The sequence below is a fragment of the Tautonia marina genome (genome assembly GCF_009177065.1).
GTDB lineage: Bacteria > Planctomycetota > Planctomycetia > Isosphaerales > Isosphaeraceae > Tautonia > Tautonia marina.
In genome coordinates, this window is the sequence record NZ_WEZF01000022.1 from 57,672 (window position 1) to 114,500 (window position 56,829).

The 56,829-nt window shown below is 64.1% G+C and carries 52 protein-coding genes (1 of these 52 cut by a window edge); 23 read left to right on the forward strand and 29 right to left on the reverse strand.

The window, feature by feature from the left end; all coding sequences use genetic code 11:
* The first annotated feature begins 966 nt into the window (after nt 1-966).
* Nucleotides 967-1,239 carry a hypothetical protein gene (locus GA615_RS22295; RefSeq protein ID WP_152053540.1) on the forward strand — a complete coding sequence of 91 codons (273 nt, stop codon included), beginning with the start codon at nt 967-969 and terminating at the stop codon, nt 1,237-1,239.
* Nucleotides 1,240-1,365: 126 nt separating this feature from the next.
* Nucleotides 1,366-2,724, forward strand: coding sequence for a PHP domain-containing protein (locus GA615_RS22300; protein ID WP_152053541.1), 1,359 nt, complete (start codon nt 1,366-1,368; stop codon nt 2,722-2,724).
* Nucleotides 2,725-2,753: 29 nt separating this feature from the next.
* Here GA615_RS22300 and GA615_RS22305 read toward each other — a convergent pair whose 3' ends face one another.
* Both GA615_RS22305 and GA615_RS22310 read right to left on the reverse strand, forming a co-directional pair.
* Nucleotides 2,754-5,132: a penicillin acylase family protein gene (locus GA615_RS22305; RefSeq protein ID WP_161602488.1), complete on the reverse strand. Its 2,379-nt coding sequence runs from the start codon at nt 5,130-5,132 to the stop codon at nt 2,754-2,756.
* A 145-nt stretch (nt 5,133-5,277) separates the two neighbouring features.
* Nucleotides 5,278-6,126 (reverse strand): class I SAM-dependent methyltransferase, encoded by an 849-nt coding sequence (locus GA615_RS22310; protein ID WP_161602489.1) that lies wholly within the window; start codon nt 6,124-6,126, stop codon nt 5,278-5,280.
* Nucleotides 6,127-6,565: 439 nt separating this feature from the next.
* Between GA615_RS22310 and GA615_RS22315 the strand changes: the two genes are divergently transcribed.
* Complete coding sequence (locus tag GA615_RS22315) at nt 6,566-6,940, forward strand: hypothetical protein (protein WP_152053544.1); 375 nt, start codon at nt 6,566-6,568, stop codon at nt 6,938-6,940.
* 116 nt (nt 6,941-7,056) lie between these two features.
* On the opposite strand, the gene GA615_RS22320 is transcribed toward GA615_RS22315, so the two are convergent.
* Entirely contained in the window at nt 7,057-7,773 is a 717-nt protein-coding gene (locus GA615_RS22320; RefSeq protein WP_152053545.1) for a phosphatase PAP2 family protein, read from the reverse strand.
* Nucleotides 7,774-7,969: 196 nt separating this feature from the next.
* Here GA615_RS22320 and GA615_RS22325 point away from each other — a divergent pair, with 196 nt between their 5' ends.
* The 3 genes from GA615_RS22325 to GA615_RS22335 all read left to right on the forward strand — a co-directional run bounded on the left by GA615_RS22325 (nt 7,970) and on the right by GA615_RS22335 (nt 10,317).
* Entirely contained in the window at nt 7,970-8,491 is a 522-nt protein-coding gene (locus tag GA615_RS22325; protein ID WP_152053546.1) for a TspO/MBR family protein, read from the forward strand.
* A gap of 43 nt (nt 8,492-8,534) precedes the next feature.
* Nucleotides 8,535-9,284 (forward strand): carboxypeptidase regulatory-like domain-containing protein, encoded by a 750-nt coding sequence (locus GA615_RS22330; RefSeq protein ID WP_152053547.1) that lies wholly within the window; start codon nt 8,535-8,537, stop codon nt 9,282-9,284.
* A 139-nt stretch (nt 9,285-9,423) separates the two neighbouring features.
* The gene (locus tag GA615_RS22335) at nt 9,424-10,317 is read left to right on the forward strand and encodes a hypothetical protein (RefSeq protein ID WP_152053548.1); all 894 of its coding nucleotides are present in this window, start codon (nt 9,424-9,426) and stop codon (nt 10,315-10,317) included.
* Between the two features lie 29 nt (nt 10,318-10,346).
* Here GA615_RS22335 and GA615_RS22340 read toward each other — a convergent pair whose 3' ends face one another.
* From GA615_RS22340 to GA615_RS22365, 6 genes are all read right to left on the reverse strand, one after another.
* The gene (locus GA615_RS22340; RefSeq protein WP_152053549.1) at nt 10,347-10,802 is read right to left on the reverse strand and encodes a hypothetical protein; all 456 of its coding nucleotides are present in this window, start codon (nt 10,800-10,802) and stop codon (nt 10,347-10,349) included.
* A gap of 7 nt (nt 10,803-10,809) precedes the next feature.
* Complete coding sequence (locus tag GA615_RS22345; RefSeq protein ID WP_152053550.1) at nt 10,810-11,175, reverse strand: cupin domain-containing protein; 366 nt, start codon at nt 11,173-11,175, stop codon at nt 10,810-10,812.
* Nucleotides 11,176-11,221: 46 nt separating this feature from the next.
* Nucleotides 11,222-11,635, reverse strand: coding sequence for a hypothetical protein (locus GA615_RS22350; protein ID WP_152053551.1), 414 nt, complete (start codon nt 11,633-11,635; stop codon nt 11,222-11,224).
* A gap of 128 nt (nt 11,636-11,763) precedes the next feature.
* The gene (locus GA615_RS22355; RefSeq protein ID WP_152053552.1) at nt 11,764-12,630 is read right to left on the reverse strand and encodes a hypothetical protein; all 867 of its coding nucleotides are present in this window, start codon (nt 12,628-12,630) and stop codon (nt 11,764-11,766) included.
* Between the two features lie 131 nt (nt 12,631-12,761).
* A complete protein-coding gene (locus GA615_RS22360; protein ID WP_152053553.1) occupies nt 12,762-12,989 on the reverse strand; it encodes a hypothetical protein in 228 nt (75 codons plus the stop codon).
* A 618-nt stretch (nt 12,990-13,607) separates the two neighbouring features.
* Nucleotides 13,608-14,975, reverse strand: coding sequence for a DUF1501 domain-containing protein (locus tag GA615_RS22365; RefSeq protein ID WP_161602490.1), 1,368 nt, complete (start codon nt 14,973-14,975; stop codon nt 13,608-13,610).
* A 212-nt stretch (nt 14,976-15,187) separates the two neighbouring features.
* Here GA615_RS22365 and GA615_RS22370 point away from each other — a divergent pair, with 212 nt between their 5' ends.
* From GA615_RS22370 to GA615_RS22380, 3 genes are all read left to right on the forward strand, one after another.
* Entirely contained in the window at nt 15,188-15,793 is a 606-nt protein-coding gene (locus tag GA615_RS22370; RefSeq protein WP_152053555.1) for a cysteine hydrolase family protein, read from the forward strand.
* 140 nt (nt 15,794-15,933) lie between these two features.
* Nucleotides 15,934-16,764: an HD domain-containing protein gene (locus tag GA615_RS22375; protein WP_152053556.1), complete on the forward strand. Its 831-nt coding sequence runs from the start codon at nt 15,934-15,936 to the stop codon at nt 16,762-16,764.
* 158 nt (nt 16,765-16,922) lie between these two features.
* Nucleotides 16,923-17,534 (forward strand): HAD family hydrolase, encoded by a 612-nt coding sequence (locus GA615_RS22380; protein WP_152053557.1) that lies wholly within the window; start codon nt 16,923-16,925, stop codon nt 17,532-17,534.
* A gap of 105 nt (nt 17,535-17,639) precedes the next feature.
* Here GA615_RS22380 and GA615_RS22385 read toward each other — a convergent pair whose 3' ends face one another.
* Nucleotides 17,640-19,139 carry an aldehyde dehydrogenase family protein gene (locus GA615_RS22385; RefSeq protein ID WP_152053558.1) on the reverse strand — a complete coding sequence of 500 codons (1,500 nt, stop codon included), beginning with the start codon at nt 19,137-19,139 and terminating at the stop codon, nt 17,640-17,642.
* 102 nt (nt 19,140-19,241) lie between these two features.
* On the opposite strand from GA615_RS22385, the gene GA615_RS22390 reads away from it, so the two are divergent.
* Nucleotides 19,242-19,760 carry a hypothetical protein gene (locus GA615_RS22390; protein ID WP_152053559.1) on the forward strand — a complete coding sequence of 173 codons (519 nt, stop codon included), beginning with the start codon at nt 19,242-19,244 and terminating at the stop codon, nt 19,758-19,760.
* Between the two features lie 15 nt (nt 19,761-19,775).
* Here the strand turns inward: GA615_RS22390 and GA615_RS22395 are convergent, their stop codons facing one another.
* Genes GA615_RS22395 through larC form a run of 4 tightly spaced genes read right to left on the reverse strand, consistent with a single transcriptional unit; the run spans nt 19,776 to nt 23,454 of the window.
* Complete coding sequence (locus GA615_RS22395; RefSeq protein WP_235905616.1) at nt 19,776-21,026, reverse strand: glycosyltransferase; 1,251 nt, start codon at nt 21,024-21,026, stop codon at nt 19,776-19,778.
* Complete coding sequence (locus GA615_RS22400; protein WP_152053560.1) at nt 21,023-21,559, reverse strand: hypothetical protein; 537 nt, start codon at nt 21,557-21,559, stop codon at nt 21,023-21,025. The genes GA615_RS22395 and GA615_RS22400 overlap by 4 nt, the downstream gene beginning before the upstream one ends.
* Nucleotides 21,556-22,134 carry a hypothetical protein gene (locus tag GA615_RS22405; RefSeq protein ID WP_152053561.1) on the reverse strand — a complete coding sequence of 193 codons (579 nt, stop codon included), beginning with the start codon at nt 22,132-22,134 and terminating at the stop codon, nt 21,556-21,558. The genes GA615_RS22400 and GA615_RS22405 overlap by 4 nt, the downstream gene beginning before the upstream one ends.
* A gap of 27 nt (nt 22,135-22,161) precedes the next feature.
* Nucleotides 22,162-23,454 (reverse strand): nickel pincer cofactor biosynthesis protein LarC, encoded by a 1,293-nt coding sequence (gene larC / locus GA615_RS22410; RefSeq protein WP_152053562.1) that lies wholly within the window; start codon nt 23,452-23,454, stop codon nt 22,162-22,164.
* A gap of 623 nt (nt 23,455-24,077) precedes the next feature.
* Between larC and GA615_RS22415 the strand changes: the two genes are divergently transcribed.
* From GA615_RS22415 to GA615_RS22425, 3 genes are all read left to right on the forward strand, one after another.
* Nucleotides 24,078-25,121, forward strand: a complete 1,044-nt coding sequence (locus GA615_RS22415; protein ID WP_235905619.1) for a DUF1559 domain-containing protein — start codon at nt 24,078-24,080, stop codon at nt 25,119-25,121.
* Between the two features lie 369 nt (nt 25,122-25,490).
* Nucleotides 25,491-25,964, forward strand: coding sequence for a carboxypeptidase-like regulatory domain-containing protein (locus GA615_RS22420; protein ID WP_152053563.1), 474 nt, complete (start codon nt 25,491-25,493; stop codon nt 25,962-25,964).
* 207 nt (nt 25,965-26,171) lie between these two features.
* On the forward strand, nt 26,172-26,780 hold the full coding sequence (locus GA615_RS22425) for a carboxypeptidase-like regulatory domain-containing protein (protein ID WP_152053564.1): 609 nt from the start codon (nt 26,172-26,174) through the stop codon (nt 26,778-26,780).
* A 118-nt stretch (nt 26,781-26,898) separates the two neighbouring features.
* On the opposite strand, the gene GA615_RS22430 is transcribed toward GA615_RS22425, so the two are convergent.
* Nucleotides 26,899-27,843, reverse strand: coding sequence for an ADP-ribosylglycohydrolase family protein (locus tag GA615_RS22430; protein WP_161602491.1), 945 nt, complete (start codon nt 27,841-27,843; stop codon nt 26,899-26,901).
* 37 nt (nt 27,844-27,880) lie between these two features.
* Nucleotides 27,881-28,786: a class I SAM-dependent methyltransferase gene (locus GA615_RS28595; RefSeq protein WP_315851685.1), complete on the reverse strand. Its 906-nt coding sequence runs from the start codon at nt 28,784-28,786 to the stop codon at nt 27,881-27,883.
* Between the two features lie 258 nt (nt 28,787-29,044).
* Here GA615_RS28595 and ispG point away from each other — a divergent pair, with 258 nt between their 5' ends.
* Nucleotides 29,045-30,214, forward strand: a complete 1,170-nt coding sequence (gene ispG, locus GA615_RS22440) for a flavodoxin-dependent (E)-4-hydroxy-3-methylbut-2-enyl-diphosphate synthase (RefSeq protein WP_152053567.1) — start codon at nt 29,045-29,047, stop codon at nt 30,212-30,214.
* A gap of 288 nt (nt 30,215-30,502) precedes the next feature.
* A complete protein-coding gene (locus GA615_RS22445; RefSeq protein ID WP_152053568.1) occupies nt 30,503-31,402 on the forward strand; it encodes a hypothetical protein in 900 nt (299 codons plus the stop codon).
* 177 nt (nt 31,403-31,579) lie between these two features.
* Here the strand turns inward: GA615_RS22445 and nhaR are convergent, their stop codons facing one another.
* A complete protein-coding gene (gene nhaR / locus GA615_RS22450) occupies nt 31,580-32,512 on the reverse strand; it encodes a transcriptional activator NhaR (protein WP_152053569.1) in 933 nt (310 codons plus the stop codon).
* Nucleotides 32,513-32,781: 269 nt separating this feature from the next.
* On the opposite strand from nhaR, the gene GA615_RS22455 reads away from it, so the two are divergent.
* From GA615_RS22455 to GA615_RS22465, 3 genes are all read left to right on the forward strand, one after another.
* Nucleotides 32,782-32,994, forward strand: coding sequence for a TFIIB-type zinc ribbon-containing protein (locus GA615_RS22455; RefSeq protein ID WP_152053570.1), 213 nt, complete (start codon nt 32,782-32,784; stop codon nt 32,992-32,994).
* Between the two features lie 61 nt (nt 32,995-33,055).
* A complete protein-coding gene (locus GA615_RS22460) occupies nt 33,056-33,316 on the forward strand; it encodes a TFIIB-type zinc ribbon-containing protein (RefSeq protein ID WP_152053571.1) in 261 nt (86 codons plus the stop codon).
* A 180-nt stretch (nt 33,317-33,496) separates the two neighbouring features.
* Nucleotides 33,497-33,916 (forward strand): NYN domain-containing protein, encoded by a 420-nt coding sequence (locus GA615_RS22465; RefSeq protein ID WP_201750286.1) that lies wholly within the window; start codon nt 33,497-33,499, stop codon nt 33,914-33,916.
* Between the two features lie 233 nt (nt 33,917-34,149).
* On the opposite strand, the gene GA615_RS22470 is transcribed toward GA615_RS22465, so the two are convergent.
* The 9 genes from GA615_RS22470 to nusB form a co-directional block, all read right to left on the reverse strand.
* Nucleotides 34,150-34,995 carry a hypothetical protein gene (locus GA615_RS22470; protein ID WP_152053572.1) on the reverse strand — a complete coding sequence of 282 codons (846 nt, stop codon included), beginning with the start codon at nt 34,993-34,995 and terminating at the stop codon, nt 34,150-34,152.
* Nucleotides 34,996-35,402: 407 nt separating this feature from the next.
* Complete coding sequence (locus tag GA615_RS22475; RefSeq protein WP_152053573.1) at nt 35,403-35,915, reverse strand: REP-associated tyrosine transposase; 513 nt, start codon at nt 35,913-35,915, stop codon at nt 35,403-35,405.
* A gap of 205 nt (nt 35,916-36,120) precedes the next feature.
* The gene (locus tag GA615_RS28275; protein WP_235905620.1) at nt 36,121-38,010 is read right to left on the reverse strand and encodes a 4Fe-4S dicluster domain-containing protein; all 1,890 of its coding nucleotides are present in this window, start codon (nt 38,008-38,010) and stop codon (nt 36,121-36,123) included.
* A gap of 118 nt (nt 38,011-38,128) precedes the next feature.
* On the reverse strand, nt 38,129-39,232 hold the full coding sequence (locus GA615_RS22490) for a DUF362 domain-containing protein (RefSeq protein ID WP_152053592.1): 1,104 nt from the start codon (nt 39,230-39,232) through the stop codon (nt 38,129-38,131).
* Between the two features lie 95 nt (nt 39,233-39,327).
* Entirely contained in the window at nt 39,328-41,043 is a 1,716-nt protein-coding gene (locus GA615_RS22495; protein WP_152053574.1) for a DUF6599 family protein, read from the reverse strand.
* A gap of 133 nt (nt 41,044-41,176) precedes the next feature.
* Nucleotides 41,177-42,082: a signal recognition particle-docking protein FtsY gene (gene ftsY / locus GA615_RS22500; RefSeq protein ID WP_152053593.1), complete on the reverse strand. Its 906-nt coding sequence runs from the start codon at nt 42,080-42,082 to the stop codon at nt 41,177-41,179.
* A gap of 78 nt (nt 42,083-42,160) precedes the next feature.
* Nucleotides 42,161-42,727, reverse strand: coding sequence for an O-acetyl-ADP-ribose deacetylase (locus GA615_RS22505; RefSeq protein WP_152053575.1), 567 nt, complete (start codon nt 42,725-42,727; stop codon nt 42,161-42,163).
* Between the two features lie 43 nt (nt 42,728-42,770).
* Entirely contained in the window at nt 42,771-43,634 is an 864-nt protein-coding gene (locus GA615_RS22510) for a PHP domain-containing protein (RefSeq protein ID WP_152053576.1), read from the reverse strand.
* Entirely contained in the window at nt 43,631-44,137 is a 507-nt protein-coding gene (gene nusB, locus GA615_RS22515) for a transcription antitermination factor NusB (protein ID WP_152053577.1), read from the reverse strand. The genes GA615_RS22510 and nusB overlap by 4 nt, the downstream gene beginning before the upstream one ends.
* Before the next feature lie 343 nt (nt 44,138-44,480).
* Here nusB and GA615_RS22520 point away from each other — a divergent pair, with 343 nt between their 5' ends.
* Complete coding sequence (locus GA615_RS22520) at nt 44,481-45,560, forward strand: peroxiredoxin family protein (RefSeq protein ID WP_152053578.1); 1,080 nt, start codon at nt 44,481-44,483, stop codon at nt 45,558-45,560.
* A 114-nt stretch (nt 45,561-45,674) separates the two neighbouring features.
* Here the strand turns inward: GA615_RS22520 and GA615_RS22525 are convergent, their stop codons facing one another.
* The gene (locus tag GA615_RS22525; protein WP_152053579.1) at nt 45,675-46,439 is read right to left on the reverse strand and encodes a hypothetical protein; all 765 of its coding nucleotides are present in this window, start codon (nt 46,437-46,439) and stop codon (nt 45,675-45,677) included.
* A 495-nt stretch (nt 46,440-46,934) separates the two neighbouring features.
* Here GA615_RS22525 and xylA point away from each other — a divergent pair, with 495 nt between their 5' ends.
* Nucleotides 46,935-48,248, forward strand: a complete 1,314-nt coding sequence (xylA, locus tag GA615_RS22530) for a xylose isomerase (RefSeq protein WP_152053580.1) — start codon at nt 46,935-46,937, stop codon at nt 48,246-48,248.
* 85 nt (nt 48,249-48,333) lie between these two features.
* Here the strand turns inward: xylA and GA615_RS22535 are convergent, their stop codons facing one another.
* Both GA615_RS22535 and GA615_RS22540 read right to left on the reverse strand, forming a co-directional pair.
* Nucleotides 48,334-50,604: a hypothetical protein gene (locus GA615_RS22535; protein ID WP_152053581.1), complete on the reverse strand. Its 2,271-nt coding sequence runs from the start codon at nt 50,602-50,604 to the stop codon at nt 48,334-48,336.
* A gap of 242 nt (nt 50,605-50,846) precedes the next feature.
* Nucleotides 50,847-52,322: a hypothetical protein gene (locus tag GA615_RS22540; protein ID WP_152053582.1), complete on the reverse strand. Its 1,476-nt coding sequence runs from the start codon at nt 52,320-52,322 to the stop codon at nt 50,847-50,849.
* 516 nt (nt 52,323-52,838) lie between these two features.
* On the opposite strand from GA615_RS22540, the gene GA615_RS22545 reads away from it, so the two are divergent.
* The 3 genes from GA615_RS22545 to GA615_RS22555 form a co-directional block, all read left to right on the forward strand.
* Entirely contained in the window at nt 52,839-53,288 is a 450-nt protein-coding gene (locus GA615_RS22545; protein ID WP_201750287.1) for a hypothetical protein, read from the forward strand.
* A gap of 708 nt (nt 53,289-53,996) precedes the next feature.
* Nucleotides 53,997-56,477, forward strand: coding sequence for a DUF1549 and DUF1553 domain-containing protein (locus GA615_RS22550; RefSeq protein ID WP_152053583.1), 2,481 nt, complete (start codon nt 53,997-53,999; stop codon nt 56,475-56,477).
* Nucleotides 56,478-56,548: 71 nt separating this feature from the next.
* A protein-coding gene (locus GA615_RS22555) for a sugar phosphate isomerase/epimerase family protein (RefSeq protein ID WP_152053584.1) crosses the window boundary here: on the forward strand, nt 56,549-56,829 show its beginning. 493 nt of this gene lie beyond the right edge of the window; the window shows 281 of its 774 coding nt (coding positions 1-281); the start codon lies at nt 56,549-56,551; its stop codon lies off the right edge, out of view.

Below are 56,829 nucleotides of genomic sequence, written 5' to 3' on the forward strand. Positions count from 1 at the left end.
ATCGCGTTGGCCTCGACGCGTGAGTGAGTTCTCCCGAGAACAAGGACCCGAGCACCAACGGCTGATACGGAACCACCGAAGCCGACGACTCGGGCAGGGAAACCGAAGCGGTCGCCCGGGGCGAGGCACGCTCGGGTTCCGATGGTGTCACCACAGACGCGATGGTCGAGGACGTTTGAGTCGGAGACGGCGTCGGATTGGAGGTTGTGGTAGGTGTCGTGGTCGTCTGAGTCGTCGTTGCCGTGGCGACCGGGCCGAAGAATCCGATCGTCACCGGGGCATCGGGCCACCCGCCAAGTCGAAACGGCGTCAAGAGGAGCGGTTCGTCTTGCTCCAGCCGTTCCGAATGTCGGGCGAGTAAGCCCGGATACGATTCCTCGGTCACCTCGCCCCGTCGTTCCTGGCGATCCTGGAGCGACTCGCCAACACGCTCCATCGTTCCCCACGGACCGACTTCCTGGCGCGGCTGTGCCGAGGCGGTGCTCACCGCCACGATGGCGGAAAGGATCGGGACGATGAGCAATAACCTTCGGACCATCATCGTCGACCTCCGTGTCTTCCGATGACCGACCGCACTTCCTGGCATGTCGGTTTGCCGGAGAGCCGACCTCTCCGGGAATTGCGTTGAACACTTGTCGAGGGGGATTCGAGAGGTGTTCGCTGAAGGGAATCGACTTTGGAGCATTTCTGATGCCATCACCTGCTCGGCCCCCGAAAATCGCTGGATCGTCTCGCTAAAGTCGTGCAATAACTCATTTCAGGGTTTCGAGTAACGCCAATCGTTCGCGGAACGCGCTGAAACGTGTCTTGCTCCGGTCTTATCTCTTGATCGTCATCCAGTCCTACCAATTTTGACAATCGATCGGTAAAAACGGGATGAGAGGATTCTGGCAACCCGGCGTTAGGGTTGCGCGCAAGAGGGGCGATCGGCACCTTTGCCCGATGCCCCGGATCGAAGGAGAGTCGATGTTCGTTACCGTCATCACGGTTCATCGTGGTCAGTCGCAGGCGCAGCAATTCGAAGCGCCGACGATCAAGGATTGTCTGGTTGCCTGGGCCGGTCGGCTGATCGTCGAGGGCATGACCGATGAGTCCCAAACCCGTTTGCGAGGAAAGATGGCCGACTTCGACTTGCCTCCCGTCGACGGCTTTCGGCACCTCTGGCGATTCCAGAGCGATTTGGGGCTGGGTGGCGATCCGGACGCCAAGGTTTATGTCATCGAGACCCTCCGGATGTGAGCCTCGCTCCCCAGCCAGGCTCTTGACAAGGGCTTCTCGGGAAGACTCTCCTGAGTTCCGGATCGACGAATCGGTCGATCCGGACACCCACCCCTCCCACTGTGCGCACTCCTCAGAGGCTCTGGCATGACCCTTGCGCTTCGACTCCTCGCCTGCTTCTCGATCGTGATCCTGCTCGGCCTGCCGACGGCATCGACCTCGACCGCCCTCGCTGCCGATGACGATGCGCCGGCCGTTCTGGCCGATCCTCCCGTCCGCTGGTGGAAAGGGAATCTGCACACGCACTCCCTCTGGAGCGACGGCAACGACTTTCCCGAGATGATCGTCGATTGGTACGTCCGCAACGGCTACAACTTCCTCGCCCTCTCGGATCACAACACCCTCAGCCAGGGGGCCCGCTGGATGGACCGCGCCGAGGTCGATCGTCGATCCGGCAATCGTGGGTTCGATCGCTATGTCGAGCGCTTCGGCCGCAGTTGGGTCGAGACCCGCACGGTCGACGGGGTCGAGCAGGTTCGGCTCAAGCCCTTGACCGAATTCCGCGCCCTGTCCGAGCAAGCCGGCCGCTTCGTCTTGATCCAGGGGGAGGAAATCACCGATCGCTTCGAGCGGAAACCAATCCACATGAACGCCAGCAACCTGCTGGAATACATCCCCCCGCAGGGAGGGGACTCGGTCGTTGAGGTCATGGACAACAACCTCAAGGCCGCCGAGGAGCAGGCCAGACGACTCGGCATCCGCATCCTCACCCACCTGAACCACCCGAACTTCGGCTACGCCATCACCGCCGAGGAACTGGCAAAAGCAGTCCGTGAGCGTTTCGTCGAGGTCTACAACGGCCACCCCGGTGTCCACCATGGAGGAGACGACACCCACGCCTCGGTCGAACGCCTCTGGGACATCGCCAACACTCTTCGCATTGCCGTACTCAAGGCTCCTCCGCTGGCGGGCCTGGCCACCGACGACTCGCACAACTACTTCGGTGTCGAAGGCTCCTCCCCCGGCCGGGGCTGGGTCATGGTCCGCGCCCGGCACCTGACCCCTGAATCGATCATCGACGCCATCGAGTCGGGCGACTTCTACGCCTCCAGCGGTGTGACGCTCGACGACGTTCAGTACGACGCAGAGTCCGGCGTCCTTGAGGTGAAGATCGCTCCCGAGCCGAACGCCTCCTACACGATTGAATTCATCGGCACGCGAGACGACATCGACCCGACCGCCGAGCCGGTCCTCGACAACAACGGCAACCCGCTCGACGTGACCGGCCGCTACTCCAACGAACTCGGCGCCGTCCTGGCCACGGTCGAGGGGACCGACGCCCGCTACGAGCTGAAGGGGGACGAGCTTTACGTCCGGGCCGTCATCACCTCGAGCCTCCCGCCCGAGAACCCTTCGTTCGAAGGCCAGCACGCCCAGGCCTGGACCCAGCCGGTCGGCTGGGAGAAGTGGATCAATCAGGCCCAGCCCGCTGCGTCCGACGACTGATCGAGCCGGGCCCATCGAGTGAGGTCGGCTCACCATCCGGCCTCCTCGATCGGCCATCGCAACACAGCCCGATCCACCGCAAGACGCTCAACGGCCTCCCGAGACAGGGGGGCCGGGTGAAGTTGTCCCTCGGTCCAGAGCGCTCGGGTGACCTTCGAAGAATTCTCCGCATTCCCGAGGGGCAGCAACGACTCCGACGCATCCGGATCATCCAGACGAACGAACTGAACGTACGCCCGCTGCACGTCCGACCGAATCGTCCCTCCATCGGGACAGAGCAGGGGGGGGATCGTCTCGTCCTGGTCGGGAGCGATGGGCGGAAGCGGATCGAGCCCTCGGTGACTCGGAATCGGCCTCGCCATCAATGCACTCCGCAACCCCTCCGTCCAGGCCGTCGGATCGTCACCATAGCGCGCCGTTGCCGATTCCCAGGCGGTGACCAGCGCGTTCTCAACGAACGCCCGCTCCTCCGCTCGCAGAGGAGCCTCCGGATCGGCCTCGATCCGCGCGATCGCCTCGCGAAGCCATCGCGACAGACCCGACTCGCCCCCGCCGTACTCGCCGGCGAGTGGAGTCGCCATGATCCGGAAGAAGGTTGATAGCTCCAGCGCCACCGGCGTCCCAGGGTCGTCCCACACCGACCGCGCCCCTCGATCGAGCCAAGGCTCTAGCAGGTCGAGCGCCCGAACGGCCTCGGGAGCCAGGTCTTCACCGACTCGATCCCGCAAGTGAAGCCCCAGCCTCACCAGCGATCGTCGGGCCGGATTGACCGGATCGTCGGCAATCGCCCGCACCTGCTCGGGGGTGAACGGCCCGTCCCGCGACACAAGTTCCCGAAGCCGCCACGATCGGATCGTATCACCGAGCGATCCGGTCGAAATGCCGAGCGAAATCGGATACACGCTGTCGATCGGTCGGTGATTCGCGCTGAAGACGACGGCTGCGGCCGGGGCGATCACATGCGGGGCCAGGTCATGCGGCACGAAGCCCCGCCACTCGGTTCGAGCCGTCGAGCCGTCCAGGGCCCATGAGCCTCCCCGTTCTGCCTCGGGCGATCGCACAGGAAAGGCGCCGATCGTCCGGAAGCCGAGGGTGCCGTCTCGATCCCCGAACACGATGTTCGCCGAAGGAAAGCGCCAGTTCTTCAGAGAGTCATCAAACGCCGACGCGTCGTCCGCCCGAATCATGGCGAAGGCCGCCTGAATCGTCTCGCGATCCGGGTCGCAAAGCGGGACTCGGCGCAGGGCAACCTCACCCTCGTCCGGGTTCGCAAACGCGAACGCCGTCACGACCGGGCCGAGGTGCGTCTCGCGGACGGTCATTGAGACCGAGTCCCCCCCCTTGACAGCGATCGTCTCCTCGCGGACCTCCATCGACCGCCAATGGCCATCGACCTCGTAGGCATCGGGATGGTTGGGATCGGTCTTGAGGCGGAACAGATCCGCCTGATCGGCCCCCAGCGCGGTCAAGCCCCAGGCCACCCGATCGCTGAAGCCGATCAGAAAGGCCGGGCTACCGGGAACGCCAATCCCCCTCGCGTTGAACGTTGCGCCAGCAATGTGACATTCATAGAACAGTGGAGGATTCGCCACCACCGTCTGCGGCATGCTGACGAGGACCGTCGATCCGGTCGTCGATCGATCTCCCCCGACGGCCCAGACATGGCTGAAGCTTGGCCCCTCCGGCACACCGGGCAGAGTCTTGGCGTCCTCATCCGTCAGTTCATACCCTTGATCTCGAAGAAACGTGCGGACCCGATCGAGCCAGGCCGAATCAATCTCCTCGGCTTGAATCACCGCGGCCGAGTCGTCGGGAGCAATCAAAGCCGGATCGAACCGCCCTCGATCGCGGTTGCGGTTCCGCCAGGCAATCAGGTCTCGCGTGCCGTCGGTGGCGAAGAACTGTCCGAGATGCCACCAGGCGAGCAGGCAGTCGGCGGGGGTCCAGGCATCGGGCCTCGTCCCGTAGCGTTCAAAGAGCGGATCGAGTTCGAGCCGGTTGGCCTGCTCCGACCAGGCCGCGTTGACCCCGGCACAATAGGCCTCCAGCAAGCCCCTCGTGTCCTCATCAAGTGCCGCCACGACCCGATCCGCCGCTCGTGTCCAGCCGAACGTCCGGTTCTTGCGGTCAAGGTCGAGCGTTGATTCGCGTCGGCCGTCAAGTGGCTGATCGCCGATCGTCTCCGCCAGACGGCCCTGCATGATCCGACGGGTCAGGTGCATCTGAAAGGCTCGATCGGTGGCCGTCGCCGCACCAAGCCCGAACATCGCCCCTTCGTCTGTCTCGGCGAAGACATGAGGCACGCCCCACGGATCGCGGAGCACCTCCACCTGCTTCCCGACCGCCACCGACCCGCTCGGCCCCCCGAGGCCGACGATCAGGACGACCAGGCCCTCGATCCCCCGCATCCCCCATCGGCTCGAACACTGCCGCGCGTCGTGTTGCGTGCGCCTTGCCATGAGTGCGGCCCTTCAACACGGCAAAACCGATCGCGAGCGCAGGCCCGCAACCAAGCGTTGCCTTGCCCCTGGCTTCGGAAGTTCCAAGAAGACGTCAGACGCGCGCGGCCAGCTCCTGGTCGCTTCGCTTGCGGGCGAGGACGAAGACCGTGTGCCGATCGTTCCAGGGAGAGCCAAGCCAGGCAATCAGCTTCAAGAGCGGGAAGGTCAGGACCGTCATCGGCAGGATGGCCGAGCGGAAGACCTTGTGCTGGATCCGGGTCACGATGGTCGTTCCCAGAGTGCCGAACCGCAAGTGATCGACCGGCTCTAGGCCGCAATCCTCCATCAGACGTTCCAGTTGCTCCAGGGTGTAGCCATTGCGCACGTGCCAGCCATCCTCGGTACGAGTGACGCGCAGGTGGTCGGCATTGGCCTGGTAGTCGCGGTCGGGAGTCGTGATGTAGACCAGCCCGTCCTCGTTGAGCAGGGTTCGAATCTGCCGCATGGCGGCGCGATCGTCCCGAATATGCTCAATCACATCGAACAGCAAGACCTGATCGAACGATCCCTGCGCGTCCGGGTCGTTGGCCAGGTCGTCGAGCCGCTGCACGCGGAACTCCATCGACGCCCCCGCCTCACCCAGGAACGAGGCCATCTCCTCGCACGACTGGCGTTCCCAATCGTGAATCGTGATCCCCAGGCAGGTCGCCCCGCGTTTCACGGCTTCGTGGGCAAAGTAGGCATTGCCACACCCACAATCGAGCGTTCGTACCGGGGCCTCCGGGGTGCCTCGCTGAAGCATCGAGACCACCGCCGCCTTGTCCCGACTCACCCAGTTGATGCCGGGCCAGAGCCAGTATTTCAACGTCAGCCGCAACCGGGTCGCCAGGCTCATGGTGCTGCGGCTCGATTCAGAGGACGAGCCCAGAGCGTGGTGAGATGCGGTATCGATGCCGGTCATGGTGTCGACTCCTTCAACATCGTCGGTCCGTCCGTGGCGCCGAGTCATCGTGATGAGGCGAAACCTATCAGATCATCTCAGACTCGACAAGGGAAACTGTACGCCCCCCCCCAGGCAATTCTCACCAGTCCTTCTCCCCTAGCTCATGGAGACCAATTCCGCGCCTTCAGACCCCCATTGCGATCTTCCCCGCGGCTTCGAAATATCCTTGTGATCCAAAATCCCAGTTTCTTTGACTTGAAGGACGAGGGAAGCGAAATCCCCCCGCCGTTCACCCGACAAACTCGGCCCGACCGCTTCGACCTGAGCGCCGATCATCTTATGGCCTGATTCGATCTTGACTTTGGTAATATCACGCTCTATAGATCAAATCAGCATGATCGGCGAATGTCCGCCGACCGCCATTCTCTTTCTCTCCCGGTGAGGCCCTGATCTAGCGATGGCGACGACCAAGAAAGGTGTTCCCGCCAAGGCCACCAAGGCTCCGGCCAAGACGACCAAGGCGACCGCACGGACCAGCGCATCGAAGAACACAACCGCCACCCCATCTGCGGCCGCTCCGAAAAGCTCTCCCGCGAAGCCGGCCGCCAAGAAGGCCGCTCCGGTCAAGCTGACCGACAATCAGGTCAAGTTCCTCCAGACCATTCAGGCCGCGGGTGAAACCGGCTACGAACCCAAGAACAAGAACGAGCAGCGCAGCATCGACGCGCTCCTCACCCGCAAGCTCCTCAAGCGAGGTTCCAAGAACAAGGAAACCGGCAATTCTCGCTACCTCCTGACCAAGGCCGGCGCGGCGCACCTGCCGACCTCCTGAATCGCCTCAGGTCAGTCTGCGCCGCGTCATGTTGAGACGACCACCCACAATCGTCCCTCCCCCAGGGTGGGGGGCGGACGACTCGGGTGGTTGTTTCGTTTCGCAATGGTGGCGGCTCAAACATCAATCGTCGGTTCGACCATTCCGCGCCGTTGCAGCCACTGGGCGGCCAGCGAGCAAAGCGTTGCCCAGATCAAGCCGAGCGTCCAGCCCGCCAGCACATCGGTCGGGTAGTGGACCCCCAGGTAGACCCGGCTCACGCCGACCAGCATCGTGATGAGCAACGCCACGCCAATGATAAACACCTTCAACCGCCGCCGGCTCACCATCTGCGTCATCACGGCCCCGATCGTCAGATAGGTCACGGCTGCCAGAAGCGAATGCCCACTGGGAAAGCTCGCCGAAGCCGCGTGCATCAGATGCGGCACGACCTCCGGCCGAGGCCGATCGTAATACGCCTTCAATCCGCTACTGATCAACTGCCCACCCACGGTTGCCACCAGCACCAGAACCGCCGCGTGCCCCTTCTGGTCCATCACCAGGAACGCCACGGCCGAGACCGTCACCAGGGTAATCACCGCCACCCCGCCCAGCGCCGTCAGGTCTCGGATCAGTTCCTCGATCTCCGGCCCTCCGATCGCATCTGCCGGATCGTCCGCAGTCCGAAACATCCGCACAACGGCCTGGTCAAACCGGTCCGATTCTCCCTCGACCACCTCATCAGCCAGAGAGAGAAACAACCAGCCTCCCCCCACCACCACCAGAATTGACAGGAAGACCAATCGGTCGATCCCCTCTCCCAACTGCCAGGCTCGACGGATCAGTTCTCGCACGGATTCCCGCTCCTCACTGGTTTATCGCTCATTCCAGATCACCGTCGCCGTGACCCAGAATTGACTGAAGCTCGGTGTCCCGATTCTCTCCTGGCAACTTCTGCGCCGAGACGCTCGGCGGTTGACGAGTCGGCGCTCCGCTCCCCACGATGGAACGACGAGGCCCCCTCTCGACCGCACGATTGCTGAGCCGATCATGAACACCCCTGACGCTCCCGTCCAGCCACCACGATCCGATTCCACGCTCCGGGCCGTTCTCAGTCTGACCGGATTCTTGGTCGTCTGCTTCGCGGCCGCGGGGCTCGGCGGGGCATTCACCAGTCAAGGACTCGGCCCCTGGTACGACTCCCTGAACAAACCCCGCTGGACCCCTCCCGCGTTCCTCTTCGGCCCCGTCTGGACCGCGCTTTACGCAGGCATGGCGGTTGCCGCCTGGCTCGTTTGGCGACGGGTCGGATGGTCCGGTGGTCGCGTCGCGCTGGGACTGTTCGCGGTCCAACTGGCACTCAACGTCGCCTGGTCGGGCCTGTTCTTCGGCATGCGACGCCCCGATCTGGCCGCCATCGAGATCGTCATCCTCTGGGTGGCCATCCTTGCCACCCTGATCGTCTTCCTCCGCATCAGTCGACCGGCGGGGGTGTTGATGCTCCCGTACCTGCTCTGGGTCACCTTTGCCTCGGCCCTGAACCTGGCGATCTGGCAACTGAACACGTCGTGACCCCGACCGCCCCGACCGCCGCCTCACCGTTTGGGAATCGCTCATGATGACTCCAGCCGTGCTTGCCCTGTGCCTCACCTTCGGACTCGGCCTCGACGACGAGCCGAATCCACCGTCCTCCCCCCCGACGAGCAGCGGGATCATCTCCGGTCGCGTCACCTACACCGGCCCCTTGCCCCCCGCGGTCCTCAACCCCGAGGCCGCCACGCGACGCTCGCCGGTCGAGGTCGATCCCGAGACGAAGGGCTTATTCGAGGCCGCCGTCTGGATCGAAGGCGCCTCGATCGACGACCGACCCTGCCCCCTCGATCCCGACGAACCCGCCGAGGCCGAGCCGCTCTTCGTCGATCAGGTCAACTTCGAGTTCCTTCCTCATGTCCTCACGGTCGAGGCCGGCCGTCCAGTCGTCTTCCTCAACAACGACGTGGCGAATCACGGCGTCACCGCGTCGGGCTCGACCGTCGCAAACCGCTTCAACGTCACCACGCCTCCCGGCGGTCAATACGTCCATCGCTTCCAATCAGCCCGGCAGCCGGTGCCGATCGGGTGCCCGGTCCACGTGGCCATGTCGGCCTGGGTCTTCGTCTTCGACCACCCGTTTCACACCGTGACCGACGACCAAGGGAAGTTCCGCCTCGCCCATCTTCCCCCCGGACGTCACACCCTGTTCGTCCATCACCCCGACGGCGGCTTCCGCAAGCGCATCGAGGTCGAGGTTCGCGACGGCGAGACGACCGAGCTGACGATTCCCTTCGTGGCCGAGGACCTTCGCCCCCCCTCGCGCCGACCGTGATCGGGCACGATTGAACCGCCCCCCGCAAGCTCCTCCCGCCCGACCAATCACCCTCGACACAATCCTTGATCCGTCGTATCGTCCCCCGGCGAGGCTCGGATCGATGCCCGAGACGTGATGCTCACGGAGGAGGATGTCCATGACGAGGATCGCTCGATCCCTCACCGCGCTTGCCCTGACCACGATGGCTCTGGTCGCCCCGCTCGTCCCCTCGGTCAGAGCCCTCGACGAACCCGTCGTCGAATCCCCTCGACCCGTCGAGCCGACCCCCATCGACATCGCGCAGCCAGGCCCCGGAAACACCCTGGCCGACCAGATCCGGGCCTTCCGCGCCTCGAAATTTCGAGAAATCGACCAGGCAGTTTTCGAACTCCGCGAGCTGATCGCCGAACGCTCGCAGCAACTCGCCCGGCTTGAAACCGACCTCCGCGAGGCCCAGCAGGAACTCCAAGCGCTCGAACGTCTCGCGGCCCTCCGATCACTCGATGCGTCCGAATCGTTCGCTCCCGATGCGGTGATCGATCCGGTTTCGGCTCCGCTTCCCGAACCGGCTCCGGTGGTTCCTTCCGATGCCATCCCTTTGCCGGGCACCTTCGATGTCGTGGTGCCAACCTCAGCCTCAGCCGACGAGCCGGGCTGGCAAGGGGTTGTCCGGATCGTGAGTGCCAACGGCGGGCGGCTCGATCTGCTTCATGAAAGTGCCGATGGCTCCGGCATGGTCCAGGCCGGTGCCTTGCAGGCCGACGTGATTGAGATCCGAGTTCGATCGGAACAGGAGGCCCGCATCATCGCCCAGGCGCTCAAGGCCGACAATAACACGGTCGTCTCCTGGCCCAATCTCCGCATCCTTGCCGATCCCATCACCGTCCCCGAGCCGATCGAGCAGCTCGAATCCACGATTCAGCGGCTGGCCGACGCCGTCGATCGGCTCGAATCGCGCGCGACCCCGTCACCGGAGCGAACGGCCCCCGCGCCGGTCATCGTCGTCAAGCCTCCCGACGAGATCCCTCCCGCCCCGTCGATCCCCGATTGACGACGCCGGCCAATCCCCGTCATCCCCCTTCACCCCAACACCTCGTCCGGTGGCCCATCGAGCCAGCCGGCCTCGATCACGCCCCAGAGGCCGATCAAGATCGCCTCGGCCGCGTCGTGCCGCAGCGAGGTCGGCCGCGCCGCCCCCGACCACTCAATCACCCGCCGGGCGATCGCGTCGGCCTCCCGCTTCGGACGATGCCGATCGCCAAAGGCGTCGAGCGTCTCTCGCCAGACCTCGGCCCCGATCACCCGCACGATGATCCCCCGACGCTCTGCCTCACGTCTCCAAACCTCGGCGATCGGGCCCCCGCCTTCCAGCACCACCCGATCGAGTGCGCCGATCGAGCCGAACAGCCCGTACACCCCTCGCTTGAGCGTCGATCGGTTAGCGAAGTGCTGCGACCGATACCAGATGAGCCGCCCCTCCCGACCAAACAGAGCCAGGCCGGTTCGCAAACCGGTATCGACGGCCAGCAACGCCATCGGCTCGTTACTCCGGGTCGCGGTGGACCGTTTCGGGCGAAAAGGCGGGCAAACAGACGGCGATGTATTCCGCTCCCTCCTCGCCCGGCGTGCTGTAGCGAATCCACTCTCCCTTGCGCGTGTAAACCGCCTGCCCGGCATGCACGTCGAGCGTCCCGTCGTGATGATCGACCCGGATCATCCCGCGCAGCACGATCGTATACTCGTCGAACTCCGGTACCTGGCCCGGCTCGACCCATCCGCTCGGGCTTCTCATGTGCGCGATGCTCACCCCGTCGGTCCCGCTGTTGACGCGACCGACGTATTCATCAATGAGCTTTGGCTGATTTCCGGCGGCTTCGACGCGCGTTGGCGCGGGAATGTGCATTGGCATGATGGAATATCACTCACTCCGCCGAGGGGGATCGCCGGCTTCGCCTTCAGATCTGAGACAGATTGGCTCCGAGCAATCCGACCTTGATTCCATTCTCCTTCAAGATCCGAGTCGCCTTGCCGTTGACCATCAGCAGGATGAACAATCCGATCAAGGGAAGTAACGCCCCAATCCCCAGCACAATCCCCAGCGCCGTGCTGTAGACCTTCATCGCCAGCAGGAAGATGAACACCATCGAGGCCAGCGCGATCCCCAACAGCATCAACAGCAACACGATCCCCAGCTCCGGCGGCACCAGGAACTGACCGATCACGATTCCAAAATAGAGCAGGATGCAAACAAGGATCCCCTTCTGATACGTCGCCACTTTCTTCAGATCCTCCCGACTCCCACTCCGTACTCCCACAGCCTCGACCGATCGTCCGCTCGTCTGGGGAGCCTCATAGGGATTGTCACTCATCGGAACCTCTGCTTCAGGGAGGGAACATGTACGGCATTCGCATCGCCCATCAACGCGATCGCCCAATGATTGCCGATTGGTCGATCTCTGAAAAGAGGTCAGCGACCTTCACCACCCGCCCCGTCCAATCACGGCGACGAGTGCCACCGCCTCGGCACCGGGGCATCGAAGCGCCCCGTCGGCGCCGGGAACCGCACGCCGACCTTCCAGAGCATGTCCGGCTGATGCTTCGCCAGCAGGTACTTCATCACCACTTCATCCGACGGCGGCATCCCCGGGTCCTTGAACACCACGCAGAGCCTCGCCTCGCCGCTGTAGGTATCCGCCTTCCAGACCTCGATCAACGCATGTGACTTCCTCGAAATCCGGTAGATGCGCGGCCCATTGCGGATCGTGATCCGATCGTCCCGGCAGAACTCCTCGAACTCGCGAGGCTCAACCACATCCTTCACCAGTTGCGCCGCCACCAGCTCCGGCACCCCCTGGGCAAAGGCAGCGGCATCGAGCGTCATCGGCTCGTCGTCTCGGGTCGGTTCGGGAGTGCTGCTCCCATCAATCACCCGAAAGACCTCATGCTCGACCAGCTTCGCATACCCCGCCCTCAAGGCCGGATTGGCGATTACCAGCCTCGGGAACGAACCCGCCACTCGCACCACTTCGTGCGCGAACGCTTCGACCTCTCGATGTAACTTCGCCATCCAGAACGCGACATTCTTGTCCCGGTCGCTGCTCGAATAACGGAAGACGTGCGGCCCGACGTCCGGCACCGTCACCTCGACTTCCGCCCCCTCCTTCTCCACCGCATGCAAGACCGCCGCGTACGACGCCTCCCCCCTCACAAATCGCTCAGCCGCCTCCTCCTGATTCCCCCCCTTGATCCGCACCGTCCGGTACGACGGCCTTGCCTTCAAGACCACCTCGCGCGCAAGCCGATCCGCCTGGCTCCGCTCGTCGGCGGCCTCGATCTCCCATCGCAGGTATCCGGTTCGGATCATGGCGTCAGGACCGGCTCTCTGCTGGCGGCCATTCGTCTCATGGAGACGCTGGGCCGTCCAGCATCCGTCGAAGATGATTCAAGACATCGCGGCCGAGGACACCCACATCCCGATCGGGGCCGATGGCCCGGTCATCCCCCCTGGATCGCCGGCACGAGTAGGATCTCCGGCGCCGAGGCGTCGAACGCTCGGATTGGGGTCGTCTTGCCGGGCCCATCGAGGCGGAAGGCCATCCGGCCGGGGGTGAAGTGCTCGGCGAAGGCTCGCTCGGCATCGCTGATGCTGTCGGGTTGAGCAACGTCCCATTCGGCGAGGCAGAGGTCGCCGTGGCCGGTCTTGAGCAGGCGAAGCTTCGACATGGCAGGCACGCTCCGTCGGTGCAAAGGCTCAATCTGAGTGAAGGGGAGTCGCCTTGACGCCGAAGTTCGGGCCGACGCTCCCCTGATCGATTCCGGAGTCCGATCCGATCGTGCCTATTGTACCGGTCGTCTCACCGACCGGCCAGTCTCGAACACCGTCCCGCGCCGCCGCTCCCCTCCAGGCACCCCCTCGGGTACGCTCCCTTGGCGTCCTGGGCCGGTCGGAGCCTCGGAACGATCCACGACGTCACGACGCGTTTTCGAATTCCTCCCGGATTTTGTGACTGAACCCTCCCTCGGCCACGATCTTTTCAAGAGAGGGGCCGATCGGTCGGATCTGCTTCCTCTTCCTCGATTTCCCTGGCGAGTCCCCCGTGCCGATCCTCCCGCCCTCCTCCCTCAACCGCCCCTTAACCACCTCCCGTCCCCCCAGCGCGCCCCCTCGCGTTCAACCTTCCCGTTTCGCTTACGCCGTCTCAACCTGGGACTGGCCCCGCAACCACCTTCGTTCAGAATTCCTCTCCCCGACGAAACGAACCCATTTCGCTCCGCACACCCCGACGAAACGAACCCATTCCTTTGACCACAAACCCCAATTTCATAGGAGCTTTCATCTGATCACGACCAGGGGATCGGCCGGCCACGGTTGATCGGCAAGGGGCGGCCGAGGGGGTCGTGGAGTTCAATTGTCGGGTCGATGCCGAGGGCCTCAAGGATCGTCGCCCCCAGGTCGGCGGGGGTAAACGATTCGGTCGTCGGAAACGAGGCGAGCCGGTCGCTCGAGCCGAGGACCTGGCCCCGACCAACCCCCGCGCCGAAGGCAAGCGAACTGAAGACGGCCGGCCAGTGGTCGCGACCGTCGGGCTTGGCGCCGGCCCCCCCTTTGATCGGCTGGCCGATCCGAGGGGTCCGGCCAAACTCTCCGGTCACGATCACCAGAACCTCGTCGCTCAGGCCCCTCGCATCCAGATCCTCGGCCAGGGCCGAGACGGCGCGATCGAACGGCGGGCAGAGGATTTCGCGATGACGTTCAAAATTCTTCTCATGCGTATCCCAGACGTTCGACTCTCCCAGGTTCACCTGCACCAAAGGGACCCCGGCCTCGACCAGGCGACGCCCGAGCAGCAACCCCTGGCCCATCAACGTCCGGCCATAGCGGTCTCGAAGGCGAGGGTCTTCCCGCTCCAGGTCGAACGCCTCGCGGCACGTCGGCGACGTCACGATGGCGATCGCCTGGCGGCGGAACTCGTCCATCGGAGTCGAGTCTGCCAGCCGATCCCATCCTCGGCGAGCCTCGTCGACCGTCTCCAGCAGCGATCGGCGCCGATCGAGGCGATCGACCGAGAGTCCTTCGGGAAGCTCCAGTGTCTCGGGACCGAACCCGGCCTCGGTCGGGTCGCCGAGGATATGCCAGGGGTCGAACCTCGGGCCGAGGAACCCGGCATTCTGTCCGGGGAAGACCGCCCCTTCAAACGTCAGGTTGGTCGGCAGGATGACCGCATGCGGCAGGCCCTCCGGCGCCGACCGGGTCGCGGCAAGCACCGCGCCCAGATGCGGCTGATCTTTCCGAGAGGCCGCCACGCCGGTCCCGGGCGGAACCTCGTCCACTCCGCCGAGCAGGCGATGCACGGCCAGTTCATGCACAGGGCTGGTCGTCCGCATCGACCGGACCAGGGTCATCCGATCGACCACCTCCGCGATCCTCGGCAGGTGTTCACCGAACCGGACGCCCGGAATCGCCGTGGCGATCGTGTCAAACTCCCCTCGGATTTCTCGCGGTGCGTCGGGCTTCGGGTCGAATGTCTCCAGGTGGCTCGGGCCACCGGGACAGAAGGCGAGGATCACCCCTCGGATCGGCCGAACCGACGTCGAAGCCGACGGCCTCGCCAGCGCCTGAGCCCGGAACACGTCCGAGAGGTTCAGGCCAAGCCACGACAGCGCCCCGGCACGCAGGACGTCCCGACGCGAAACCGTTCGGAATCCCATCGGCAGGGGCCTCATCATGGACGATCGCCCGGTGTTGAGGAGAGTCGAGAACCGCTCGCCGCCGGATCGCGGCCAGGAATCGACGCGATCTCCGACGTCTGGGTATCTTCACCATCGTATCGACCGTTACACTCCGATCCAAGATCCCTTCCGGCTCCGATCTTCGGGCGACGCCGCCCGATATCAACTGGCAAGTGCGGGGGCACCGACCCATGCAGCATCATTCTCGTGTCTTCGTTGATGTGGACACTCAGCGCGACTTTCTCGATCACGATGGTTCCCTGTTCATCCGGGGTTCCGAGGCGATCCGGCCCAACCTGGCCCGCCTGACGGCCTTTGCCCGCGATCATGGCATCCCCATCATTGCCACCGCATGCGCTCACGAACTGGATGAACCCGACCCCGAACCGTTTCCCCCTCACTGTCTCGTCGGCACGCCGGGGGCCGATCGCGTCGACGAAACCCGATGGCCGAACAGCCTGATGATCGGCCCCGACGACCACTTCGAGCCGCCAAAGTCCGTCCCCGAACATCTGACGCTTCAAAAGCGTCGTTATGAGGTCTTCTCGCACCCCGAGGCCGACCGCGTCATCGCCTGGTACGGCCGAAACGAGCCGACCTTCGTCGTCTACGGCGTGGCGACCGATTATTGCGTCGCCTGCGCGGTTCGGGGTCTTCGAGACCGTGGCTATCGCGTCGCCGTCGTGACCGACGCCATCGAAGCCGTTGATCCGTCGGCCTCCGAAACCGTCCTGGCCGAGTTCGACCGCCTGGGAGTCGAACGCACCACCACGGATGCCATCTGCGGAAGCGCTTGAGGAGTCGAGGTTCACGCCACCGAGCCTCCCGCGAGCCGACATCCTTCCGCGCCTGGCAATCCGAAGCGTACAATATCGAATGCGTTGTTCGGGACGAGCCCGACCCGGCCTCCAGATGCCCGCCAACGCCGAGATTCATCATGCGACCGGACAAGTACAAGCGACGCCAGCAAGCTCCTCGGGCCGACGACCGGCTTCGCCAGCAAATCGCCCAGGAAGCGGCTCGACGGCTCTATCCCAAGCTTGCCCCCGAGTCCGGTTCCGGACCGCTCGGTCAGGCGAGCGAGGCGGACTACTCAACCGCCAAGCGTCAGGCTGCTGCCGTGCTCGGCCGTCGGATTCGCCCCGGCGACCTGCCGACGGACCACGAGGTCCGCGAGGCTGTCATCACCCTGGTCCGCGACCGGGCCGAGGCCGAGGCCGCCGGCGCGGCCCCTCTCGTCCCCGAGCCGGAACCCGACGCCGAGCCCCCCCGACTGGCCGACCACCTCGATCGCTTCGCCCTCTACAAGTTGCGGCTCGATCCCCTGGAAACGGTCAAGCAAAGCGCACGTTCTCACCCCGAAGGCGACGCGCTGTACCATAGCCTTCAGGTCTTCGAACTGGCCCGAGCCGAGCGGCCGTTCGACGAGGAATTTTTGCTCGCCGCCCTGCTGCACGACGTCGGCAAGGCCATTGATTTGAGTGATCACGTCACCGCCGGACTGGAGGCGCTCGACGGCGCGATTCCCGAGCGGACCCGATGGCTCATTGCCCACCACCGCGACGCTCGAGCCGCCATCGACGCGGCCCCCGGTGGTCGAGCCCGCCGCGTCCCCGGCATCGAAACAGACGACCAGAGCCTCGAAGACCTGCTCTTGCTCGGTCGGCTCGACCGCGAAGGCCGAGTCCCCGGCGCTCCGGTTCCGACCATCGAGGAAGCGCTCACGTACCTGAAAGGGCTCGAAGACGAAGCCTATCTCGACGGCTGAGGCCCCCTCGATTCTCCCTCGTCCCTGAATCAAGTTCCTGACCACGCACAACCCGTCGTCCCGGACGGGCCGGTTGCCTCGCCCCGTCCCTACCCCGCTCGACAGCCCCCGGGCGAGACCGATGGCCCAGGGCCGTCGTCTTCCCAAGGATCGTCTCGATGCACGACAAACCCACCCTCTTTTTCGACGTCGGCGGCGTGTTGCTGACCAACGGCTTCGACACGAGCAGCCGCAAGCTTGCCGCTCAGCGGTTCGGCATCGACTACCAGGAGTTCCAAACCCGTCACGAGATGTCGAAGACCGCCATCGAGACGGGTCGGATCACCCTCGATACCTACCTGCGCCGCACCGTCTTTTACCGCCCCCGAACCTTCTCGATCGACGAGTTCCAGGAGTTCATGTACAGCCAGTCGCAGCCGATCGACGATGCCCTCGAATGGGTTCGCACACTGGCCAGGCGCGACTCGTGCCACCTGTTTACCCTGAACAACGAATCGAGAGAACTGCACGAATATCGCGTGCGAACGTTTCGGCTCCATGAGATTTTCCGAGGATTTCTCACCTCGTGCTATCTCGGCCTGGCCAAGCCGGACGACGCGATTTACTCGGCGGCGCTCGGGATCGCCGGTTGCTCGAAGACGCGAGCCCTGTTCATCGACGACCGCCCCTTGAACGTCGAGGCGGCCCTCGCCGCCGGATTCCAGGCGGTGCTCTATACCGGCGTCGATCCGCTCCGTGAGTTCCTCAAGGAACACGGTCTCGAGTCGTGAAGCCCAGGCTCGGCGCCAGGGTTCCGCGCAGGCCGAACCATGCGACCGGATGATTCAAAAGGAATCAGACAACCTAGCGAGTTGAACCGACCATGATCCCACGATTTACCGATGGACGATGCGTCGATACAGACTCAAGACTCGGCCCAGGCGGGCCGAATAGGGGAAGACCTGAGGCCGAGGAGCTTTAAGCGATCGGGCGACGAAGGTTCGGGGGGCGGTCATTTCGATCAGACCCTCCGCGCCATGGACCCGGCCGAATCCGCTGGCCTTCATGCCTCCGGCCGGGGCCGAGGCGAGGGCAAAGAAGCTCGTGGCCTCGTTCACCCCGATGACCCCCGCATCGAGCCGAGCAGCCAGCGCCCGAGCCCGTCGCCGGTCAAGCCCCCAGACACTCGCCGACAGGCCGAATCGGCTGGCGTTCACCGCCTCGGCGGCGGCCTGGTCGTCGGTCACCTCACGAACGATCACCACCGGGCCGAAGATCCCTTCGAGTGCGCGTTCGGCCGCTTCGTTGCCCCGATCCGCCAGCAAAACCGTCGGACGATAGAACGACCCCGGCCCGTCGATCGGCTCGCCTCCCGCCAGCAATCGGGCACCGGCCGCGAGGGCCGCCTGAACCTGGGAATGGACGGCGTCGCGTGCCCGATCGGAGATCAACGGGCCAAGGTCCACGTCGGATCGGCTCGGGTCGCCCAATCGGAGCGCATCGGCCTGCCTGGCAAAGGCCTCGGCCCAGGACTCGGCCGGGCGATCGACGAGGAACACCCGCTTGACCGACATGCACGCCTGACCGGCGCCAAGGAAGGCCGACCACCGCAGCGCGGCGATGGTGCGATCGTCAGGGGCATCGGGCAAGACCACCGCCGCATCAAACCCGGACAGCTCCACGACTGCCGGTATTCCCTTCGCACCGAGCGCCTCCAGCACCCGTCGGCCGTTCTGAAGCCCTCCGGTAAAGATGAGCTTCGCCACGTTCGCATCGACGAGCGCCGAGCCGACCTCCGGTCCTCCCTGGACGATCGAGACAAGCCCCTCGGGCAGGCCGGCCGCGTCGATCGTCTCCTGAAGCAGGGCCCCACAATGGCAGGACAGCTCGGACGGCTTCCAGACCACGGCGTTCCCTGCGGCGATCGCATGAGCAATTACCGGCGCATTCAGCAAGATCGGGTAGTTCCAGGCGCCGATGACGCCGATCACCCCCAGCGGCCGACGCTCGATCCGAGCCGGGGGCATCAGGAGCCACCGTTGCCAGCGGGGGGACTCGGTCCGAGGGGCTAGCACCCGGCCGGCGGTCTGGATCGTCCAGCGCAGCGCGTCGAGACTCGGGATCACCTCGGCGGCCATCGCCTCGCCGATCGGTTTGCCGATCTCCGCACAGACGGCCTCGGCCAGCGCATCCCCCCTCCGACTGAGTTCCCGGTGCCATCGTCGCAACGCCTCTCGGCGTTCCGACCACGGTCGATCGGCCCAGGATCGCTGGGCGTTCGCCGCCCGATCGACCCGCTGGGCCACCTGATCGGGAGCCGTGCCGGCGATCCGGGCCAGTTCGGCTCCGGTCGCTGGGTTCCGAGCGATCAGCGGGTCTGCAACGGAGGTCGTCATGGTCGGGCCTCCCGTCCGGGAAATTGTTCGGCATTGATCTTGCGGCACATGAAATCAAGCGACACGAAAACAGAGACCACCGCGGATGAAAGGAATGGTCCGATGACCGCGTTAAGGGGTGTGAGGAGGGTGATCGCGGCTCCGTTTTACCTGACGATTCCCCCGGTTGTGAGCGCAGTGTTTGCGGTCGTTTCGGCCGTTGCGATCGGGATGGTTGACTGGGAACTGCTCCGCGACGTGACCACGTCGGCCGCATGGTTGACGCTCGCCGCCGAGACCTGGGTGGTGCTCGTGGGAGGTGCCTCGGCGGGGCTGATTACCGGGTCGATCGCCTTGCAATCGGCCCGTCCCACGATCGACCTGGATCAAGGAGCATCCTGGCTGGGCCGGGCCTCTCGGGCGATGGTCGCGGGAACCATCGGGGGCATACTGACAACCCTGGTCATGTTCATTCTTCGAACGTCCGTGGGTCCCTGGGCAGCCGGGCTGCTGGTGGTGGTGCTGGTGATTGCGGGCATTCTGTGGGCCCTGGTCGCCATTTTCCGGATCCCGGCGGAACTGCTGAATCAATCCACCGGCGAGCGGACCGACGACGCGCCGATCTCCGGAGTCAGGGCGTAACGGGGGCCGGAACGATCAGGGAGCCGTCTCCGAGGGGCCGGCGACTCCCTCCGGGGTGCGATCGGTCGGAGAGGCGAGCGGTTCGCCGTACGAGGTTCCCCGCCAGGTCACCCGGCCCGTGACGCACATCCAGAGCGACCGGGCGATGATCACATCGGAGACGATCCCGGCCAGTGAGTAGTACATGGCATAACCGGCCGTCTTCGGTGAGTTGAGCCGGTACATTCGATAAAGGACCGATTGCTTGAGCACCTGATGCACTAGGCTCAGGCCCAGCAACCACCAGGCGAACGGGCCGGTCTGACCGAGGGCGAGCATCACGAGCGAGGCGATCAGGGCCACGTCACCCGTCTGGCTGAAGATCAAGGGTTCGAGGATCTTGCCGATCAGGGGGAGCGGCTTGCGGTCGTGAGCATCGTACAGGATGCGGCTCCAACCTCGGATCAAGGTGGAGAGCGATGTATACATTCGTGTGGAGCTGATCTCAGGAGCAACCGCCGTTTTGACTGATCGGCCCAGGGCCTTGACCCGACGGGCCAGGGCGATGTCCTCAACGAACCGATCACGGACGGCCTCATGCCCTCCGGCCGCCTCGTAGGCGGATCGCTCAATCAGGAGGAACTGGCCGTTGGCGAAGGCGAGCTTCTTGCGGTCGTTGTTGGCGGTGAACGTCGGATAGGTCCGCATCAGGACGATCCCGGCGAGGGGAGTCACGACCTTCTCCCAGAACGATTCGCAGCGCATCTCGGGCAGCAAGCTGGCGAGCGACGCGTTCTGGGTTCGGGCGTATTCCATGACGATCGAGAGGCACTCGGGATGGTGCCGGGTGTCGGCGTCGAGGAACCAGAGCCACTGCCCTTCGGTCTGCGGAACGGCCAGGTGCAAGGCGTGGGTCTTGCCCGTCCAGCCGGGGGGAATGTCGTCGGAGATGGTCAGGACCCGGACCCGAGGGTCGGCCTTGGCGGCCCGATGGGCAATCTCAGGGGTGGCGTCGGCACTGCGGTCATCGACCACAAGGATATCCAGATGGGGATAGGTTTGGGCCCGAACCGAGTCGAGGCACTCGGGGAGGGCCTCTTCCTCGTCCTTCGCGGGAATGATGGCCGTGACCCTCGGAGGGTCGTCCCCTCCATACCGAGGGGAACGCAGGTCGAGCACATCAAGCCATCGGAAGAAGAGCGTGATGACCACATGCCGGATCGGCCAGGCGGCCACAATTGCGGCGTAGATCCAGAGGACGGTCTGCTCGGTGGAGGTCAGGTTCATGAGTGAGACGGGCTCGAAGTCCGGGACGGGTCCGTGTCCTCGGCGTCCTCGGGGGATTCCGGAAGACGGGAAGGCATGGGTCGATCAAAACCAAGGATCTCGTCGAGGCGAGGCAACGCCAGCAACCCCAGCACCAGGGCCACTGCCCAGAAGGGACCGACGGCCGAAAGCCTGGGACGCACCGCCCAGGCATAGGCGAATCCGACCGGTAAGGCCAGGAGGCCCAGCACCGCGCTGCCGACGTGCGACCAGAAGAACCAGCGATGCCGATGCTTGGGGTTCTCCAGGACCGGCCGGGCCGTTCCGATAAGTCGGAGGGCCGAGCCCAGGAACATCAGGATCAGCAAGCAAAGATGAGACAGGCGGTAGGCCTCGTCGGGAGCGACCAGGGTGATGCCCGGCCCTCTCAGGCGCAGAAGCAGTCCGCTGGCGGCAATCATGAGACCGTCCAGGAGCAGGACACTCATCACGGCCGATCGGGTCTGATCCAGACAGGAGGCCGACGCGGGGTCGAGTTGAGGACTGCGGGTCATTCGGGCACCTCGACGCTCGGATCGTCGAGCAAGCGTCGTCGCAAGTTCAAGACAAGCTCCACCTGGCCGATGGGCTGACCGGTGGCCGCGGCGATCCGATCGGCCGAAGCCCCGTGATCGGCCATCCCCCAGATTCGGGCGAAGCGACGGGCCAGGTCGTTTGAAACCAAGGAGTTCCGCGCGGCCTCCGCCTGCGAGCCGACCACCCGGCCCGGCCCGGTAAGGTCGGGGACGCTGATCAAGGTCGGACGGGCGATTGGCGTCTCCGGCTGAGGTTCCCGGTCCCGATGTCGGGCAGCCGGCAGGGGAGATCGAGCCGGCCAATCGACCCGAACAGAAGGAGCGCGATGGGCCTCGTCGCGCGAAGGGTCCGGGCTCGATGATGACACGGCCTGTTCGATCCGTTCGATCGCAGCGGAGAGGGCGGCCAATCGTTCCCCGACCGAATCACGCGGAGGATCGGCCTGAAGGACCATCCGCCGACGCATCCAGAACGCCCCGCCCACCGCCCCGACCATCACCAGCGGAACCGCCTGAAGCAGCAGCAACACCATAACCTGTGCGAGTGTGAACATAAAGAGGCCCCGGAACCCATGATCGGCTCAGTGGTCATGGTGGTGATCGTGGCCGTGGTCGTGACTATGGCCGTGGCCGTGGTCGTGACTGTGCCCGTGGCCGGGATGCGGTTGGGCGGGAGCGTCGGGCAAGGGGGCAGGCTCGACGGGAACAGCTCCGGAGGAGGCGTGGGCTTCGTGGGCCATCCGGTAGACGTCTCGAAGCGGCACCGCCTGTTCGGCGGCGAGCCGAGCGCAGTCGTCATATTCGGGGCTGAAGGTCGGGGGTCGGTCACCGAGCCAGCCGAGCTTCCCTCGAACCGGGCCGAGGGGGGTTTCGACCACTGCCGCCCGGCGTCGGAGCTTGTGACGGCTGACCGGGTAGCGGCGGACGCCAAGCGTGGTCGTTTCCCGGAAGATGATCGCTTCCAGCTCGGGGAGGCTCGCCTCGGTCCCCAGCACCGAAAGCATCACGCCGGGCCGATTTTTCTTCATGTAGATGGGAGTAACGAAGGCATCGAGCGCACCGGCTTCCATGAGCTTGCCGGTTGTGTAGCCGACCAGTTCGCCGGGGAGGTCGTCGAGGTTCGTCTCCAGGACCCAGACCCGGTCGGAGTCGGGTGACTCGGCTACGGTGCCGACGAAGAGACGGACCATGTTGGCCTGACCGGGGAGGTCTTTCGTCCCCGCGCCGTGGCCGATCGTTTCGACAGTCATGGCGGGCAGGGGGCCGAAGCGTTCGCAGATGGTCGAGACAATGGCGGCGCCAGTCGGCGTGGTCAATTCCATCTCGACCGGCGAATCGGCGAGAGGGACGCCTCGGAGGAGCTCGGCTGTGGCGGGGGCGGGCAGGGGCATGCGCCCGTGGGCCGCAACAACCGATCCGCGGCCGGGAGGAATGGCACTGGCCTGGAACCGTTCGACTCCCAGCAGGTCGAGCCCGACGGCGGCTCCGACAATATCAACGATCGAATCGACCGCACCAACCTCGTGAAAGTGGACGGTGTTGACCGGAATTCCGTGAGAATTGGCCTCGGCGTCACCGAGACGGGCGAAAATGCGCTTGGCCAGCTCGGACTGGCGGGCAGGAAGCTCGGCCCGGTCGATCATCGCCTCGATCTCGGGCAGGTGGCGGTGAGCGTGCTCCTCGGGAGCGACAACCCGCGCGTAGGTCGCTCGGAAACCACAGCGACGGACGGTCTCGAACGTAAGGTCGAACTCCAGGCCGAGCTTTCGGACGGCGCCGAGGATCGCCTGCGGGTCGACCCCCGCATCGACGAGGGCGCCGAGGGTCATATCACCCGAGATCCCGCTAAAACAATCGAAGTAGGCAATGCGCACCGTGACTCACACCTTTCTTGCCCAGTCGGGGCGACCGTCGATTGTAGCCGAGCCCTCCGACTGAGCAAGGCCGGATCAACCCTTTGGATCGCTGCACCGGCGGCCTCCACCGGCCCCGTTTCCGTTTCCACCTCGTGGGTGAGGCACGATTCTATAGCTGGGTCCGCTTTTCGGGGCGGGTCGTTCCGCTTCGAACCCGACCACTCGGAGAACCCGGGATGAGGTCGGGAGGTTCATGAGCAACCCAACGCGTCGGATCACACAACACTTTATTTTCCCGAGAACCGCATCGCTCACCGCAATGAGGGAGAAGCTCGCGCTCGGATCAAACGACTACGACTTTCACAAACGGCCCAGTATTGGCCACACATTGGTTGACCAATCAGACCAGCAACGCCTCCAATCACGTGGGCGTTCACGAAAGTTTCAAAAAGTTTCAAAAAAGTTCTTGAAATCAGCACAGGCCAGATGCATTCTGTCGCTACCTCTCTTCAACGAATCACCGTCCTTCAATTCCTCTCCACGCAGGGACTCCCCACCGCCCAACGGTTTTTGATCATGCCCACATTTTTCATCCCATGTGGGCCGCTCAAGACGATGGGTTCACGACCTTTGAGGGTTACATGATGATCTCGAACATCGCTCGAACCCGCCGTGCGTTCACGCTGATCGAATTGCTCGTGGTGATTGCCATTATCGGCGTGCTCATCGCGCTCTTGCTTCCCGCAGTCCAATCAGCACGGGAGGCAGCCCGTCGGGCCCAGTGCACGAACAATTTGAAGCAAGTTGGACTGGCGATGATGAACTACGAATCGAGCAATGGGGCCTTGCCTCCTGCAAAAATTCGATCGGGCTCGTGCACAAGTGCTTACGTCACGGGTAACACGGCAGGATCGATTCTGAACACGACGGCCTTTTCCATGATTCTCGGGTACATGGAACAGACCAGCGTGTACAACGCTTACAACTTCTCTCAAGCGTCTTCGAACAGTTCCTGGCAAACGGCCGGAGCGGCCGGGATTGCTGGAAGTGCCTTTGTCAATACGACCTCGGTCGGTTCACTGATTTCGTCGTACGTTTGCCCCTCCGACCAGGCACCGCCGGCCGAAAATTTCGATGTCAACGGGTTTGGCCCGTACAGCATGCAGAATGCTCGCCGGAGCAATTACGGCACCGCCACCGCGGAGTACACCGACTACAACTGCGTCACCCCGTCCACCCCGAACCTGCCGACCAACCGGGGCATGTACTTCAACGACGCCTCGACCCGATTGCAGGATGTGCGGGACGGGCTGAGCAACACGGTGATGATCGGCGAGAAGTCCTCGAACACCATGAACTGGTGTGCCAGCTTCTTCTACTTCGGCCCCTACTGGGGTTCCGGCACGCACAGCTCGACCCACCTGATCGTCTGGCCGCCGACCTCGGCGTTGGCTCCGAAGTCGACCCCGAACGCTCCCTGGGGCAACCAGGACGGCACGCTCGCGTGCGAGCGCAACAAGCGAGGCTCCTATGCCTGGGTCATGTCGAGCGAACACCCCGGTGGTGTGAACGTCTGCATGGGTGACGGGAGCGTTCGATTCGTCAAGGACACGATCAATCCCTTCACCTGGCACTCGTTGCAAACGATCCGAGGTGGAGAGGTGATCAGTGCCGACGCCTATTGATTTCCTTGAGCGTTCAGGATCACACTATCTGGACCTTGTCGCATGACTTCCGACGACCCCCGACCCTTCGAACAGATTAGGGTTGGGGGTTGTGAGGTCACTCGCCTCGGAACCTGTCCGATGGGGGATGGCCGCCCTCGGTCGTCCCCCATCGGAGGACTGCCGAGGGGGCCGTCCCCCATCGTTCATGAGACTCGGTCTTCTGAAGAGACTCCTTCCCCTCAATCGCGGCCAAGACTCCCGACGGTTCCCTCAGCCTGAGGCTCGCGGTCGGAAGAGCACGGAGCCCCCCGTCGCGCGCCGTTCACCTCCCTCGTGCCGCGGACGGAGAACCTCCGAAGTGATTCATCAGAATTTCAGGAAGACACCATGGCTCTACGCATGCTTGCGATTCGTTGTAGCGTCACCACGTCGGTCATGACTGCCCTGATCATCGCAGGGTGTGGTGGCGGGCCGAAGCTGGTGCCGGTGGCCGGAGTCGTGACCCTCGACGGTGAACCGTTGGAGGGAGCGACTCTTTCGTTCATCCCGATTGAAGAAAACACAGTGGCCACCTCCGGAACTGAGGTGAGTGGCGCCAATGGGAACTTTCAGATGACCTTCAAGGGCCGCAGCGGCCTGGCGCCGGGAACCTACCGAGTGCTGGTGAGCAAGACCGAGGAGATCGAACCGCCCGATGGCCGAGAAGTTCCCGATGTGTTTGCCAAGGCCTCGGTCGAGAAACAGCTGATGGGCATGACGAAGGAGACGATCCCTCCTCAGAGTTTCGACCGCGAGGTCGAAGTTCCCGAAGAAGGAGCGACGGACTTTCTCCTGGATTTCAAGTCGAAGGGAACCAAGTAACCCTGACTTCGAGGTGCCTCGACCGATCGTGAGGAGGTGCTGATCAAGCCTGTTCGTGATCGTCACGACTCAAGGGATCGGGTGATTCGGTTGCGTACGTGATTTCAGCACACGCTTCACAATAAGAAAGCTCTAGGTCGAGGAGTCACTGACCATTTTTTGCGCGACTTTCACTGGATGTTTTGATTGACAAGGAGCATCCCCTCGATGCGATTCCGATGGTATTGCACCCTGGTATTCGGCAGTGGCATCATGATGATGGCCGGCTGCGGAGACGGTTCCGGAGGACTTCCGCAGGAACCGGATCTGGTTCCGGTCACCGGCAAGGTCACGGTCGAGGGTCAGCCGCTCGCGGAAGCGGTGGTCACGTTCCTTCAGGTTGACGAGAAGGGGACGCTGGCCATCGGGGAAACCGACGAGGACGGGACGTACATCCTGACTCATCTCGGTCGCCCCGGCGCCGCGGCAGCCGAGTACTCGGTGACGGTGAGCTACCTCGTCGGGCCGGATGGCACGATCTATGGCCAGGCACCGCGCTCTGGCCTGGCCAAGCCCTACGGCATGTTCGCGGCGAAGGAACTCGTCGTCCCGGAATGGAGCGACTTCGGGAAGGCGACTACCCGAGTCACCGTCTCCGAAGCAGGTGGCGTGTTCGATTTTGACCTGCCCGCCTTACTGCCTCCTCCGGAACCTTCCGAGGAGGAGTCCTCCGACGACGATGCATCCGCCGAAAACACCTCAGCAGAGGATGCATCCGCCACTGCCGAGGAGACGACGAACGCCGTGTCGGAGGACGGGGGCGAGCAACCGGAGTGATCGCTCAGGTCGTTCCCTTTCTCTCCCCAGCGGACAGCCGGAGTCTCGAAACACAGCGGAAACGGTGTTTTGCCGTTTCCGTTGTTTGTTTGGACCGTCGGTACGCCGTCGGATCCGATCACGGACGACGCCGCGATTGAGACGCGGAGTGCAACCGTCCGGCCAGCGTGAGGAGGAAATCGCGCCCTTCGCGCCGGTTTTCGAGCAGGGCGACCAGGTGCATCGGGATGCGGTCGAGTCCGACTCGGGCACCGCAGAGGGCGCAAGCCATCGAGGCCAGGGTATCGACATCGCCGCCGAGCGCGAGGGCTCGGGCGAGGGCCCTCGGGAAGTCGTCGGGAGCGGCGGCGAAGATCGCAATGGACGAGACGACCGAGCAGTGCGCCTCGATGCCGTTGCCGAACGGAGGCGGAGCGGGATCGTCGGGATCGATGGCCGCGGCCCGGTTCAGTTGGTCTTGGAATTCGACGGTCTGCGCGTGCCGGGCCAGTTCGTGGTAGAAAACGAAGCGATCAAACGGTTGCATCGTCGCGGCCATCGCGGTGGCCAGGGCGATGAGTCGGGCGCCGTCGATTCCCAGCGGGTGCCGGTGGGTTGGATGGGCCGAGGCCGCCGCCTGATTGGCCACGGTGTCGAGATCGTCGCAGAAGAAGAGGCCGACCGGAGCGGCCCGCATGGCGGCTCCGTTACCGAATGATCCGCCGGGAAAGTGATGATCGGCGATCGATCGCCAGTCGTCGCCGTCGAGGTGGGCCTGCAAGAGACGGCGGGCACCGAAGCCATAGCGACGGTTCACATCGTAATGACCGGCGAACGTCGCCATGAGCAAATCTTCGTGAAGTGTCCCGTGCGCAACAAGGGCCTCGGCCACACCAAGGGCCATCTGGGTGTCGTCGGTGTAGCGAAGGGTCTCATGAGGGGGATCGGTGACGATCGCCTCGGCAGGGCCGACCTCAGCAATGAACTCGGGAGGGATTCCTTCATAAGGCGCTCCCAGTCCGTCGCCAACAGCCTGTCCGATCAGGCACCCCTGGAACTGATCGAGGGAGGGCAGGGGGGACATGAGAGCAGGTCCTCCGAATAAAGGGATAGAGGGACGATCATTGCGGCGAGCACGGTTCCGTCGGCTTCCGACAGGAGAAGACCTGGCAGACGTCGTCATCCCGAACGGGACCGAACCAGAGATCGACCTCGAACCCAGAGCGTCGGAGGATCTCGGGCAGATCGGCGCCGAACTCGGTGAAGACGGGGTAGCCCCAATCGCCTCCGGGATGGGAGACCAGCGTGGCGAGGTGCTCAATTGAGCCATCCGCGAGGCGAACGGCGCGGGGGAACGTTTGGGGAACTCCGGGCAACAGTGGCACTGTAAAGATGTGGCAGCCTCCGGGGCGAAGGACGCGGTGGATCTCGCTCAGGGCGGCGGTCAGGTCGGGAACGTGTTCGAGGGTTTCGGAGGAGAGGATCAGATCGAACGAGGCGTCGGGGTAGGTCAATCGCTCGAGGTGCTCGGAGCGAACGCCGCCGACCACGGCGCCGGGGGCGACATCGTCGCGGAACTCGCTGTACGACAGGCGGGGGAGCAGGAGGAGGAACGTGTGCAATCCCTCGATCTCGTTGACCTCGGCCACGCGGAGGGCTCTGGCTTCGGGAGAAGCAACCCAGTCTCGGAGGGAAGGGGCCGGTGCGGGAGGGTCGCCGAGGGGGTAGAGGGAGAGGAGAACCTCGGCCATGCGACGGGCGCGAAGCTTCGCGCCGCAGAAGGGGCAATCGCACGACTCCTTGCGTGCCCAGGCCTCGACCGCAGAGGGAGCGACGCCCGATCGCCGTTCCAGTTCAGGGCGGATGACCCAGCGTCGGTAGAGTTTTGGCCCCCATCGCCCGCAGACGGTACAGCGATCGAACCGGCGATGGCGGATCGCCCCGGCATATTCGCCGAGTCGCCAGGCCAGGTGATGGCCGCCGTTCCAGATCGGGAGCAACAGACGTTTGACACGGAAGGGAATCACCGGGCGGCGGCCCTCACGCGGGTGCAGGAACCAGGAGCGAGACCTCGGCCAGCACACCGAGGCATGATGCGTTGATGATCGTCTCGGCGAGCTCAGGGAACAATCCCCCGGCGTCGATCGTTCTTGAAGCCCGGTCCGGGATCGCGTGACCTTGAAGCACCGGCCGCGCTTGACTAGGATAAGCATGGAATCACCACGCCTTTGCGTGAACAATGCGCAAAGCTCGATCACCCCGAACGATACGGACGCAATCCAGCGATGGCCTACTCGACCACGGTCCAGCGGCACAAGACCCGCGAGGTGGGGATCGACGACCACGTTGTCGGCGGCGACAACCCGATCTGGGTGCAGTCGATGACCACGACCGACACGGCCGATGCCGCCGCCACTCTGGAACAGATCAAGCGCCTGGAGGAGGCCGGCTGCGAGATCATCCGCGTGACCGTGCCCAAGAAAGGGGACGTGCAAGCCTGCCAGGCGATCCGAGACCACATCAACATCCCCCTGATCGCCGACATTCACTACGACTACCGGATGGCCCTGGCCTGCCTTGAGGCCAAGACCCCTTCGGGCCGCCGCGCCGTCGATAAGATCCGGATCAACCCCGGCAACATTGGCGGCATCGAGCGCTTCAAGGAGGTCGTCCGCAAGGCCAAGGACAAAGGGGTCCCCATGCGGATCGGGGTCAACAGCGGCAGCCTCGAAGAAGACCTGATCGAGAAGTACGGCTTCCCCTGCCCCGAGGCGATGGTCGAGAGCGCCCTGCGACACATCGAGATTGCCGAGTCGCTCGGCTATCACCAGATGATCATCAGCCTCAAGGCCAGCCACGTCCCCACCGCCGTCGAGTGCTACAGCCTGTTCGCCGAAAAGAGTGATTACCCGACCCACCTGGGGATCACCGAGGCCGGTTCCCGAGAGTACGGCACGCTCAAGAGCGCGGCCGGCATCGGCGCGATCTTGCTCCGGGGGATCGGCGACACGATCCGGGTGAGCCTGCTCGGCGACCCGGTGCCCGAAGTGAAGGCCGGGTTTGACATCCTGCGGGCGACCAGCCGCCGGATCAACGAACCGGAGGTCGTCGCCTGCCCGACCTGCGGGCGGCTCGACATCGACCTGGAACGTATCGTCGCCGAGGTCGAGGAGCGGATGAAAGGGCTGAAGCACCCGCTGCGGATCAGCATCCTCGGCTGCCTGGTCAACGGCTTCGGCGAGGCCAAGGAGGCCGACATCGGCATCGCCGCCGGCAGCGGCAAGGGGATCATCTTCAAGCGAGGCGTGCCGATCCGACACGTCAAGGAAGCCGAGATGGTCGAGGCCCTCTGGGAAGAGGTCATGCGCTTTGAGGAAGACACGCCTCCCCTGGAGTCGTATCTGAAGAAGCAGGAGCAGAAGCAACAGAAGTCGGCCCTGACCATCATCGGTTGAGCCGTCATCGGTTGAGGGCGGATCTGGCCTCCCCGTCGGATCCGCCCCCTCTTGCTGAGTCTCTAGAGCCCTCGTCGGACGCAGCCTCGGGCGATCGCCGACAGGTTGGGGGGCGTCCCTTCGGATCGTGTTTGCGAAGAATCCATCAACGGCATCCTCGCGAGAGATCTCTTCGCCAAGTACATTCAGATATGGTCCTCGCCTCTTGATGGTCCTTCGATTCGGTTCTCTCGAGACCGACCGGCGACCCTGGACCGCGCGTCGAATGACTTCTTTCGAACACGATCCATGGCAACGGGGGCAGAATTGCGATTATTCGACATCAACCTCGTCCGGAATCTGATCGACCCCTATCTTTTCAGGACCGTGACCAAGAAGAACTACAACCCGACGACCGGGGCCATGAGGGATGAGCTCCGGCCGGTCATCGTCGATGATGGCGCCCTGCCGGGCAACGACCCGATGATGAAGGGCTCTATGAGCGACACGGCCGTGCTCCTCGAGGGGCTTGGCCTGAACACCGGCAGCGAGGCCTGGTGGTTCGAGTACGGCCGCCGGGTCCACCAGCGATTCCAGAATGTGGGGTCCATGGGGATCCGCTGCGACCCCTGCACCGCCCTGGCCTTTTACCTGCTCCGCAGCAACCATTGCCGCGGGGCGCTCACGGTCATCGAGCAGGCCGAGGGCAAGTCCAACGGGCACTGGTTCCTGCTGGTGGGCTGCCCGAACAACGTGCCCATTCAGTATCCCGGGCGCTTCCCGCGCGGTTGCTTCGTCGTCGACCTGTGGGGCGTCGGCGTCAAGCGGCAGCGGGGCGAGTCGACGAGCAATACGTCCGTCATCGATCCGGCATCCTGCTGCTACAGTTGCGGGGACAACTCCCTCAAGCGGAAAGCCCACCGGGACGGCCTGACGACGGTCCCGAGCGGTCGGGATTTCGTCCGGGACACCACCGTGCCGGGATTTCTCGGCAACAAGTGGCGAAGCAGCAAGCTCAAGGCGCTTGACGCCAGGCTCGACGACTATCAGAAGGGCACCGCGACCGTGGACCAGCTCGCCTCGGCGTTCAAGGCCTGGGCCGACAAGAAGCCGACGCTCCTGGACGGAGAGATCGACAGCATTCGCGACAGAGAGGGGCAGATCAGGGCCTTGCGGGAGCAGATCCAATGGCTCGGAGGGACGGTCTGATCCCCGTCGTGATCGGTCTCGGCCTCGGGGGCCGGGCCGATGCAGGGGCCGGCGGCCCCGGATGATCCTCGCGGAAATCGCTCGATGTCAGGGGGCCGCGGCTGGCGCATCGCCGGGTCGATTTCCCCATGACACGCCACCCCCGGGCGAACGCCACTTCGGCGTCCCTGCCGGGCCTCACGACCGGGATTCCGGGCCGGGCGTCTGTCCCTCTCCGAACGTCCGGCGCGCCGCGTCGCAGAGGGCAATCACGGCCGGATGGTGGATGGTCCGCTCGATCGTCACGGCGAAGAAACGCTCGCGGACCTCGTCGATGCGGCCGATTCGCTCGACGGTGTACTGCTCGCAGACCTCGGCCTCGACGACCGAGGGGACGAAGAAGAGCCCCTCTCCCGACTGACCGAAGACCTTGATCAGGGCACTATCGGCGATCTCCCCCCGGATCTCGGGCCGGAGCCCCCGCGTCTGGAACCAGGTGTCGAGCATCCGTCGCAAGGCGGAGGTCACGGTCGGCAAGAGGAGCGGCGCGCGATGGAGCGAGTCGGGGAATCCCGGGCGGTAGCGTTCAGCCAGGTTCGGGGCGCCGAGCAGGCTCACCCCGCATTCGCCAAGCAGGTGGGTAAACGCCTTGACCCGGACCTCGGGCACCAGGGGGGAATCGGTCAGGACTGCGTCCAGTTCATGCAGCGCCAGCTCGGCAAGTAACTGCGCAGGCTTGCCCTCATGACACACAAGGCTGACCGACTCTGGACCGGTCATGACCGGGCGGACAAGGCGATAGGCAACGGTTTTCGGCATCGCATCGGCAATTCCGAGGGTGAGCCGCATGGGCCGGCCGGGCGGACGACCGCGGAGCGTCTCCATCAAGTCCGACGCCGTCCGGAACATCTCATCGGCATGGCGAAAGACCAGGCGGCCCGTCTGGGTCAGAACCATCCCCCGTCCCTGGCGCTCGAAAAGGCGGTTCCCCAGGTTCGTCTCCAGAGTCTTCAGCTGGGTGCTAATCGTCGGCGGGGCGAGCATCAACTCGTCGCAGGCCGCGGCGATGCTCCCCGTACGAGCCACGACCCAAAAGTAATAGAGGTGGTTGTAGTTGATCTGGGGCTGCATGATGTGCTCGGCAATCGTTCGAAAAATTCGAAGAGAGCGATTCCTGCTTTCTTATAGTCGAATTGGATTTTTTTGCCAATAATCCTCCTTGTCGAGAGCGCGGTGCCACGCCGCCCGAATCGCACCGGGGGGGAGCGAACGGGAGGTGTGGCCCGTGCTCTTGGCAATTTCACGAGTGGATCTCTCACGAGCGGAACCGTTTGCATCGTCTTCTGCGAGGTTGACCGGCGGTTCCGCCGATCACACGTCTTGCTCAGGAGGGTTTGCCGATGAAATGTCCCAGCTGCAACACTCGGTTGATGCCGGCCAATCGCGGCCCGGTGGCCATCGACTTCTGCCCGAAATGCTGGGGAGTCTGGCTCGATCGAGGCGAACTGGACACGATCATCCGGGAGTCTCGATCGTCCGAGCATGCGCAGGGCATGGCGTCTCGGCCGATGCTCGATCCGGGAAATCACCTGGTTTCATCTCGGCCACATTGAGAACGGTGACGTTGCACAACATGTGCATGGTGTTGGGTCATTTCTCAGGAGGACACACGTCATGAGGTGCCCGAATTGCGACATGCTGCTGATTACCGACCATCGGGTCGACATCGAAATCGACACCTGCCCGTCGTGCCAGGGGGTCTGGCTCGATCGAGGCGAGTTGAACGCGATTCTCGATCGATGGGCCGATCTTCCTCTACCGACCCCGGAAGTCGGGCAGGTCGAGGCCGTCGCCCCCGCCAGCGGGCCCGATCAGGCTCCGGGCGCCCGACGGGCCGAGCCGTCGTTCTGGATGACAGTGCTCAACGCCGACTGAGCGATCGGCCGTCGGAATCCCGGGCCTCGGCCCTGCTCCCGGACAGTTCTTCCCACGGCAGCATGGGGAACTCCGGGGCCAGGGCCGGGGCCCGGGTTTTTGCGTGATGCGGGAATCGAACTTGCATCGAAGGTGAGTGACACCGACCACCCCACGGATCTCGACCAGGGGCGAGACGCGATGACATCGAGGACCCCGCTCCTGATCGTCGATGCCATGAATGTCATCGGCACGCGGCCGGACGGGTGGTGGCGCGATCCGAATGCCGCGAAGTGCCGTCTTGTGGGTCGCTTGCAACGTCTGGCGGCCGCGCGTCCCGAACGGATCGAGGTCGTCATCGACGGCCGTCCCGTCCGGGAAATGCCGGCAGGGGAGTACGACGGCGTCCTGGTGCGTTACACGGGGCATTCGGCGCCCAACGCGGCCGACGATCAGATTGTCGCGCTGGTCTCCGCCCGACCTGAGGATGTCACGGTGGTCACCTCCGACCGGGAACTCCGGAGGAGGGTCGAGGCCCTTGGGGCTCGGGTCGAGGGAGCGACCTGGCTCCTGGACCTCATCGATCAGGCCGAGCACCCGGGACATTTGCCCGAGCCATGAGGATTCGCAACGCACGGATGCCTCAGCGTCCCGAGGACCCCGGCCGTCTGCCCCGATCCGGGCCGAGGGTCCTGACTGACATTTCTGGGATCGCCCGTTCTGGCCGCAGAACGGCCTTCGAACGTGCGGGACAGCGGACCGAGCATCATCATGCTGGCCACGACCGACCACGTCGGGCACAAAGCCCGTTTCGTCGGTGCCTGGCCCTGGGAGCAATTCTCCCCCAGTATCCGTCAGGGCTTCCGCCCACGTTCGTCCTTGATCAAAACGTCGTCGGGCAACTCCGGCAGATCGAAGATGTCCTCGGCGATCGGCTGGTTGATCTGGAGCTCGGTCACGACGAAGTTGATTTCGGCGACGAGTCGGTCTTTGCCCGCTCGAAAGTCGATCATCTTCCCGCGAGCCGGGAACCAACGGCCCCCATCGCATCGGAACGCCGTAGCCTGCCACTCGATGTCGGCATAATTGATCCGACGGGGGAGATAGTCGTGTTCGGGATCGAGCTCGCAACGAATTGGCTGGCCGAACTTCCCTTCCGCGATGAGGATGATCTGTTCGCTCCCATCCGGCGTCCGCACGACCTCCAGGCGTCCTCCGGAATGCAAGTATTCGTGCAGCGGGCGGCCCCCCGGAGTCCAGAGCCACAGGGCAGCGCAACCCGGAAATCCGGGGTGGTTTCCTCTCGTGCTCTCCTGGTCTTCGATCTTGACCTGGGAGATGCTCCTCGGATCCTGAGTTTTCAAAGCGATGCCATAGTAGGTGGTTCCGTCCTCGATCTGGATGCGATGAGAGTTTGAACCCCGGCTTACCTGAAGCGAATCCTCTTTGAAGATTCGTTGATCGCCGACTCCCAATGTGTAGTCGATCGTCTTATGGAGCGAGAATTGTCCCGCCGAGTCCCAGCACAGCTCCTCGGATCGAAAATGGAGGGTCTGGACCGAGGACCACGCCCGCTCAATGGCCGCTCGGATCGCATCCAGATCGGGGCCATCGTGGCCGACTGCTTGTGCCGATTGAAGTGGTAAGACGAGGGTGACAAAGAAGGCCGCGACGCGCAACCGGTGCCGGACCGTTAACATCTGAACCTCCCGTCAGAGGAAGTGTGCGGACGTAGGACATGCCGGGGCAGGGCCGTGCCCGATTGCCGGAGTCATCGTCATCGTAGCGGCGTACGCGCCCCGGCTCAACGCCGTAGGGTGGCCCGGACAACGTGTTGTCCGGGCGGCGAAGCCGCAAGAGGCTATCGAGAGCGTCTCGCTTGAGCCGGGTCGACCGGGCGGTCCCCGGCCCCTCTTGTCGCTGCGCGACCCGGACAACACGTTGTCCGGGCCACCCACCCGCAGGCTGCCCCGATCCGGGCCGAGGGCCCTGTCATTTCGGGGATCGCCCGCACAGGCCGCGGAACGGCCTGCGAACGTGCGGGACAGAGGCCCCGCGGGGTGGCCCGGACAACTCCGTTGTCCGGGCGGCGAAGCCGCAAGAGGCGTCAGTCGAGCCATCCGACAGGCACGCCGACGCCCCGCCCTTGCTCATAGTATCGCGCCGAACTCCAGGGCCAATCGCACGGGCGGGCGACCAAGCCGGCCCGTGCCGGGTTCTGGTGCATGTAGGCGAGCTTCTCCTCGAACTTGTGCTCCGAGTAGAGGTTGAAGTCGTAGTAGCGGGGTTGCCAGATCGGCTCCGACAGGTCGAAGGTCCGGGCATATGCCATCGCCCCTTCGCGCAGGAATCGCTTGATCTGTACGGAACTGCGTTGCTTCCACTGCTTCATGAAGTGGGAAAGCTGGTCGTCCTGCGGGAACCAGAGGATCGCGTGCACGTGGTCGGGCATGACGACGAAGCCGACACAGCGGCCGTGCTGCAATGACAGTTGCGAGGCGAGGACCCCGAGGACGATCCGCTTGGGCCGGTCGTGGTCGAGAAACCGACGGCGTCGATAGCACGAGAAGGTCACGAAGTGGGCATGCCTGTCGCGGTCGTAGATACGCCTGGAGGCCATGCGATGAGCCTACGATTTGCCCGCTCGAACCACAAGCCTCTCGTCGCTGCGCGACCCGGACAACACGTTGTCCGGGCCAACCAATGGATGAAAACCATGACGGGAGTCACTGACAGTTGCAATACATGTATACTGACAGGGCGGTTCACCAAGCCGGGGTCGAAACCGCCGGCGAGCGGGTGGTGATCGGCGGGACAGGTCCGGCTCAGGCCATGAGCTGATCGGCGAGGCTGGGGTCTTCGACGAGCGAGAGGAGCAGGGAGCGTTCCTTGTCGCGCGTCTCGCCGATGGCGGTGACGTAGACGGCGGGATCGTCCTTGACGGGGCACTCGTGCTCGCAGATGCCGCAGCCGATGCACTTCTCGGGGTCGATGAAGGGACGCTTCAGTTCGAGGGTGCCGCCCCAGCGGTCGGTGACCTCGACGTTGCGGGTGAAGATGGCCTTCGGGCTGGTCGGGCAGACTTCCTCGCAGACGACGCACTCGACGTCCATCGCCCAGGGGAGGCAGCGGCCGCGGTTGTAGAAGGCGGTGCCGGTCTTGATCGGCCCCTGGGCCTCGAACGGGCCGACGCCGAGCTTCTCGGCGATCGAGAGCTCGCGGATGGCGCCGGTCGGGCAGACCTGGCTACAGAGGGTGCAGTTCAGCTCGCACCAGCCCATCTTGGAGATCATGATCGGGGTCCAGAGCCCCTCGATCCCCGCCTCGAACAGGGCCGGTTGCAGGACGTTGGTCGGGCAGACCCGGATGCACTGGTCGCACTTGATGCAACGGCGGAGGAATTCGTCCTCGGCGACGGAGCCGGGGGGGCGGATCACGCGGCGGTCGAAGTTCTTCTTCACGCCGCCGGAGAGCCGGGCCATCGGGAAGAAGAGGACGCCGAAAACCCCGGCGAGCATCAAGGATCGGCGATTGAGGGCCGGGCCGGTGACTTCGCTCGCCTTGCGCGGGAGGAAGCGGAACTGGAGCGCGTCGTGCGGGCAGTCCTCGATGCAGTTGAAGCAGACGAAGCATTCGGACTTGCGCAGGTCGGTGTGGGGGTCGGAGGCCCCTTCGCAACTCTTGAGGCAGAGGTCGCAGTCGGTACAGCGGACCGGGTCGCGGTCGATCCGCCAGAGCGAGAACCGACTGAAGACGCCGAGCAAGGCCCCGAGCGGACAGACCGCCCGGCAGAAGAAGCGCGGGATGAACCAGTTGGCAACGAGGAAGCCGAGGAAGATCAGGCCGACGACCCAGGCGAACCAGTATTCGCGGGTCTCGGTGTAGACCCCTTCGGTCGCCTTGTCGACCGAGGGGAGGACACTGGTCGTCATGGATCGGACGGTCAGGGCGATCGGGTCGAGCAGGCCGATCTGGAGCGTCGAATTGCCCCGGCGCGAGGCCTCGACCGATCGACCGAGGCCATCTCCCACGGCCGAAAGCGTTTCCGGGACGCCCGCACGGACGATGCCGATGCCAAGGCCCAGGACGATCACCCCGAGCAAGGCCCCCGAGATCGGCACCCTGGCCAGCCGGCCCGGGCCGAAGATGCCCAGGGCTCGCAGGACCGCGTAACCGCCGAGTGCGACCAGGCCCAGGCCGATCATCCACGACGAGAGGCCGAAGACCTGGCTGAAGGTCGTCACCGAGTCGCCCTCGGCCGCGCGGGCGAGGGCGGCCTCATCGTACGCCTCGGCGATCTTGCCGGGAGCGTTGTAGAGGGCGGGGACGATCCAGAGGGCGGCCATGGCGATCATCGCCGCCAGGATGTAGTACTTGATGGCATAGATTCGTCGGTAGCGGTTGACCTCGATCATCTGCTTCGTGTTGCGACGATTGCCGATGTTGCCGAACAGGTGGTGCAGGATGCCGAACGGACACATCCAGTTGCACCAGACCCGGCCGAGCATCATCGTGATGCCGAGGATCACGAGGCCCCAGAACAGGTTCCGGTAGATTGTGTGCGTCGTCAGGGCCGTGGCCACTGCCACCAGCGGAGACGCTTCCAGGAACCACGAGACCGGCCACCCCTTGAGAAAGCGCAGGTCCGTGATCAACAAGAAGAACAGGAAGAGTCCGAGGGCGAGCGCCTCGTAGGCGCGACGGATCTTGACCATCGGTTCCTCCGAACAGGGGCCGTCGTGACCCGGGGGATAACTCGCGAATCGTAAGTAAGAAATCGAGCGTGATTCAACACGGATCGGGCGATGAGAGGACCCTGGGCGCTTCTTGAGCTCAGGTCACCGTAATCTCGCGGGTCCACTGGGGCCGCCAGTCGGAGGCGAGGCCGCGGTCGATGGCCTTGTCGAGGTAGAGGATCTCGTGCCTTTGCTTCTCGAGGAGCTTGGAGACGCACCAGCTGTCGACGGCCACGTGATCGGTGCCGACGACGATGGCGTCGGACTGCTTCACGTCGTTGAGGCTGCCGCCGGTCGGGCCGTTGCGCATGAGGAGCTTGCGGCCGTCGGCGATCACGAGGGTCGGCTTCATCATCTTGGCGAAGTCGGAGATGATGCCGTGAATGTCCTGGTGGAACTGGTTGCGAGGGTTGCCGAGCAGGCCGTACCAGTTCTTCAGGCAGATGGTCGCCTTGCAGAGGTTGTGGTCCTTGACCGGGCTGATGCCGATGACCTTCGTCGCCTCCTTGAAGGGGGCGTAGAACATGCTCCAGGTGTCCTTGATCGTCTCGCCGCCGACGTAGAGGGGCTCGAAGTAGCTGGACTTCGGCAGCATCAAGGTGGCCCCGGCGCGCTGGGCGGCGTCACCAACGCGGGTCTTGAAGAAACAGCTCTCGGGGTTGTTGATCGGGTTGTCGCAGACGATCACCTTGCGGGCACCGGCCGCGAAGCAGAGCTTGACGACGGCCGAGACGGTATCGGGCTGGCTGGTGGCGCCGAGGTCCGGGTTCTTGTCGAAGGCGACGTTCGGCTTGATGACGACCACGTCCCCCTTCTGGATGAACTGCTCGACGCCGCCCATCTCCTGCATGGCCGAGCGGACCATGGTAAGGGCCTGTTCCTCTCGGGCGGCGTATTCGGCGTCGGGCGAGTCGAAGGCCGAGCGGTCGGGAGGGGTCGCGCGGACGACGACGAGGCTCGGCCGACTGGGAGCGAGCGCGACTGAGTAGTCCTTCAACCGCACTGGGGGAGGTGGTTCGACCCCCTTCATGCCCCAGGGGTCGGTGATTGCCACGCCCACCCCAGCGGCCGCGCCCACGGCGGCGGCGCCGACGCCGACCTGGGTCAGGAACTGCCGTCGAGGAATGGGGGCTTCGGCGGGGTTAACCCCTCCAAGCCGCTCCAGGTTCTTCTGCTGGGTCCGGGTCAGCTTCTCGCCCATGGCGAAGGCCTCGGTTCGGTTCGGGGAAGGAGGCGGCGGGAGGTTTGGAGAATACGCGGAGAGTGCGATGTTGCCAGGATCGACAAGAGGGCGGCTCATTCGCCCTCGTCGAAGTGAGGGACCGTCTCGGGGAGCGAGGCGGCGAAGCCGTCAATGAAGGCCTGGGCAGCGTTGAGATCGGTGGAATCGTTCAGGCCGCCGACGGCGTTGCCCTTCCGGAAGATGATTTCGATCAGGCCGAAATTCTCGGCGATGAACATGGCATCGGCGACTTCGGTCTCGACCTCGGTAATTTTGGCGTCGAACGATTCGGCATCGGCCCGATAGAGGTCGAAGATCTCCTGGGCTCGCTCGGGAGTGGCGTAGGGCCGGATGAACGCCTGCCAGGTCAGATCGCCCTCGGCGTAGGCGGCCATGAAGACATCGGAGAGGAAGGCGTAGCCGAAGGCATCCTGGGCGAGATATTGCTCGTTGGAGCGGCCGGGGCCATCGGGAAGGAGGGCGAACAGGGCGGTGGGGTCGGCCTCCTCGGTTTCGGAGGACGCGGCCTCGGCGTCGGGCATCTCCTCGGGATCGGCCGAGGCGATCGCGGTGTCGCCCTCGGCCTCGGGTTCGGGGGCCGAGCCGGGGAGGATGTCGTTCGAGATGCGCCGGGCGATCGCGAGGGCGAACTCGCGGAACTCGTCGGACTCGGAGGTCGGCACGACCTGGACGTAATAGGACTTGGCGTGGAAGAAGACGCTGGCCCCGGAGGCATAGCCGGCGCTGCCGAGTTGCAACGGGTCGGCCTCCTCGGGCTTCTCGGTGCCGTACTTTCCGAGGGCCTTCAGGGGGCTGTCCATCTCGAAGATGTAGAGCTGGACCTCGTTGGCGGGGTTGCCTTCGGGGTGATAGAAGGTGTAGGCCATGCCGACCACGTCGTACTGCACGAAGCTCTCGGCGCGGCCGTCGATCTTCTCGTAGAGGTTGCCGGCGTTGAAGGATTCGAGGGCTCGGCCGCCGGAGTCGCCGATCTCCCAGCCCTCGGGCAGGTTGCTCAGGGGGAGCAGGGCGGCGAGCGACCGCTGCTCGTCGGGCACCTGGGCGAGTTCGGCCTCGCGCTCGGCCGGAGTCAGGCCGGGGCCGGGCGGTGCGGCAGCGGCAGGGGCTCCGGAGGTCATGGCATTCCAGTCTGCTCCCGGAGGCATCATGAAGGGATAGGGGAAATTCGGGGTGCCCGAGCGGGCGATCTCGATGGGCGGGGCGGTCTCGTCGAGCAACTGCTGGGGGGCGTCGACCCCGACGGCTTTCCGGATGATCGCCAGCCGCTCCAGGACCTCGGGCATGGCCTCGGCGGTCGGGGGGGCGACGGCGGCGGCCGACCGGAGAGTGATCATCGCCTGGTCGAGTGCCTTGATCCCGTCGCTGATGAGCCGACGCTCGTTCTGGAGCCGTTCGTATTCCTGCTCGGCGGCGGCGGCCAGTTGCTCAGCGTTGCGGAACTGGCGTCCTTGCTCGGCGACCGACCATGAGCGGTTCGGGTCGAAGGCGTAGCGGTCTTCGTCGAAGTACTGGCTCTTAACCAGCAAGACAAGAATGATGCCGGGAACGCCCATCACCAGGGCCATGCCACAGACGACCGACCACCATTCGGGCTTGCGGTAGACCCGGCCCCTCCGGGTGTGGAGGTACTCGGTCCGGCCGAGAACCGCAAAGGCGATGGGCGTGGTTGCCAGGGCGATCACGCAGGCCAGGGCGGCCAGGCCTCGAAGCGGATCGGCCAGGAACCAGTCCTGAAGGAAATTCAAGGGGCTGGACGTGGTCGGTTCCATGCGTCTCGATCGCTCCGGGCCAAGAGGGACGAGGATGTTGACGATTCGTTAAACTCTTACCCGGATTCTATCGGACACGGGGGCCGGCCAGCAATCGGCAAGCTGCCGATCACGGCAATCCGGGGCCGGGAGATCAGGAAAAGAGGGACTCGACAAAGGCATCCGGGTCGAACGGCTGCAAGTCGTCGATCCCCTCGCCGACGCCCACGAACTTGACGGGCAGGCCGGTCTGCTGGCGGACGGCAACGACGATGCCCCCCTTGGCGGTGCCGTCGAGCTTCGTGAGGATCACGCCGGTGCAAGCGATCGACTGAGAGAACATCTTGGCCTGTTGCAGGGCGTTCTGGCCGTTGGTGGCGTCGAGCACGAGCAGGGCCTCGTGAGGGGCGCCGGAGATCTTGCGGGCGATGATGCCGCGGACCTTCTCCAGTTCTCGCATCAGGTGGGTCTGGGTGTGCAGGCGGCCGGCGGTGTCGACGATGAGGAAGTCGGTCTTGCGGGCCAGGGCACGGTCACAGGCGTCGTGGGCGACGCTGGCGGGATCGGCCCCCTGATTGCCGCGGACCAGCTCGGCCCCGGCGCGATCGGCCCAGATGGCGAGCTGGTCGGCCGCGGCAGCGCGGAAGGTGTCGCAGGCGGCCAGGACGATCGAATGCCCCTGGTCCTTCAAGAACTGCGAGAGCTTGGCGATCGAGGTGGTCTTGCCCGAGCCATTGACCCCGGCGACAAGGATGACCGTCGGGTTGGTGGCGGCCCGGCTCAGCTCGCCGGCCTTGGGATCTTGGAGTAAGGTCTTCATCTCGGCCTTGAGGAAGGTGAGCAGATCCTCGTCGGCCGTCTTGTCGGCGAAGGCCTCGCGGACGCGATCGATGAGGATCTCGGTCGCCTTGACCCCGACATCGGCCCGGATGAGCTTGGCTTCCAGCTCGTCGAGGAAGTCCTGATCGACCTTGCGGCCGAACCAGGAGCGGACGTCGAACAGCTTGGCGGTGCGGGCCAGCCCTTTTTTGAAGCGAATGAGGAGATCTGTGAAGGCCATGATCGTCGGTCGAGGGTCGAGGGGAAGGTCCGGTCGTGGCGTCATCACAATCCCCGACCGTAGAGAGCGAACCGGCTCTTATTGTACGCGAATCGGCTCCGAAGTCGCCGGGCCGTTGTCGTCGAGGCCCAGTTCCGCCCGATAGAGGGCGAGATCGTCGTTGCCGAAGACGCAGAAGGTGATCTCCCGGGGCGAGTCATGCACATGGAGCCAGAGGCGGACGGCATCGACGGCGATCGTCGCGGCCTCGGCCTTCGGGTAGCCGTAGGTGCCGGTCGAGATGCAGGGGAAGGCGATTGACTCGATGCCGTGCTGATGCGCGAGAGTCAACGACTCGACATAGCAGGAGCGGAGCAGGGCGGCTTCTCCCTGATCCCCCCCCTGATAGACCGGGCCGACGGTGTGGATGACATGAGCGGCCGGGAGTTGATAGCCCTGCGTCATCCGAGCCTGTCCGGTTGGGCAGCCGCCAATGGTTCGGCATTCGGCCAGCAGCTCAGGTCCGGCGGCGCGATGGATCGCCCCGTCGACCCCGCCACCGCCGAGCAAACTCTCCTTGGCGGCATTGACGATGGCGTCGACAGTGAGCGAGGTGATGTCACCCTGAACGACTCGGATACGATCGAGGATCGGGTCGGTTGGCATGGTGGAGCGTCTCCGAACGTCTGGGACGAGCGTTGGCACGAGATTACGAGTGCCCCGCCCGCTGACGAAGCCGGTTCAGGTCATCCGCAGGGGTTGCGATAGCCCCGACCCAGCGGCCGGCCCGGTCGGGAGCATGAAAGTCGGAGCCGGCGATCGGAACGAGGTCGAAGCGGTTGGCGATCTCCCGCCAGCGACGCGAGCGTCGGTTGTCGACCCCGGGGCCATCAACCTCCAGAGCGCCAAGGCCGGCGTCCCGATACGAGGCCAATCGCTCCATCGACAGATCATAAGGTGGGTGCGGTAAGCCCGCAACGCCGCCGGCCTTTCGGATCAGGGTGATGGCCTCGGACACGGTTGGACCCTGCTTGGGCACGGTGGCCGGGCCGTCGTCTCCGAGATATCGAGCGAAGACCTGGCGATGGGTGGCGACCTGACCAGTCCTGACGAGGTAATCCGCCAGATGTTTTCGACCGAGGGCCGCCCGAGGATACGAACGGCGGAGCGACTCGGGATCGACCCGCAGACCACACTCGGTCAGCCGAGCGATCATCTGTTCGAAGCGGCTTTGGCGATTGCGTCGCAAGGCATCGGCTGCGGCCAGCAGGTCGGAATCGTCGGGATTGACGAAGTGGCCGAGAATGTGGACCTCGCGACCGTGGTCGGTGGCACTCAGTTCGATCCCGGCAACCACCTCGATGCCGAGCCGATCGGCCTCGGGCTGAGCGACGGCGAGGGCCGAGAGCGTGTCGTGATCGGTGATGGCCAGCGCGGAAAGGCCAACGGTTGCCGCGGCCCGGACCACGTCTCCCGGCGTACAAGAGCCGTCGGAGTGGGTCGTGTGAACATGGAGGTCGGCCCCGCGATCGGCCCGATGCGTCGGTCGGGGACGGGGCCTTCGCCAGCTCATAAGGTTTCCGGCTCGGAATCCGTTGCCTCGGAGGTGTGGGCCGGTTCCTCGTGTGAGGGAGTGTCGCGCTCCTCGGCCGGCGAGGTCTCGTTGCGGGCCTCGGTCGCGGCGGGCTGAAGCCGGTCGAGGATGCCATTGACAAACCGGCTCGACTGCGAGGTGCTGTAGCGTTTGGCCAGTTCGAGCGCTTCGTTGATCACAACCTTGACTGGAACCTCGGTGCGGTAGAGCATTTCGAACGCCCCGAGTCGAAGGACGTTGCGGTCAATGGCCGCCATCCGTTCGACCGACCAGTTTTCAGCGACCCGGCCGATTAACTCATCGAGGTGAGCCTGGCGGGACCGGACGCCTTCGATCAGGGCGTCGGCATACGACCTGAGGGCAGGGTCGTGGAGGCGGCGTTCCACAAACTCCTGGATCACCTCAGGGGGCAGATCGGGGTTGTGGTCAAGTTGATAGAGGACCTGAAGCGCGATTTCTCGTCCTCGGGTGCGTCGCGTCATGGTCGGCCGGGCTGTCAGGTCGGGGGTCGGGGGTGGGTTCGTCGGTCGGTCGGCGGGAGTCTGACCGATCGGGGGGCTCCTTCCGCCCCTCGGACGCTCGGTTGAGCTATGACATCTTAGTCGATCGTTCGACCTGTCGTGAAGGGCGCGCGGACGCTTTCCACGGGGACAGCGGCCCGGCGAGGACGCCCGGCTCGGCCCTAGGCATCTGTGTCACTTCCTGGCATGATCGATTCTGATGCGATTTGTGAACCGGACGAACTGGAGTCCGGGAACAATTTGATCGCGCGATCGGCGCGGATCGAATCGCGATGAGGAGCCGCAAAGGAGCCCCGACCCCGCCATGAATCACTCTCGACTCGCCCCGGCCCAACGGCTCGCCGTGACTCTGGTCTTGCTGGCTCCCTGCGTGGGATGGTCGCAACAGCCGGAGCCGACCGAGACCGACTCGATCGAGGCCATTAACGCCGAGTTCAATCGCAAGTACCGCGAGCTGGAACGGGAGCGGCTGGAGCAACTCGCCGCTCTGGCAGAGCGCAGTGATCCGAAGCAGGCTACTTCGATCTACGAAACCTATTTCCGAGACGCGCTGGGAGCCGGGCTCTACCAGGAGGCCGAGCCGGTCGCAGAGCGGATTCTTGCCGCCCAGCCCCCGACGGCCGTCGTGCGCTATCTGGCCGAGGTCATGAACATCATGGCCGAGGCCGATCGAGGCGACTTCGAGAAGTCGCTCGAAAGCCTGCTCCGCGCCATCGAAGCGGGGAAGGATGCCGATGAGGCCGATCTTGCTCGCGTGGCCTTGCCGGTCGCGGCCCGGTTGTCTCTGCTCGACGCCTACTACCAGCGTCTGGTCCAGGCCGGGGCGTACGAAATTGCTCGGAAGGCATTCACAACCGTCAAGGAAAATGCCCAGGAGGGGAACGAACCGGCCATTCTCGATTACCTGACCAACCGCATTCAGCAGCTCGACATGATCGGCCGCCCGGCGCCGAGCTTCCAGGCGAGCGACGTGGACGGACGATTGGTCCGCCTGGAAGACTTCGGGGGGAAACCCATTTTACTCGTCTTCTGGGCCACCTGGTATCGACCGAACGCCGAGCAAATCGCCTGGATGAAAGAAGATTACAACGAATATCGTAAGAAGGGCTTGCAGATCGTGGGAGTCAACCTTGACGCCCTGGCCAACGGCGGAGAGCCAGTCGAGCAGGTCATTCCCGAGGTGCGACGCTACGTTCTGGAATACAACATCAGCTGGCCGAACCTCATCAACATCCCGGGTGAGGGGGATATTGCCCAGGCCTACGCCGTGAGCGAGATTCCTGCCAACGTCCTGATCGACTCCGAAGGCCGCATCACGGCCCTCGATCTGAACCAGGCGAATTTCGCCGAGGAAGTCGAGAAGGTCCTCGGCGATTCGAACTGAGCGGATTGACGTTAGGTTGTTCTCTCAATCGGTGCCGGGCAGGTTCATGCCTGTCCGGCACCACTCGATGACCAGCACAGAAGCAGGTGCTGACTGGTCGACGTCGATCAGGAATCAGCGGGTTTGAGAAGCAATTCCTTGTTCGGCGGCCTGTGCGAGCGAGTCGTAGAGCGAGAGCAGGAACAGGTGGAAGGTATCGGCCACCCGAGCCGTCGAGGTTTCTCGAAGGTACTGGAGCGCCGGCTGTCCGTAAGCAATCAGGTCCTCGCGGGCACTGGCCACAGTGTTGATCTGCGCGGCGTTCATCGCCCGGTATTCCTGGACGACTTCATGAATCGCCTCGTCGGCCTGATCGCGTTTTGTGATCAGGTCCCCGGAGACGGGGGCGTCGGAGGGCCAGACGAGACGGTCTTGCTGATTGACAAAGCTTGTGATTTCGAGAATTGGTCGCTCAACCGCGGGGGGCTGATTGGCCACAGGAGGGGTGGGGCGCTCGGTGGCACTGGCCCGAGTTCCCGGAATCGGCGTCCCGCGACCGGCCCGAGCGACTTCCATGCCTCGGGTCGAAGAGACGTCGTACCGCTGCTGCATGGAAACCTGCTGCCGACGGTAATCGAAGCGGTCGGGGGTTGAGAGGCTGGTGCGATTCAATGCCTCCTGATCCATGCCGGCCCGCACGTTGGCCCGTTCGTTCAGCATGTTGACCGATGGCGGGGTATACGGACGCGCGAATCCCCACCCGAACCCTCCGAAGGGGCCGAACCCCCACTGGGCCTCGGCCTGCCCGGCGCAACAGATCAGCAACGCCATCGAGGCCAAAACGCCTCGGAGGATCGTTCGGCGAGATCGGGTGGAGGTCTCTGGTGCGGTTGTCGTCATCGTGCGATCTCGTGGGCGTCGTCGATGCAAGATCGGTGAAGCCGATGGCCGCCCCAGGCTCCCCGGCAGCGATGGGGAGGGCCGGTCGGTCCGACCCCTGACTCGCGCTCTTCGTTCAATCATAGGACGATCAGGGAGCATTCCACAACGTCGAGCAACCTGGCCCCAAAGAAGTTCCGGATTTCCCACGCAATCTGCCCCCTCGGAGCCAGGGAAAGGGGCGGTCGCGCACTCGATCGGGCGACCTCGCTGCGACCCGGAGTCGGACGCTCCGCTCCTCCGCACATCGGGGACGACTGCGATGGCCTGCCCGCTTGACGGGAGGGGGCGATCGGGCGCCTCTCGCTTCGGCGCGGTTGGATCGAGCGGGGACTTGTTCCACCCTTGAGCGCCCCTTTACACTCATGTCCCTCTACGGACGCAGCCTGGTTCATTCGGGGGCGTCCCGGGCGATTCAAACGCCACTTTCTCCCTCCGCGGCGCGAGGCCCTTGAGATGTCCGAGTTTTTCCCAGACGTTCCGAAGATCACCTACGGCGGCCCCGACTCAAAAAACCCTCTGGAATTCAAGCACTACAACCCCGACGAACTGGTCGGCGGTAAGTCGATGCGCGACCACTTGCGCTTCTCGGTCGCCTACTGGCACACGTTCACCAACCCCCTGAGCGACCCCTTCGGCGCGGGAACAGCCCAGCGCCCCTGGGACGACGGCACCCCGACGGTCGAGAACGCCACCCGACGCGCCCGAGCGGCCTTCGAATTCCTGGAAAAGCTCGGGGTTCCCTTCTACTGCTTCCACGACCGTGACGTTGCTCCCGAAGGCAAGACGCTGAAAGAGTCGAACGCCAACCTCGACGCCGTGGCCAAGGTCTTGAAGGAAGAACAGCAACGCACCGGCGTCCGATTGCTCTGGGGAACGGCCAATCTCTTTTCCAACCCCCGCTATATGCACGGAGCCTCGACCAGCCCGAATTTCGACGCCTTCGCCTTCGCCGGCGCCCAGGTCAAGAAGATGCTGGAAACGACCCTGGATCTGGGCGGCCTCGGCTACACCTTCTGGGGAGGCCGCGAGGGGTACTCAACGCTGCTCAACACTGATCTCAAGCGCGAGCTTGACCACCTGGGCCGGTTCCTCAACATGGCCGTCGATTACAAGAAGTCGATCGGCTTCGACGGCCAGTTCTACATCGAGCCGAAACCGATGGAGCCGACCAAGCACCAGTACGACAGCGATACCGAGAGCTGCCTGAACTTCCTCCGCACGTACGACCTGCTCGGCCACTTCAAATTGAACCTCGAAACCAACCACGCGACCCTCGCCGGCCACGAGATGCAGCACGAGCTGCGCATGGCCGCTGCCTCTGGCGTGCTCGGTTCGATGGACGCCAATACCGGCGACCCCCTCCTTGGCTGGGATACCGACCAGTTCCCGACGAGCATCTATCTGACAGCCTCCAGCATGCTCGAAGTGCTGGACATGGGCGGCTGGACCACCGGCGGCATCAACTTCGACGCCAAGGTGCGCCGTGAGAGCTTCGAGCCAGTCGACCTGTTCTACGCCCACATCGGCGGCATGGACGCCTTCGCCCGCGGCCTGAAGATCGCCCACAAGATCCGCGAGGACGGCCGCCTCGCCGAGTTCGTTCGCAATCGCTACGCCAGCTGGGACGGCGAACTCGGCCGGAAGGTCGAATCCGGCCGGGCCACCTTCAGCGATCTTGAAGCCTACATCCTGCCCAAGGGAGACGTCACGCCGAACGTCAGCGGCCGGCAGGAGATGCTTGAAAATTTAATCAACGACTTCATTTGAACCTGCGTCATGCCCGCTCGCCGGTTCGTTTCCAACGCGATGGATTCGAACCGGCGTTCTGCACGCTCCTCAAGGACGCTTCCACCTAGCGGACAAGGTGTTCTGACCCCGGTTGCTCTGCGATCACCGCTTCGGGAGCATTCCAGGTCACCGCAAGCTCCGGCGAGGCCCCGAAACCGAGTGCCGACACCCAGAGGCCATAGGGTGCTTGCTCCTTCTCGAAATGGGGCTTGTGAGAGGTGTCGGGCTCGACGCCATCACAGACCAAGGTGAGCCGGTGCAGACCCTCTGCCAGTTCAAGCGGAGGACTGACGAGCGTGCGCTCATCGCCTGACTCGATGCGCCAGCGGGCCAGCACGGTATGACCGTTTCGAAGTTCCAGGACGCGAGACGCTCTGCGGGTCATTCCCCGAAGCGCGAGGACGATCGGTCCGGCGGCGGTCGGATTGTAGAGGGTCAGTTCGCTGACGGGGTCGATGAGCCGCCCGACCCCCAGGCGAGTCGGGATATAGCCTCGCCAGCCCTTGGCACAGAGCAAGGTCGGGCGGGAGGGGGCGGGCAGGAGGTTCGTGTCGTAGACCGCCGTCACCTCGTCTTCGAACACCTTTGCCGGTGCGAGCCGCTGCTTGATCTGGTCGAATTGCACCGGCAATTCCGGATAGTCTTCGGGACGATGGTGGAGCACCACATAGTCGAATCCAAAGGTCTTCAAATAGAGCCAGGCGAAATCGTCAAACCGCTGAACCCCTGTTAAGCCGATCGGCTCGAAGGGAATCACGTCAGATTCCTTCAAATATCCCGGATCTGCCAGGCGATGAGCATGAAAGGGGGAGGAGTGGGTGACCAACGGTTCGTGAATCGGGTTAAGGTCCGCCGTGTAGCCTGCCGAGGTTCGGAGGCCGTGGAACGATTGCCAGTATGTGCAAAGCGCGGGCATCCGCCACCCAAAATTGGCGTGAGGCGCCTCGAACAACGCGGCATTGGGTGAGCGTTCCTTGATCCACTGATACGCACGCGGCAATTCCGGAACCGGTCGGGTGGGGAACGGTACGTGAGCCAGATCGACCAGAGCGACCACCATTAGTAGGATCGCCACGGTGGCCCGTCCGAAGGCATTCGGAATGCGACCAAGGAGATGCCTGAACCCGGCCGCCGCAATCAGGACGGCCAGCAGGGACGCGAAGTAGGCAAATCGAGCGGGTACGCGCACAGGCTTGAGAATCTTGCCGTACTCGCGAAGCCAATGGGCCGGCATCGGGATTTCCGCGTTGCCGATTGTGATGGACGCTCCAAGCGACAGAATCACCAGCATGGCCAGCCCAAGCCACCAGAAGGAAGCCCGGGGAAACCGGACTCTCGCCACGGCAGCGTACGCCACCAATCCGAGCGTCACCATTCCCAGATAGGCTGGAAAGAACGCCTCTCCGAGCAAAACCGAGCCTGGCTTCTGCAACCAACCTGCGAGGAGCTTCGGGGCGATTGGAATGAGATACCCCCCAAGACTGGCCTTGTAAAACTCGAACTCACCCGATGATCGGTCCATCGGGAAGCCATGAGTCATGGCCCAGACCTGGCTGGAGAAGAGGACGAGAAGTGCGGGGAAGGTCAATCCGACAAACGCCACGAACCATCCGAGACGAGGAAGGATGAACGGTCTCCGCAGCCGCCATCCTTCTCGCCAGGCGCTCCAAAGGACGTAAAACGTCGCCGGAAAGACTCCGAACAGCCCGTAATAGGGTGCGCTCATCGCCAGGAGCAAATACAGAGCTGCCGCCAGGAGCAATCGCCCGCGCGAAGGGTGATCCACGAAACGAAGCCATCCGACCAGGAACAGCGGGAACCAGCCCAGGGTGATCTGTTCAATTTCCCCAACAGCGAAGTAGGAGATTGGCCCCGCGAGCATCGCCAGTAATCCGGCCAGGGTCGCCGCCCAGGAGTTGCGCAGAACATACCAGGCCAGAACATAGGTGCCGCAACCGGTCAGCACGAACCCCAGGAACCAGATGATGTTGAAGCAAAGCAAGTCATTCGAGAGGAACGACGAAAGGCCAAGATAGAGCAGGCTCTGATATTGCAACGGGGGGAGGTAACCCACCGGAGCTCCGACCGGATGCTGAAGACCGAGGGCCAGAAACGGCAGGTTCCCTTCCATCAGGCACTGCTTGTACCAGCGCATCGTCCAGAGATGGACCAGCGGATCGGCCGGATGTCCTGGCAACGCGGTCTGAACTGTGGTGATGGCCGGGAAGGTCGCTCCGATCGCCACCCCAGTATAGAGGAGCGCAATCAGTATCAGACGGCGCACGGAGGGGAATTCAGGAGCATCGGGAGTGACCGCGTCTGGGAGCGATTCCATCCTACAAGATCCTCCGTGATCCCGAGATGGTGGGGCGTCTCCGAACGAGGAGCCCAGACATCCCGAGCGCGTCGAGCAGGGGATCGCTCGGGGTTCGATTCTCCGAGCGGGCCGGCTTGGGTCACACCGCTAACCTTCGTGAATCAACGCGGGTGGGGGATTGAAACAGGAAGGGCCGGGTGGGTCAACCGAAGTCGACCCACTCGGCCGTTTCAAGACTCTGCAGGCGGTGGTGGTTCCAATCAGGGAGTCTGTCGGGCGTTCAGGCGTTCGATGAAGCGGAAGGTGGGGCTGGGCTGACCACCGGAGAGTCCATCAACCCCCGGGGTTCGTCCCGGTCCGGGTTGCGGCCGGAAGGGAGCACCGGGCGCCGCCGGAGGAATGACAGGGCCCGCTTCCAGGCGAACGCGGCGGGCAAAGAACGCCTGATCGAAGGACTCGGGACTGACCAGCGGGTTGAGGCTATTGTCAATCAGGCCTTCGACCTTGGCGTTGATGTAGCCGGTCGGGAGCTCCAATTCATTCGGGCCGCCGAAAACCCCCTCGAACGGCTGGACCGAAGCGGCGAAAATCGAGTCGAAGACATCTCCGGCCACCCGGACCCCCATCTGTCCTCCGGACTGGGCGGTTGGCGCTGCCCCGGCCCCGGTGCCAGGAGTGTAACCGGCCAGGACGTTGGTGTTGATCACGTCCCCTCCGAAGGTCAACGATCCGGCGTTCCGACCGACCAGGATGGACGAGCCGACGGCTCCCCGGTTGGCCTTCAACTGCTCGATTTCGCCGGCCTGGATGGATACGGTATCCATGCCCAGTCCGAACATCGCCGTTCGAACCCCTTCAACGGCCGAGATCGTGACCTTGTTCGTCTCGCCACCGATGAAGAAATTCGTCAACCGAGCATTGTTCCCGCCGACCTGGACCGTCATGTTCGTGGCGTTGCCACCAATCCGGAACCGTCCGATCGCCCCGGTCGCCACCTGCCCTGGAACCTGCGGAGCCTGGGAGATGATGGTCGTCCCTCCGGAATTCTGTCCGTCGAATGACCCCGTCTCTCCCAGGTCCAACGTCGGATCACCTTCGATCGTGTTGGCCTGGAATACGTTCAGGCGGCCACTCACGTTGAAGGTCACGATATCCTGAGGAGTCAGGGGATCAACCAGGGTTTCCGGGTTGGTCGTATCCACTCGGTCGAGAATGATGCTCGTACCGACCCGGGTCGGTAGCCCCAGATTGATCGAGAATCGGTTGGGCTGGCTGTCGGCCGAGGGAGGATCAGGAGGTTCCGCGCCGAACGACGCTCGGGTTTCGACCCCTCCGAAGTGCAGCGTCACGACGCCGTCGGGAATGTCGATCCGCCCTTGAACCTGCTCGGTCCCGCCCGGGCTGGTGTCGCCGAGCCAGAAATCGGGCATGTCGATGGCCAGCATGCCGACGCCGGTTCCGGGGCCGGGTGAGACACTCGCCGGCGAAAGCAGATTTTCGAAGAAAACCCGTCCATCACCACCCGCAGCCTGCTCGACGACCCCGATCAAACGGGTCTTTGAGGGGTTCGCCCCTTGAACGGTGATGGTATCAATCAGACCTGGCTCACCGATGGGGACTGGGGTCACCCCATCGGTTCCTGGCTGGTTGGTCACCCGAAGCGATCCCGGTCCGACCAGTCGCAACGTCCAGAGGTCGCCATCGAAATCAACTCCGTGATAGACCGTCGAGAGCATTTGACGGCCCTCGAGACAATCCGGCCCCGGACGGAAACTCAGTGACCGACGGCGCTTTGACGTCGACATGGAGACACTCTCCCTGAAGGGGAAACCCTCGCCCGATGCGGGACGACCCGCCCAGCCTGCCGCGCCAGGTCGCAGTCGGCCTCACCACGAGACGGGCGAAGCCCAACGGCCCCCTCATCGCTCGATCCAACCACCGCGACCGCCGATTCGTCCCGGTACGGGACACGGAATCAAGCCAGGGAACGTTCCCCCGCGGTCGTGACCAACTCACTCCTATTCAGTCGGTTCCCGTCTCGCACCCCTTGAGGAAAACCGACACGACCGGCACGATCAACAGAATCGCCAGCCCTCTGAGAAATCCTCGGGACTGGACCACCGGCAGAAATGGCTGCTAACATGCATTAAACCCATAAGTTTCCATCTGGCCAGGGAGGGCTTGAGCGCGTTGCCGACGTCCACCGCAACCGGATCAGGCTCGGTGGGTCGTCCGTAGCGTAGGAGGAGCCGATGAGTCCGAACCCTCCGCCCCGACGTCGGCCAGCCGTCCACATTACTGATAGCCGGGCTGCTCGGTTGCATCGCCTTGCTCGATTGCTCGACGAGGCTCCGCGTTCAAGAGCGGAGTTGCTCGAGATGCTTCAAATCGGCCTGCGGACGTTTTACCGAGAGCTGGAACTCCTGCGCCGCTGCGGGGTCAAAGTGCGCCTGATCGGCAAGAGCTACCAACTCCGGGGCACCTTATCGCAAGCGGAGGCCCTCTTGCCGTTCCCCGATCCTCGGCTGAGTTTTGCCGAGATGGTGGAGCTCTCCTCGTACCCAGGTCCGGCTGCGAAACGTCTGGGAGGAATGTTGAAGCGGGTACTTGACCAGTCGGCCGGGAAGACTTCGAAGCGGGCTCAGGGTCGCCAGAACGGCGCAAAAGAAAACCCCCCGAAACGTCGGGGGGCTCGGAAGTGACCGGGGTGGGACTCGAACCCACGACCAGCGGATTAACTTACCCCATCGGCTTTCACCGACCTCAGGTCAGCCCTGGTGAGAGGCTTCCCCGTGTTGGAGTCTGGACTCTCCCTTCACCATCGCAGGTGTGCCGCGTCGAGTCTCTGAGGCTGGGCCCGACGATCCGCCGGAGCCCTTGCCTGCTGATGACCCAATCCCTCGCACTTTTCGAACCGTCACGTTGGCCGTTACCAGCTGGCGTTGTGGTGGCGGGGGCTCTCAGGGCGTCCCAGCATACTGCGGCATCCACTCTCGCGGTTCGGTTTCTTCCCGTGAGAGGCTCCAATTGTGCACGCCTAAGGGCGGCGTCGAAGTCCGCTGCTCTACCGACTGAGCTACCCGGTCGGTGATGAGCCGACAGGAGAAGGAGACCGGATTGCTCCGGTCTGACCGCACCTGACACACACTACCATACGCAACCAAGGTCGCCACGTCCAGGGACACGCGTCTTTCCTCGCATGTTCGGGCCGAAACGGGATCGACCATACTGGATTCTGATTGGCAACCGATGGCCTCGGACATGGTGAAACTTGGTTTAACTTTTTCTTGTCGCTGGCGGGGAACCTCAGTAAAGTCTAGGAGTGGGTTTTCGTCCCATGGTTGGGACTCGAGCCGGGGGACGGCCGTGGTTCCGGGTTGCCGGCAGGGGACTCCGAGGAGATCAAAGTGATGCACAGGTGGCTGGCCGCAACGATAATCGGACTGGTCCTGACGGCAATCGGCCCTGCCGGCCTTCCGGCCTCGGAGGTCGTCGATCGATCCGAATCACCGCTGACGGAAGTGCTCCGAATCGTTCCGGATGCGGTCACCTTGATCGGCCCCGACGCGGTCCAGCAACTGGCGGTCGAAGGCCAGGAAGACGGCAAGGACCGAACCTCCTCGGCCCGATTTTCGAGCGCGGATGAATCGGTCGTCGTCGTCGATGATTCGGGAATGATCTCGGCTCGGGGTGATGGCAAGACGATCGTGCGCATCGAGGCCGAAGGACGTCAGGTCGAGGTTCCGGTTGAGGTCCGAGCATTCGACAACCCGCCACCGATTCACTTCACAAACCAGATTGTGCCGATTTTCACCAAGCTCGGCTGCAACGCCGGGGGCTGCCACGGGAAATCGGGTGGTCAGAATGGGTTCCGCCTCAGTTTGCTCGGGTTCGAGCCGGAACTCGACTATGAGACTCTGGTCAAGGAGGGCCGAGGTCGGCGCGTCTTCCCAGCCGCCCCCGAGCAGAGCCTCTTGCTCCTCAAGGCCGTGGCCGACGTTCCGCATGGCGGCGGCAAGCTGCTTGTGGAAGACTCGCACGAATACCGCCTGATTCGCCGATGGATCGCCGAGGGAATGCCAGTTGGTGATCCCGAAGCGCCGACCGTCGCCCGGATCGAGATCCACCCGCCGTCCCGGGTCCTCGATCAGGGAACCGATCAGCAGCTGGTGGTCACGGCGGTCTACTCGGACGGTTCAACCGAGGATGTGACGCGGTGGGCTCAGTACGAGTCGAACGTTTCCGAGATTGCCAACGTTGCCGAGGGCGGGCGGGTTCGCACGGCGGACCTGCCCGGCATGGCAGCCGTGATGGCCCGGTATCAAGGCAAGGTGGCCGTTTTTCGTGCCACCGTTCCCCGAGGGGAACCTGTCGCCGATCCCATTAATTTTTCGCCCAACAACTTCGTCGACGAACTGGCTCTCGCTCAGTGGAAGGAACTGGGCTTGACTCCCTCGGACCTTTGCTCTGACGAGGAGTTCATCCGTCGAGCCTCCCTGGACATCACCGGCACCTTGCCAACGGTCAAAGAAATCGACGCGTTCGTGGCGGATGCCGACCCGGAGAAGAGGGCTCGACTGGTCGATACGCTTCTGGACCGTCCCGAATATGCCAAGGTCTTCGCGGTCAAGTGGGCGGACATCCTTCGAAACAAGCGCGCGGGCAACGCTCGAAATCAGCGTTCCACGTTCCGGTTCTATGACTGGATTCGCCGCCAGATTGATCAAAATACCCCGTTTGACGAGTTTACCCGTCAGATCATTGCCGCCAGTGGCACACCGGAGACGGCACCAGCAACCGTCTGGTATCGGGATTTGAAGCAGGCTGACGAGTTCGTCGACGACGCCGCCCAGGTTTTCCTTGGGATGAGACTTCAATGCGCGAAGTGCCATCACCACCCGTTTGAAACCTGGAGCCAGGACGATTACTACGGCTTCGCGGCCTTCTTCGGGAGGGTTGGGCGTAAGGGATCGTTGACCTCGCAAAAGGGAGGCAGCGATGAGTTGGTGATCTTCAGCAAGCGGAGTGGCCAGGTCTCGCATCCGAAGACCGGACAGGCGATGCAGCCGAAGGGGCTTGGAGAAGCCGAGCCCTTCGCCATTCCGGCGATGGAGGACCCAAGGGAAGTTCTGGTCGACTGGCTGGCCCGAGAAGACAACCCATTTTTTGCCCCTGCGGTCGTCAATCGCTACTGGGCTCACTTCTTCGATCGGGGCCTGGTTGAGCCCATTGATGACCTTCGCGAAACGAACCCCGCCACGAATCCGGCCTTGATGAAGGCGCTGAGCGACGACTTCATCGCCTCGGGTTACGACCTCAAGCATCTGGTCCGGACCCTCACGACGAGCAAGCTCTACAGCCTGTCGAGTGAGCCGAACGAGACCAATGCTCGTGATACTCAGAGCTTCGCCCGCTTCTATCCCAAGCGGATGAGCGCAGAAATCTTGCTCGATGCCATCTCTCAGGTCACCCGGGTCCCGAACCGATTTGACGGGCTGCCGTCGGGATTTCGAGCCATCTCGCTCCCCGACGAATCGGTTCGTTCCGACTTTCTCGACACGTTCGGACGGCCGATGCGAGACACCGCTTGCGAATGTGAACGGATTGAAGACGCGAGCCTCAGCCAGAGCTTGATGCTGTTGAATTCGGCGGAAGTCCAGGCACGACTCTCGGATGACGCAGGACGAGCCGCGGCCCTGGCCGCCGACCCGAGACCCATCGAGGAGCGGATCGACGAACTGTTCCTGCAGACCTTCGCTCGAACTCCGTCGGACAGCGAGCGAGCCACGGCCATCTTCCACGTGGAGTCGAAGCCCGGCCAGGAGCGAGAGGCGTTTGAGGACATCCTCTGGGCCCTGGTCAACGCCAAGGAATTCCAGTTTATTGATTGACGGATGCTCGCCGGGGCTGGACCCTGGCGAGTCCTTGGCACGACCTTCCCTGTTTTCCAGGACCGACGACCATGCTCCTCCTCGGCACCGTCACGTACAACATTGCCAAGGACTGGGACCTCGACACGATCCTGACGAAGCTTCCCGCGTTGGGCTTCGAAGGGGTTGAGCTGCGAACCACTCATGCCCACGGTGTCGAGGTCTCCTTGTCTGACGCCGAGCGAGCAGCCGTGCGCCAGCGGTTCAGCGACTCGGGCCTGGAACTCGCCGGGCTGGGCAGTGCCTTCGAATACCACTCGGATGACCCAGCGGAAGTCCGTCGTAATATCGAGGGAACCAAGGAATTCATCCA

Bases quoted from the DNA above. Each gene is read 5' to 3' on its own strand.
- GA615_RS22360 (WP_152053553.1), bottom strand. From the start codon at position 12,989: ATGTCGAAGCTTCGCCTGCTCAAGACCGGCCACGGCGACCTCTGCCTC.
- nusB (WP_152053577.1), bottom strand. From the start codon at position 44,137: ATGACGCGACGCACCCGAGGACGAGAAATCGCGCTTCAGGTCCTCTAT.
- GA615_RS22495 (WP_152053574.1), bottom strand. From the start codon at position 41,043: ATGGAACCGACCACGTCCAGCCCCTTGAATTTCCTTCAGGACTGGTTC.
- GA615_RS22330 (WP_152053547.1), top strand. From the start codon at position 8,535: ATGATGACTCCAGCCGTGCTTGCCCTGTGCCTCACCTTCGGACTCGGC.
- GA615_RS22460 (WP_152053571.1), top strand. From the start codon at position 33,056: ATGAGGTGCCCGAATTGCGACATGCTGCTGATTACCGACCATCGGGTC.
- GA615_RS22525 (WP_152053579.1), bottom strand. From the start codon at position 46,439: ATGACGACAACCGCACCAGAGACCTCCACCCGATCTCGCCGAACGATC.
- GA615_RS22400 (WP_152053560.1), bottom strand. From the start codon at position 21,559: ATGACCCGCAGTCCTCAACTCGACCCCGCGTCGGCCTCCTGTCTGGAT.
- GA615_RS22550 (WP_152053583.1), top strand. From the start codon at position 53,997: ATGCACAGGTGGCTGGCCGCAACGATAATCGGACTGGTCCTGACGGCA.
- GA615_RS22445 (WP_152053568.1), top strand. From the start codon at position 30,503: ATGGCAACGGGGGCAGAATTGCGATTATTCGACATCAACCTCGTCCGG.
- nhaR (WP_152053569.1), bottom strand. From the start codon at position 32,512: ATGCAGCCCCAGATCAACTACAACCACCTCTATTACTTTTGGGTCGTG.
- GA615_RS22470 (WP_152053572.1), bottom strand. From the start codon at position 34,995: ATGTTAACGGTCCGGCACCGGTTGCGCGTCGCGGCCTTCTTTGTCACC.
- GA615_RS22490 (WP_152053592.1), bottom strand. From the start codon at position 39,232: ATGGGCGAGAAGCTGACCCGGACCCAGCAGAAGAACCTGGAGCGGCTT.
- GA615_RS28275 (WP_235905620.1), bottom strand. From the start codon at position 38,010: ATGGTCAAGATCCGTCGCGCCTACGAGGCGCTCGCCCTCGGACTCTTC.
- GA615_RS22505 (WP_152053575.1), bottom strand. From the start codon at position 42,727: ATGCCAACCGACCCGATCCTCGATCGTATCCGAGTCGTTCAGGGTGAC.
- GA615_RS22325 (WP_152053546.1), top strand. From the start codon at position 7,970: ATGAACACCCCTGACGCTCCCGTCCAGCCACCACGATCCGATTCCACG.
- GA615_RS22540 (WP_152053582.1), bottom strand. From the start codon at position 52,322: ATGCTCTCGACGGTCTATCACGGAGTTGATTTCGATGGCGACCTCTGG.
- GA615_RS22300 (WP_152053541.1), top strand. From the start codon at position 1,366: ATGACCCTTGCGCTTCGACTCCTCGCCTGCTTCTCGATCGTGATCCTG.
- GA615_RS22465 (WP_201750286.1), top strand. From the start codon at position 33,497: ATGACATCGAGGACCCCGCTCCTGATCGTCGATGCCATGAATGTCATC.
- GA615_RS22315 (WP_152053544.1), top strand. From the start codon at position 6,566: ATGGCGACGACCAAGAAAGGTGTTCCCGCCAAGGCCACCAAGGCTCCG.
- GA615_RS22385 (WP_152053558.1), bottom strand. From the start codon at position 19,139: ATGACGACCTCCGTTGCAGACCCGCTGATCGCTCGGAACCCAGCGACC.
- GA615_RS22295 (WP_152053540.1), top strand. From the start codon at position 967: ATGTTCGTTACCGTCATCACGGTTCATCGTGGTCAGTCGCAGGCGCAG.
- ispG (WP_152053567.1), top strand. From the start codon at position 29,045: ATGGCCTACTCGACCACGGTCCAGCGGCACAAGACCCGCGAGGTGGGG.
- GA615_RS22355 (WP_152053552.1), bottom strand. From the start codon at position 12,630: ATGATCCGAACCGGATACCTGCGATGGGAGATCGAGGCCGCCGACGAG.
- GA615_RS22390 (WP_152053559.1), top strand. From the start codon at position 19,242: ATGACCGCGTTAAGGGGTGTGAGGAGGGTGATCGCGGCTCCGTTTTAC.
- GA615_RS22415 (WP_235905619.1), top strand. From the start codon at position 24,078: ATGATGATCTCGAACATCGCTCGAACCCGCCGTGCGTTCACGCTGATC.
- GA615_RS22425 (WP_152053564.1), top strand. From the start codon at position 26,172: ATGCGATTCCGATGGTATTGCACCCTGGTATTCGGCAGTGGCATCATG.
- GA615_RS22395 (WP_235905616.1), bottom strand. From the start codon at position 21,026: ATGAACCTGACCTCCACCGAGCAGACCGTCCTCTGGATCTACGCCGCA.
- GA615_RS22420 (WP_152053563.1), top strand. From the start codon at position 25,491: ATGGCTCTACGCATGCTTGCGATTCGTTGTAGCGTCACCACGTCGGTC.
- GA615_RS22350 (WP_152053551.1), bottom strand. From the start codon at position 11,635: ATGAGTGACAATCCCTATGAGGCTCCCCAGACGAGCGGACGATCGGTC.
- GA615_RS22345 (WP_152053550.1), bottom strand. From the start codon at position 11,175: ATGCCAATGCACATTCCCGCGCCAACGCGCGTCGAAGCCGCCGGAAAT.
- GA615_RS22405 (WP_152053561.1), bottom strand. From the start codon at position 22,134: ATGTTCACACTCGCACAGGTTATGGTGTTGCTGCTGCTTCAGGCGGTT.
- GA615_RS22430 (WP_161602491.1), bottom strand. From the start codon at position 27,843: ATGTCCCCCCTGCCCTCCCTCGATCAGTTCCAGGGGTGCCTGATCGGA.
- GA615_RS22535 (WP_152053581.1), bottom strand. From the start codon at position 50,604: ATGGAATCGCTCCCAGACGCGGTCACTCCCGATGCTCCTGAATTCCCC.
- GA615_RS22510 (WP_152053576.1), bottom strand. From the start codon at position 43,634: ATGAGCTGGCGAAGGCCCCGTCCCCGACCGACGCATCGGGCCGATCGC.
- GA615_RS22520 (WP_152053578.1), top strand. From the start codon at position 44,481: ATGAATCACTCTCGACTCGCCCCGGCCCAACGGCTCGCCGTGACTCTG.
- GA615_RS22455 (WP_152053570.1), top strand. From the start codon at position 32,782: ATGAAATGTCCCAGCTGCAACACTCGGTTGATGCCGGCCAATCGCGGC.
- GA615_RS22475 (WP_152053573.1), bottom strand. From the start codon at position 35,915: ATGGCCTCCAGGCGTATCTACGACCGCGACAGGCATGCCCACTTCGTG.
- GA615_RS22375 (WP_152053556.1), top strand. From the start codon at position 15,934: ATGCGACCGGACAAGTACAAGCGACGCCAGCAAGCTCCTCGGGCCGAC.
- GA615_RS22335 (WP_152053548.1), top strand. From the start codon at position 9,424: ATGACGAGGATCGCTCGATCCCTCACCGCGCTTGCCCTGACCACGATG.
- GA615_RS22545 (WP_201750287.1), top strand. From the start codon at position 52,839: ATGAGTCCGAACCCTCCGCCCCGACGTCGGCCAGCCGTCCACATTACT.
- GA615_RS22310 (WP_161602489.1), bottom strand. From the start codon at position 6,126: ATGACCGGCATCGATACCGCATCTCACCACGCTCTGGGCTCGTCCTCT.
- GA615_RS22365 (WP_161602490.1), bottom strand. From the start codon at position 14,975: ATGGGATTCCGAACGGTTTCGCGTCGGGACGTCCTGCGTGCCGGGGCG.
- GA615_RS22380 (WP_152053557.1), top strand. From the start codon at position 16,923: ATGCACGACAAACCCACCCTCTTTTTCGACGTCGGCGGCGTGTTGCTG.
- xylA (WP_152053580.1), top strand. From the start codon at position 46,935: ATGTCCGAGTTTTTCCCAGACGTTCCGAAGATCACCTACGGCGGCCCC.
- GA615_RS22305 (WP_161602488.1), bottom strand. From the start codon at position 5,132: ATGCGGGGGATCGAGGGCCTGGTCGTCCTGATCGTCGGCCTCGGGGGG.
- ftsY (WP_152053593.1), bottom strand. From the start codon at position 42,082: ATGGCCTTCACAGATCTCCTCATTCGCTTCAAAAAAGGGCTGGCCCGC.
- GA615_RS22340 (WP_152053549.1), bottom strand. From the start codon at position 10,802: ATGGCGTTGCTGGCCGTCGATACCGGTTTGCGAACCGGCCTGGCTCTG.
- GA615_RS22370 (WP_152053555.1), top strand. From the start codon at position 15,188: ATGCAGCATCATTCTCGTGTCTTCGTTGATGTGGACACTCAGCGCGAC.